The organism is Micromonospora sp. NPDC049903 (assembly GCF_044460945.1).
Classification (GTDB): domain Bacteria; phylum Actinomycetota; class Actinomycetes; order Mycobacteriales; family Micromonosporaceae; genus Micromonospora.
This window is the reverse complement of the sequence record NZ_JBITKL010000006.1, coordinates 172,163-228,550: the sequence shown is the minus strand read 5'-3', so window position 1 is coordinate 228,550 and position 56,388 is coordinate 172,163. Positions and strand designations below refer to the sequence as shown.

The window sequence follows — 56,388 nt, the reverse complement described above, 5'->3', positions numbered from 1 at the left end:
GATCGCGCCACCGTGCGGACCGTCGCCGGCAGCGACGGCCCGATCACCGCACACCCTAGTGCGGCGCGGGCGGCCCGTCCGGCGCGTCCGTGCCGTCGGGCGTGCCGGAGGCCGTCGGCACCAACCGGAAGACCCGGATCTCCCGGTCGCCGGCCCGCCGCACGTACGCCTCGTACGCGGGCCAGGCGTCGACCAGCAGTCGCCACAGCCGCTCGCGTTCGGCACCGGTCGCCGGTTCGCCGCGGACCGCGATGCGACGCCCGGACACGTCCACCTCGGCGCGCGGTTCGGCGAGCAGGTTCAGCGACCAGGCGGGCTGCTGGGCCTGGCCCCAGTTGGAGCCGACGACCACGTACCCCTCGCCGTCCGGCACATAGAGCAGCGGGTTGCTGCGCGGCTTGCCGGAGCGGCGGCCGGTGGTGGTGATGACCAGGGACGGCACCAGCCCGAGCGCGACCACTCGACCCTTGGTCAGCCGGCCGACCGCCCGGTCGAGCGGCACCAGCAGCCGGGCCGTGGCGCCGAACCAGGGGTGGTGGCCGATCCGGCGGGTCACGTTCCGCACGATGGACATCGGGACATTCTGCATCCACCGGCGTCGGTACGACAACGCCGCCGCCGCTGCGCCCGCGTCCCGTCAGTCCAGGCGGCGTTCCACCGGCAGCCGGGACCGGGTCAGCAGCGCCGCCCCGGCCATCGCGACCAGCGGCACCACGACCAGCACGCCGAGGGTGAGCCAGGGCACCACCAGCGGGTACGGCGACTCCACCGGCCACCCCTCGGTCAACCGTCGGTTGGTGAAGGTCAGGATGATCGCCGCCGAGCCGAGCCCGGCGACGATGCCCAGCAACGAGCCGAGCACGGCGATCACCCCGGCCTGGCAGAGCGACAGCAGTCTTCGCACGCCCGGACCGGCACCGACCGACGCGAGGGTGGACAGGTCGGCCCGCCCCTCGGCGGCGGCGAGTCCGGTGGCGATCCCGGCGGCCCCCACGGTCACCAGCGCCGAGACTCCGGCCAGCAGGAGCAGGAACGGCTCGGCGCCGCCGAAGCCCTTGCCGACCTCGAACTGTGCGCCGACCGGACCGAGGGACTCCAACGCGTCGACGAACCGGTCCCGTTGCCGCTGCTCCGGCGGCTCGTCGGCGGCGACGGCCCAACCGGTCTGCCGGACGGTGAGGCCGAGGCGGTCGGCCGCAGCGGGCGAGAGCAGTAGCCAGGGTGGCCGCATGTCGCTCCGCGTCGCGTACCCGGGCACGGTCGTGGTGGCCGCCTCCGCCGCGCGATCGTCCGGTTCGACCCGGAGGTGCAGCCGGCCGTCGGCGAGGTAGCGCGGGTCGGTCACGACCGCGCCACCCGCGCGCAGGACGGCCGTGGCGTCGGCGACCTCGGCCGGCGTGGCGCCGGTGAGCATCGGCAGCGCCGCGCCGTCGTCGACCGCCACCTGGAAGTAGCCGTCGAGGTGGTCCTCGGACGGCCCCTGACAGCGTTGGTCGGCCCGTGCCCGCCGCTGGCCGGCCTCGCTCATCGTGTCGTAGGGGCGCCACGGGCAGACCTGTTCCGGTGGCGGCACCGCGCTCACCAGACAGGCGTCGAAGACCGGCCGGCAGCCGGCCGCGATCAGCGGGGCGACCGTCGCGGCACCGAGGTGGTCCCGGGCCACAGCGGTGACGGCGTCCCGGCCGAGTGGACCGTCGGACCCCGGGTCGTCGGCGGTGACCAGCACCGTCCGGTCCGGCAACAGCGGACGGTACTGCCCGTCGGATCGGATGTCCTCACTGGCCAGGAAGGCCCCCAGGGCGACGCTGCCGGCGACCGCCGCCATCACCGCCGAGATGGCCGGCGCGGTCGAGGAACGGTTGCGACTGGCGTCGCGTACCGCGATCCGGGGCGCCAGCGGGAGGAACCGGCCGAGCCGGGCCAGCAGCCCGACCAGCGTCGGCGTGGCGAAGACCAGCCCGAGTTCGCCGAGCACCAGCCCGGCGAGGATGACCGACGAGCGGACCATCGCCGCACCGATCCCGGCGATGACCAACCCGGTGACGGCCAGCAGCACACCGAGCGCCAGCCAGCGCCGCCGGTGGGTGGGTGCGCCGCGTCGGCCGGCAAGCCCGGCGACCACGTCCTGCCGGGCGGCGGTCCAGGCCGGCGCGAGCGCGGCCAGCACCCCGGCGAGTACGGCGACGAGTGCGATCACGCCCAGCGCCGCCGGCCAGACGCGGTACCCGGCGAAGCGGTGCTGGAAGACGAACTCCTCGACCAACGGCCGGGCGGCGAACGCGGAGAGCACGCCGAGCGCCACCCCGACGGCGGCACCGAGGCACCCCAGCAGCACGCCGTCGGCGAGCACCACGCGGCGGAGCTGGGCCGCGTCGCCGCCCGCCACCGCGACGAGTGCCAGTTCCCGCCGCCGTCGCCGGACCCCCACCGCGAAGGCCGGGCCGACCAGCAGGACCACCTCCAGCAGGCCCAGTCCGCCGATCAGCATCCCGGTGCCGATCGCCTCCGCGCCCATGCTGTTGCCGAGCGGACGGACCGCCTCCACCGGGCTCGACGGAGCCCAGACGCGGGCACCGACCACCACTCCGTTGCGGTTGAGGTGGCGGAACAGGTCGTCGGTGACCGGCCCGGGCAGGTCGACCAGGAACACGGTGTCGTGGTCCAGCGAGCCCGACGGTTCACCGGCGGGACGCAGGAACGCCATCGGCTCCAGCGACTCCGGCAGTTCGACCACACCGACGACGGTCCAGCTCCCGATGCCGTCCCCGGCGTTGAGCACGCCCCCGACGTCGACGCCGAGGGCGCGCCGAGCGGCCCGGTTCAGCGCGACCTCGTCGGCCGTGGCCGGCACCCGACCCTCGTGGACCCGAACGAGGCCGGCGGCGAGCGGATCGGTGAGGTCGACCTCGGTGGCGGGTACGTCGTCGCGGATCCGGGTGCCGTCCCGGACCGGCAGCGGCACCCAGCGGCGTACCGGCAGGACCCGACTGTCCGCCGGAAGCAGCCGGCGGACGTCGTCCACGGTGACCGTCTCGGGGATCCGGTCCTCCGGCGCGTTCCATCCGCTGCCGTCGGCGTTCTGGGTGACCTGCCCCTGACTGACCACCCGCAGCTCCGCGTCGGCGTTGCCGAGCCGCTGGTCCATCTTCTCGGCGGGGTCGAGCTGGGCCATGTCCGCGCTGACCGCGATGAACGACAGGGCCAGTACGGGCAGGACGATCATCGCCAGCACCAGGGCGGTACGCCCACGGGCCCGCGTCGCCTCGCGCCGGGCGATCCGCAGCGCGGCCCGCCACGAACCGAGCGTCTCGGCCGACCGGCTCCGGCGGGGCCGCTCGGGTGGGAGGTCGTGCACCGGCCGCGAATGGGGGCGGAGGCTCACCGAGGACTGCCGGAGAGCAGCGCGTCGACGCCGACCAGCGGGGCGGTCGAGTCGACCTCCACACCGTCGCGCAGGAACACCACCCGGTCCGCCCAGGCGGCGTGCCGCGCCTCGTGGGTGACCAGCACGCCGGCCGCTCCGGCGTCGACCCGGCGGCGCAGCAGCCGCAGGACGGCCTCACCGGTCTGCGAGTCCAGCGCCCCGGTCGGCTCGTCGGCCAGCACCAGACGCCGCTCGCCGACCAGTGCCCGGGCGATCGCCACACGCTGCTGCTGGCCGCCGGAGAGCTGGTCGGGGAAGCGGTCGCCGAGTTCGGCGAGACCCACCTCGGTCAGCGCGTCGAGCGCCAGCCGGCGGGCCCGGCGTACGCCCGCGCCGTCGAGTTCGAGGGGGAGGGAGACGTTCTCGGCGGCGGTCAGGCTGCCGATGAGGTTGAGGTTCTGGAAGATGTAGCCGATCCGGCGACGGCGCAGCCGGGCCAGACCACGCCGGTCCAGGGCGTGCAGTGGCTGTCCCTCGACGAGCACGTGACCGTCGGTCGGGCTGTCCAGCCCGCCGGCCAGGGTCAGCAGCGTGGACTTGCCGGAGCCGGAGGGGCCCATCACGGCGACCAGTTCGCCGGGGCGGACGACCAGACTCACCCCGCGCAGCGCGTGCACCGCGGCCGGGCCGCTGCCGTGCGTCCGGTGCACGTCCCGCAGCTCCAGCACCGCCTCCGGGTCGGGTCCGGCACCGTCGGGTCGGCTGGAGTCAGGTGCCGTGGGGGTGTCGCGGGTGGCCGACGCGGGGCGGTCGTCCGCGCTCACCGCCAGGCCTCCTCACCACTGCGGCCCGCCGCCTCGGGCAGTGGCGTCGGGCCGGAGGCTGGGGGGCGATGCCGCACCAGGCTGCTCTCGCAGTGGTCGAGCCAGCGCACCTCCGCCTCGGCCTGGAAGACCATCGCGTCCAGCACCAGTCGCCACGGCAGGTCCTCGGGCCGGTCGCTGGAGTACTTCAGCCGGGTCAGTTCCTGGAGTGTCCGCATCGTCGCGGTGCGCTGGGTCTGCACCACGGAGCGAACGTCCACCCCCGGCGTGGTCAGCGCCAACGCCAGCTTGATCGCCAGTTCGTCGCGGGGCCGGTCGTTGCGGCTGATCGGGGTGGCGAACCACAGCGTCAGGTCCGCCCGTCCGGCTTCGGTGATCTCGTACGGCCGCTGCCCGGCCTCGCTCTCCGGCAACGACCGCACCAGCCCGTCCCGCTCCAGCCGGGACAGGGTGGTGTAGACCTGCCCGATGTTGAGCGGCCAGGTGGAACCGGTCGACTCCTCGAAGGCGGCCCGGAGCTGGTAGCCGTACATCTGGCCGCGTTCGAGCAGGGCGAGCAGGCCGTGACGGATGGACATGGAACCGGAGTATGCATACCTGGTATGCCATCCGCAACCGGTGCGGACCGTGATGCTGCCTACCCATCGACGGGCGTGTCCCTCAGGCGGGGCGACCCGGGAACGGCACGGTCAGCGGGGTGGTGCCGGCGCTACGCCGCCATCGCGTCGCCCGGACCGCGTACTCGACCAGAGCGGCCAGGGCGCGTTCCCTTTCGGCGCCGGTGCTGACCGGCAGCGCCGCCCGCCAGAACGCCGCCGTACGCTCCTCCACCACGATCGCGAGCCGCAGCGCGCTGGCCCGGTCGGTCACCGGGAAGGGCAGGGCGTAGCCGGCCCGGTCCGGCGGCACGGTCCCGCCACCGGTGCTGATCTGCATCACCAGTGCGTCCCGCCGGCCCCGGTGGGCCGCCTCCGCCTCGGCGGCGGCCGCCCGTTCGTCACGAGGCAGGCGCACTCCGATCGGGCCGTAGGCCCAGATGGCCGCGTACTCGGCGGTCAACGCCCCGGCGAGCGCCTCACCGGGCCCGGCCGGCGCACCGCGCCCGGTGGTCCAGCCGCTCATCGCAGCGCCTCCAGGTGGCTGGCACGGGCAGCGGCGACGGAGCCCAGCACCGCGGCCCGCTCGGCGGGCGCGGCGGCGCAGGCGGCCTTGGCCGACTCCCGGCCGGACCGCTCGGCCTGGCGCAGCGCGGCCAGCGCGGCGGTCGGCTCGCCCGACCCGACGGCGGGTGCGGACCAGGACGGCCCGGTCGGCACGGCCGAGCCGGACGGCGTCGCGGCACCGGTCAACCGGGCCAGTTCGGCCGCGTGTGCCTCGTGTGACTCGGCGAGCGGGACGAGCCGGGCGGCCAGGTCGGGGTGGGCGATGGCGGCGGCGCGAAGCCCCGCGGCGAGACTCAGCGACTCGTCCACCAGCGGGTCCAGCGGATCCGGCTCCGGTGGCCGCTCGTCCCCGCCGAAGAGACCGCAACCGCTCAGCGGCACGGCGGCCCCACCCAGCGCCAGCAGCGCACCGGCCCGCAGGACCGTGCGCCGGGACAGCTCGGCGGACCCGTCCGATTGACTCGTCATGCCCATCACCACCGGACAAGTCAACACCATCGGCGCGGGCCGTGTGGCGCGGTGGCGCCGGTGCGCCGCCCGGGCTCTCCTCCGCCGGGCGCGTTACGCTCTGCGCAACCACCGGCGCGCCCGCACCGGTGGCGTACCGGCGTGGCGGCCGACGAGTAGTGGAAGGTCCAACAGATGACGCAGCGTGGCCGTGCCACCAGAACGACGGGGCGACCCCGTGGCGGCCAGGCTCCGCGAGGTGGTCCCGCGCCGCGCAGCGCGCAGGGTGGCCGGGGCGACCTGTCCGCCCGCCGCGAGCGGCTGCGCGCGGTGATCGCGCCGGTCGTCGCCGAGGCCGGCTACGACCTGGAGGACCTGGCCGTCTCCCGGGCCGGCCGGCGGCACGTGGTACGCGTGATCGTCGATGCCGACGGCGGCATCAACCTGGACGCGGTCGCCGACGTGTCGCGGGCGGTCTCGGTGGCGCTGGACGCGGCCGAGGAAGCCGGCGGCGACATCGTCGCCGGGGAGTACCAACTGGAGGTCAGCTCGCCGGGCGTGGACCGGCCGCTGACCCTGCCCCGGCACTGGCGGCGCAACGTCGGCCGGCTGGTCCGGGTGACCGTGCGCGGTGGCGGGACCGCCGGCGACCGGCAGGTCACCGGGCGGGTGGTGGAGGCCGACGACGAGCGCGTGGTGCTGGAGACCGACACCGAGCGCGCCGAGTGGGCGTACGCCGAGCTGGGGCCGGGCCGGGTGCAGGTCGAGTTCAGCCGCCTCGACGAACTGGCCGAATCAGAAGACCTCGACGACGATGACGATGACGATGATGTGGAGGACGAGGAGAGGTGAACATAGACCTCGCGGCGCTGCGCGCACTCGAGCGCGAGCGGGAGATCCCGTTCGACACGATCCTCGCGGCGATCGAGACCGCGCTGCTGACCGCGTACCGGCACACCGAGGGTGCGCAGCCGCACGCCCGGGTGGAGATCGACCGCAAGACCGGCGTGGCCCTGGTCTACGCCCAGGAACTGGGCGACGAGGGCACCGTTGATCGGGAGTGGGACGACACTCCGCACGACTTCGGGCGGATCGCCGCCATGACCGCCAAACAGGTCATCCTCCAGCGGTTGCGGGAGGCCACCGACGAGGTGCACTTCGGCGAGTACGCCGGCCGCGACGGTGACCTGGTGACCGGTGTGGTGCAGGCGCACGAGGCCCGGGCCGAGAAGGGCATCGTCACGGTCGACCTGGGCAAGCTGGAGGGGGTGCTGCCCCAGTCCGAGCAGGTGCCCGGGGAGCGGTACACCCACGGCGAGCGGATCCGCTGCGTGGTGGTGCACGTGGCCAAGGGGATGCGCGGCCCGCAGATCACGCTGTCGCGTACCCACCCGAACCTGGTGAAGAAGCTCTTCGCCCTGGAGGTGCCGGAGATCGCCGACGGTACGGTCGAGATCAGCGCGATCGCGCGTGAGGCCGGTCACCGTACGAAGATCGCGGTCCGGTCCACCGCTCCCGGAGTCAACGCCAAGGGCGCCTGCATCGGCCCGATGGGGCAGCGGGTCCGGGCGGTGATGAGCGAGCTGCACGGCGAGAAGATCGACATCATCGACTGGTCCGACGACCCGGCGACCTTCGTCGGCAACGCGTTGTCGCCGGCCAAGGCGCTGCGGGTCGAGGTGGTGGACCTGGGTGCCCGGGCGGCCCGGGTGACCGTGCCGGACTTCCAGCTCTCCCTGGCGATCGGGCGGGAAGGGCAGAACGCCCGCCTTGCTGCCCGGTTGACCGGTTGGCGGATCGACATCCGGTCCGACGCCGAACAGGCCGGCTCCAGCGGCCGCCCGGGGGCCGATCACGTCCGGGAGCCAGGCGGAGCGGTCTCGGGTAGCTAGGGGTAGACTCTTTCCAGTGGCACGACGCGCGCTGCCGGAGCGCACCTGTGTGGGTTGCCGACGGCGGGCACCGGCCAGTGAACTACTGCGGATCGTCGCGGTCGGTGACGAGGCTGGGTTCAGCCTTCGACCCGATCCGGCCCGTAGACTGCCGGGTCGGGGAGCGAACATGCACCCAGATCCGGCCTGCTTCGCGCAGGCAGTGCGGCGTCGCGCCTTCGGGCGCGCGCTGCGCCTCGCCGGGGTTCCAGATGACGGCACCCTCGCGGAGTACCTGACGCGTTAACCACCACGTCCGGTCATCCGACCGGGTGTGGCCGCTAGCAAGGTAGGACGACCGACATGAGCACACGATGAAGTCCCAGAAATGACCAGGCTTCAAGTGCACGAGTGAGGTCGCTGCGGGTGCTGCCCGCACGACCTCGGAGTGAGGAGTGCAGTGGCAGGCAAGGCCCGCGTACACGAGCTTGCGAAAGAGCTCGGGGTCGAAAGCAAGACCGTTCTCGCCAAGCTGAAGGAAATGGGCGAGTTCGTCAAGTCCGCGTCGAGCACCGTCGAGGCGCCCGTCGCCCGGCGACTTCGTAACGCGTTCGTCGCCTCCGGCGGCTCTGGTGCCCCGGCGGCTGCGCCGTCGGCCGCACCGGCTCCGGCGGCAGCACCCGCCCCGCCGTCGACCCCCGGCGAGCCCCGGGTCACCGCCAAGCCGACGCCGCCGCGGCGTCCGGCGATGCCCGGGCCGAAGCCGAAGGCGCCGGTTCCCGGCCCTCCGCCGGCGGCGGCCCCGGTCGCCAAGCCGGCGAGTGCCCACGACATCGAGGTGGCCGCCGCCGAGGCGCGCGCCGCCGCGCTGAAGGCCGAGCAGGAGGCCGCGGTCAAGGCCGCGCAGGCCGCCCGCCAGCAGCAGCGCGAGAACGTCCGCCGGGAGCCTCCGGCCGACGGTGGCGCCCGTCCGGGTCCGCGGCCCGGTCCCGGCACCATGCCGCCCCGCCCGGGTTCCCCGGCTGCGGGTCGTCCCGGTGGCCCGAACCCCGGCCCGGGTGGCCGGCAGGGTCGCCCGCCGGCGCGTGGCGCCGGTAACAACCCCTTCGGTATCCAGGGCAGCCAGCAGCAGCGGCCGCCGGCCGCCGGTGCCGGTGGTCCCCGGCCCAGCCCGGCCTCGATGCCGCCGCGGCCGAGTCCCGCCTCGATGCCGCCGCGGCCCAGCCCGGCCTCCATGCCGAGTCAGCGTCCCGGTCGTCCGGGTGGCCCGGGTGCCGGTCGTCCCGGCGGCGGCGGTGCCGGTCGTCCGGGTGGCGGCGGTGGCGGCGGTTACCGTGGCGGCCCCGGTGGTGGCGGCGGTGGCGGTGGCTACCGTGGCGGCCCCGGTGGTGGCGGCGGTGGCGGTGGCTACCGTGGCGGCCCCGGTGGCGGCGGTGGCGCCGGTGCCGGTGGTGGCTTCCGGCCGGGTGGTCCGGCCGGTGGCGGCGGTCGTCCGGGTGGCGGCGGTCGTGGCCGTGGCGGCGGTGCCGCCGGTGCCTTCGGGCGTCCGGGTGGCAAGCCGACCCGTGGTCGCAAGTCCAAGAAGCAGCGCAGACAGGAGTTCGACAACCTGTCGGCCCCGACCATGAGCTCGGGTGCTCCCCGCGGTCAGGGGCAGACGGTCCGGCTCTCCCGTGGCGCCTCGCTGTCGGACTTCGCCGACAAGATCAACGCCAACCCGGGTTCGCTGGTCCAGGAGATGTTCAACCTGGGCGAGATGGTCACCGCGACCCAGTCGTGCTCCGACGACACCCTGCTGCTGCTGGGTGAGCACCTCGGCTTCAACGTGCAGATCGTCAGCCCGGAGGACGAGGACCGCGAGCTGCTCGCGCAGTTCAACATCGACCTCGACGCCGAGGTCGCGGAGGACCGCCTGGTCAGCCGTGCGCCGGTGGTGACCGTCATGGGTCACGTCGACCACGGTAAGACCAAGCTGCTCGACGCGATCCGCAAGGCGAACGTGGTGGCCGGCGAGGCCGGTGGCATCACCCAGCACATCGGCGCCTACCAGGTCCACGTCCCGCACGAGGGCGAGGACCGGGCGGTCACCTTCATCGACACCCCGGGTCACGAGGCGTTCACCGCCATGCGTGCCCGTGGTGCCCAGGTCACCGACATCGTGATCCTGGTGGTGGCGGCTGACGACGGCGTGATGCCGCAGACCATCGAGGCGCTCAACCACGCCAAGGCGGCGGACGTGCCGATCGTGGTCGCGGTCAACAAGGTCGACAAGCCGGAGGCCAACCCGGACAAGGTCCGCCAGCAGCTGACCGAGTACGGCCTGGTCGCCGAGGAGTACGGCGGCGAGACCATGTTCGTCAACGTGGCCGCGAAGCCCGGCATCGGCATCGAGGAACTCCTTGAGGCCGTGCTGCTCACCGCCGACGCGTCGCTGGAGCTGACCGCTCCGACCGACGGGCCGGCGCAGGGTGTGGCCATCGAGGCGCACCTGGACAAGGGCCGTGGCGCGGTGGCGACGGTGCTGGTGCAGAAGGGCACCCTGCGGGCGGGCGACTCGATCGTCGCCGGTGGGGCGCACGGCCGGGTCCGGGCGATGCTCGACGAGAACGGCAACCAGGTCACCGAGGCCGGCCCGGCGCGTCCGGTCATGGTCCTCGGCCTGACCGCGGTGCCCGGCGCCGGTGACACCTTCCTCGCCGCGGCGGACGACCGCACGGTGCGGCAGATCGCCGAGCAGCGTCAGGCGCGGCGGCGGGCGGCGGCCTTCGCCAACTCCCGTGGCCGGGCCACCCTCGAGACGCTCATGGAGCAGCTCAAGGAGGGCGAGAAGACGTCGCTCAACCTCATCCTCAAGGGCGATGTCTCCGGTTCGGTGGAGGCCCTGGAGGACGCGCTGTTCAACCTCGACATCCCCGAGGAGGTCCAGCTCAAGGTCCTCGACCGGGGCGTCGGCGCGATCACCGAGAGCAACGTCATGCTCGCGAGCGCCTCGTCCGAGCCGGTCACGATCATCGGCTTCAACGTGCGGGCCTCCAACAAGGTCCGCGAGATGGCCGACCGTGAGGGCGTGGAGATCCGGTACTACACCGTCATCTACCAGGCCATCGAGGAGATCGAGGCGGCGCTCAAGGGCCTGCTCAAGCCGGAGTACGAGGAGGTCGAGCTGGGCAGCGCGGAGATCCGCGAGGTCTTCCGCTCGTCCAAGATCGGCAACATCTCCGGTTGCATCGTCCGGTCGGGAATCATCCGGCGCAACGCGAAGGCGCGCCTGCTGCGCGACGGCACGGTCGTGGCGGACAACATCACGATCAGCTCGCTCAAGCGGTTCAAGGACGACGCGACCGAGGTCCGCGAGGGCTTCGAGTGTGGTCTGACGCTGTCCGGTTACAACAACGTGCAGCCGGGCGACATCATCGAGACCTTCGAGATGCGGGAGAAGGTTCGCGCCTGATCCGGTAATGACGCACTGATCGAGGGGTTTACGCCGAATGGCGTAAACCCCTTGATCATGTGGGGTGGGGTGCGGGTAGTGTCCGCAGCGATGTTCACCGCAACCGCAGTGTTCGACCTGCTGCTGCCGGGCGACTCCCGGTCGCTGAAGGCGAAGAGATCGTACGTACGGCCGATCGTGGCGGCGCTGCGCCGCTTCGAGGTGTCGGCCGCCGAGGTGGGTGCGCTCGACCTGCATGGTCGAGCCGAGATAGGAGTGGCGGTCGTGGCCGCGGAGGCGTCGCACGCCCGTGAGGTGCTCGACTCGTGCGAGCGCCTGGTGGCCGGTCGACCGGAGGTCGAGTTGCTGTCGGTGCGCCGCCGACTGCACGGCGCGGAGGACTGACCGGTGGCGGTCGCGGCCACCTGCCGCCCCGCGCGCCGGAGCACGTGGCGCGGGTAGGGTTTCCAGTGTTGGGGTCGGTGCGGGCTCCGGTGACGGCGTCGCCGGTTCCGGCCGGCAGCGGGACGCCGTGGAGGTGGCGGAGATGACGGATCCGGCCAAGGTACGTCGGCATGCGGAGCGGGTGCGTGAACTGGTCGCGTCGGTGGTGCGGAGCCAGATCAAGGACCCGCGGCTCGGCATGATCACTATCACCGACGCCCGGATAACCGCCGACCTGCGCGACGCCACGGTCTTCTACACCGTGCTCGGTGACGCGGCGGCACAGGCAGGCACCGCCGCCGCGCTGGACAGCGCCAAGGGCATGCTGCGCAGCACCGTCGGCAAGGCGCTCGGGCTGCGCCACTCGCCGACCCTCACCTTCGTCCTGGACGACGTGCAGGACCAGGTGAAGCACATCGACGACCTGCTCGCCGCGGCCCGGACCGCCGACGCGGAGGTGCAGCGCCTCGCCGCCAAGGCCGAGTACGCCGGTGAGGCCCAGCCCTACCGGCTCGACGACGAGGAAGACGAGGAAGACGAGGCCGCCGAGGCCGAGAACCAGCCCGGCACCGGTGACACGGACGAGACCCGGAGCGGGGAACGGCGGTGACCGCCCCCTCCGGCGGTGCGCTGACCGAGTCGGGCCCGGGCGCGGCGCTGCCGAGTCCGGCCCGCCCCGGCGCGGCCGAGGGGCCGGCGGTCCCCGCCGACCCGGACGCGGCGACCACCGGAGTCTCGACGGACGCGGCGACGTCGTCGTCCCCGGGCGGGCCCGCGCCGAGCGAGGCCGACTGGTCCGCGGCGGTGGCGGCGGTACGCCAGGTGGTGCCCGCCGGGCGGGTGCTGCTGATCTGCCACGTCAACCCGGACGGCGACGCGCTGGGCAGCATGCTCGGGTTCGGGCTCGGGCTGCGGCAGCTCGGCGTACGCCGGTTGCAGGCGACCTTCCCCGGGCCGCCGGAGGTGCCCGAGCCGTTCCGCGGCCTGCCCGGGCTGGAGCTGCTGGTCCCGGCGACCGAGGCCGACCCGGAGCCGGACCTGGTGATCTGCTTCGACGCGGCCAGCGACTCGCGCCTCGGCGACCTGGCCGACCGGCTGGCCGGCCCGGGCACCGCGCTGGTGCTCGACCACCACGCCTCCAATTCCGGCTTCGGTGACGTCAACCTGGTCGACCCGGCGGCGGCGGCGACCTCGGTGGTCGCGGAGGAGCTGCTGGCCCGGCTCGGCGTCCCGCTGGACGCTGGCATCGCCGAGTGCCTGTACGTGGCATTGAGCACCGACACCGGCTCGTTCCGGTTCGACGCGACCACTCCGGCCGTGCACGAGATGGCGGCCCGTCTGCTGTCCACCGGCATCCGGCCGGGGGAGATCTCCCGGCGAGTGTTCGACAGCCGCCCGTTCGGCGCGGTGCGCCTCTTCGGCGAGGTGCTCGGCCGCGCCCGGCTGGAGCCCGAGGCGGCGTCCGGGCACGGCCTGGTCTGGACGTACGCGACCCTGGACGACCTGGCCCGGCACGACCAGCGGCCGTACGTGCTGGAGGCGCTGATCGATCCGGTCCGGTGCACCGCCGAGGCCGACGTGAGCTGCGTGGTGAAGCAGACCGGGCCCCAGGAGTGGGCGGTGTCGCTGCGCAGCAAGGGTGCGGTGGACGTGAGCCGGGTCGCGGTCGCGCTGGGCGGTGGTGGGCATCGACTCGCCGCCGGGTTCACCGGCCGGGGCAGTGTGGACGAGGTGGTCGACCGGGTACGCGCCGAGTTGGTGGCGCCCGGGCCGGGAAGCGGTGTCGACCCCGAGGGGTGATTTTCAGGGGCGGCTCGGGGGAGTGTTGCCATACCGCCGCCGGGAGATGACGGGGAGAATCGAGTGATGGAGCAGCCCCACGACCTCACGATCGACGCCCCCCGTACGTGGGAGAGACCGGTCGTCTGCGTACCGGTGCTGGTGGCCCTCTCGCTGGTCGGCGGGCGGTTCCCGTCGTTCTCCACGGAGGCCAACCTCTATGTGTTCGGCACCGGCGGGCTGTTGATCTGGCTGGGCCTGACCAAGCGGCTGCAGGCCCGTCCGGCCCCGCAGCGCCTGGGTTCCGGCGCGGTCTGGTGGACGCTGCCGGTGGTGGTGTTCGGGGTGTTCGAGGGGGCCACGTTCTTCGCGGCGGCCGGTGACGACTTCCCCACCTTCTCGCTGCTGGCCGACCCGCTGTTGGAGGACCGGCTGGTCCGTTCCGCCGCCTGGCTGGTCTGGCTGTCGGCGTTCTGGGGGTTGGTGCGCCGATGATGCGGTATCTGGCGATCGGTGGGTTCCTGGTCGGCCTCGCGCTGTTCGCGGTGGTCGAGTGGATGGCGCGGCGGGAGGGCTCGCGCATCCCGACGCTCGGCGAGATGTGCGCCTACGTGATGCGCTACGAGGTCGGTCCGGTTCCGGTGGGCCGGATCGGCATGTTCGGCTTCTGGTGGTGGGTGGGCTGGCACTTCCTGGCCAGGTGACCGGGATTCCACCGGTCCAGATGGCGGGAACAGCACGCACCATGTGGACCTGAACGATAGCTTGGGAATAGACCGGTGCTGCTGTGGCACGGGTCACGGGAGCGGAGCCCTACCCGGCGTCGTTTCCCCTCCAGGGTCGACCGACCCGGGCCAACCACCACACCACCCGTCCATAGCTCCGGTGATCCTGGGGCCGGTTCCGGGTGTCTGTCGTACACCGCCCGTGATGCCGTCGCGCCAGTCGGCGCGCGCCCTGGAAGGGGTTCGCCATGCCCGCCAAGCCCAAGCCCGAGACCACCGACGAGGCCCGCGAGCAGGCCCGCCGTGCCCTGCAGACCTCGATGGACACCCGTCAGTGACCGTACGCGATCGGCGGTGACGCCGAGCCGCACCGCGCGTACGGCGTCACCGCCTCGGATCGCCTGACGATCCCGGCGCGGCCCGCGCCACCGGGCCGCGTACCGACCATCACCCGTCCTCCCGCCGTCCTGGCGGACGCCCACGACGGGTAAGTGGCGCAGGAGCTTGCTCTCCTTACACATCGCGTGCCAGGATCGGCGGCGATGAGCCAGACCACCGTTGCCAGCCGTGTCGCCTCGCCGCGCCGGTTCGCCGCGCTCGCCCTGCCGGCCCTCGTGGTGCTGGCCGCTGAGCCGATCTACGTCCTCGTCGACACCGCCGTCGTCGGCCACCTGGGCCGCGTGCCGCTGGCCGCGGTGGCCGTCGGCGGCACCGTGATGACCCTGACCGCCTGGCTGGGCACCGTGGTCGCCTACGGCACCACCGGCCGGGCCGCCCGCCGCTTCGGCGCCGGTGACCGGGCCGCCGCCGTGGCCGAGGGCGTGCAGTCCTCCTGGCTGGCGTTCGGGGTGGGGCTGCTGGTCGTGGTCGCCATGCAGTTCGGTGGCGGCGCGCTGGCCGGCGCCCTCGCGGGCGGCGGCGAGGTGGGCGAGGCCGCCGGGCAGTGGCTGCGGGTCGCCGCCTTCGGTGCGCCCGGTCTGCTGCTCGCCGCTGCCGGCAACGGCTGGATGCGGGGCGTGCAGGACACCCGACGGCCGCTGTTCTTCGTGGTCGGCCCGAACCTGCTCTCCGCGGTGCTCTGTCCGGTGCTGGTCTATCCGGTGGGGATGGGGATGATCGGCTCGGCGGTGGCCAACGCGGTCGCACAGACCCTCGGCGGCGTGCTCTTCGTCGGCGCGCTGATCTCCGAGCGGGCCCCGCTGCGCCCGCACCTGCGGGTCATCCGCCAGCAACTCGTGCTCAGCCGGGACCTGCTGATCCGGGGCGTGGCGTTCCAGGTCAGCTTCCTGTCGGCGACCGCCGTGGCGGCCCGGTTCGGTGCCGCCGTGGTCGGTGCCCACCAGATCGCCGTGCAGCTCTGGTTCTTCGCCGCGCTGGTGCTCGACGCGTTGGCCATCGCCGCGCAGGCGCTGGTCGGTGCGGCCCTCGGCGGCGGCGACGCGGCGGTGGCGCGGGCCCTGGCCCGCCGGGTCGCCTGGCTGGGCGCGGTCTGCGGCACCGCCTTCGCAGTGCTGGTGGCGGCCGGTGCCGGTGTGGTGCCGGCCCTGTTCACCCCGGACACCGCCGTGCACGCGCAGGCGATGGTGGCCTGGCCGTGGTTCGTCGCGATGTTGCCGCTGGCCGGGGTGGTGTTCGCCCTGGACGGCGTGCTGATCGGTGCCGGTGACATCCGCTATCTGCGCAATCTGACCATGGCCGGTGCGCTGGGCGGGTTCCTGCCGGCGATCTGGCTCGCCTACGCCTTCGAGCTCGGCCTCGGCGGGATCTGGGCGGGCCTGATGCTGTTCGTCGTCGTCCGGCTGGTCGGTCTGGTGCTGCGGCTGCGCAGCGGTGCCTGGGCGGTGACCGGCGCGGTCCGAGACGAGACGCGGCCCGCCGACGCCGTCGCGTGACGGCGATGCGGCGGCGGTTCAGATCAGACTGAAGATCCCGTAGGCCGCCAGCACCAGGACCAGCGCGAGCGTCCAGGCGACGACCATCATGACGATCTTGGCGGTGACCGGAAAGCGCTGGTAGAGCCGTTGCCGTCGCTGCCACGCCCACCATCGGTCGCGCAGCCACCGCGCTCCGGGCAGCGCGGCGAGGCGGTCGCCGACCCGGGTCCCCAGGGTGCGTCGAGGCGGGGGCGGGTCGCGCATCCAGTCGGGCAACATGCTCGGCTGTTCGGGAGTCCGCAGGCCCACCGGGCGCTCGGGACCTCGCTTGCGGACGGTGCCGTCGTTCGTGGTCATCTCGTCTCCTCGCGATCCGCCGGTGGCACCTCGCCGCCATCGGCGCACCATCCTGGCAGGGCCGCCACCGGCGGGTACATCCGATTTCCGGCCGGTCGTCCGGTGTCGGGCGGGCGCGGGCGGTCTGGCAGGCTTGCACGTCGTGAGCACTGACGGTCTGATCGTGGTGGACAAGCCCGGCGGCATGACGTCGCACGACGTGGTGGCGAGGATCCGCCGGTTCGCGCGGACCCGGCGGGTCGGCCACGGCGGCACACTCGACCCGATGGCCACCGGGGTCCTGGTGATCGGCGTGAACCGGGCCACCCGGCTGCTGACGTACGTGATCGGGGCGGACAAGAGCTACACCGCCACCGTCCGCCTCGGCCAGTCCACGGTCACCGACGACGCGGAGGGCGACGTGATCGCCACCACGCCCGCCGGCACCGTCACCGACGCGGCGATCCACGCCGCGCTGGCGGACCTGACCGGCGAGATCGACCAGGTGCCGAGCGCGGTCAGCGCCATCAAGATCGACGGACAGCGGGCGTACAAGCGGGTGCGCTCGGGTGAGAGCGTCGACCTGCCGGCCCGGCGGGTCACCGTGTCCCGCCTCGACGTGCTGGCGATCCGGCGCGACCAGCCGGACGTCGTCGACGTGGACGTCGACGTGTCCTGCTCCACCGGTACGTACATCCGGGCGATCGCGCGCGACGCGGGCCTGGCGCTCGGGGTCGGTGGGCACCTGACCGCGCTGCGGCGGACCGCGGTGGGCGGCTTCACCCTGGCCGAGGCCGCCACCCTCGACGAGCTGGAGCAGCGCGCGCCCGACGTGGTCGGGGTGCCGCTGGCGGCCGCCGCCGACCGGTTCTTCCCCCGCCGGGACGCCGGACCCGACGAGGCGAAGGTGCTCTCCCACGGTGGACCGCTGGAGCCGGTCGGGCTGGCCGGACCGTACGCGGTCTTCGATCCGGCCGGCGGGTTGATCGCTATCGTCAGCGAGCGGGGTGGCCGGGCCCGCGCGGAGATCGTGCTCGCCCCGGCCTGACGGCGGATGCCGGCCCGGTCGGTGCGGGCGGGCGGACTAGCGGAGGAACAGCATGCAGCGGTGGCGGGGCTTCGACGCGGTGCCCGGCGGGTGGGGGCGGTCCGTCGTCACCATCGGCGTCTTCGACGGCGTGCACAAGGGGCACCAGGCGACCATCGGCCACACCGTCGCCCGGGCCCGCGAACTGGGCGTGCAGTCGGTGGTGGTCACCTTCGACCCGCACCCGGCCGAGGTGGTCCGGCCCGGCTCCCACCCGGCGGTGCTCACCGAACCGGCCCGCAAGGCCGAGCTGATCGAGTCGCTCGGCGTGGACGTGCTCTGCGTGGTGCCGTTCACCGCCGAGTTCTCCCGGCTGCCCGCCGAGGCGTTCGTGCACGACATCCTGGTCGCGCACCTGCACGCCGCGCTGGTGGTGGTGGGGGACAACTTCCGGTTCGGGCATCGGGCCGCCGGGGACGTCGCTCTGCTCGACCGGCTCGGCCGGACGTTCGGCTTCGCGGTGGAGGACGCCCCGTTGGTCTCCGAGGCGGGCACGGTCTTCTCGTCCACGTACATCCGCTCCTGCGTCGACGCGGGGGACGTGGCCGCCGCTGCCGTCGCGCTCGGGCGACCGCACCGGCTGGAGGGGGTCGTGGTCCGGGGTGACCAGCGCGGCCGGGAACTGGGCTTCCCCACCGCGAACCTGCTCTGCCACCGGTACGCGGCGGTCCCGGCGGACGGCATCTACGCCGCCCGGATGATCCGTCGGGGGCAGCCGCACCCGCTGGCCGCCGCCGTCTCGATCGGCACCAACCCGACCTTCTCCGGTCGGGAGCGGCGGGTCGAGGCGTACGCGCTGGACTTCGACGGCGACCTGTACGGCGAGCGGCTCGCCCTGGACTTCGTGTCCCGCCTGCGCGGGCAGGTCCGGTACGACGCGATCGAGCCGCTGGTAGCCCAGATCACCGAGGACGTCGCGCAGACGCGCCGGGCGCTGGGCTGAGGGCTCGTCAGGGCGATCCCGACCAGGTGCTGGTAGGCTGGCGTGGACGTCGGCTGACCGACGTGGGGCCTCGCTGCCTGCTCGACGCCGCGGGCGCGAAGGCCGTTCGTCGCCGGTGCCCTAGCCCGGCCCGACGAACCGTATCGACAACCCACCAGAACAGGGAGAACATGGCGCTCGACCAGCAGGCCAAGGCCAAGATCCGCGAAGAGTACGCGACCGCCGAGGGTGACACCGGGTCGCCCGAGGTGCAGGTCGCGGTCCTCACCAAGCGGATCGCCGAGCTCACCGAGCACCTGAAGGTGCACAAGCACGACCACCACAGCCGCCGTGGGCTGCTGCTGCTGGTCGGCCGTCGCCGTCGGCTGCTCAACTACGTGCAGAAGAAGGACATCAACCGCTACCGGTCGCTCATCGAGCGACTCGGTCTGCGTCGGTGACGTGACGGGGGGAGCGGCCCAGCGGGCTGCTCCCCCCGTCCGCGTCCCACCCGAGACACGGGCCGCGCGCACCTGAGACAAGGGGAGCCGTCGGCGTACCGGTCTCCGGTAGTGGCCTCCGGAGGCCCCGGCAGTTCGCCGGTGGTACCGGGCGCTTCGATCGAAGACCGGCCGTCCGTACAGCTCCCGCGTCGTGGCCCCCGATGCGAAGGAGCACTACAGCACCATGACCGAGACCAAACTCGGCACCGAAACCCGCACCGCCGTGATCGACAACGGGTCGTTCGGCACCCGTGAGATCACCTTCTCCACCGGTCGGCTGGCCCGTCAGGCCGCCGGCTCCGTCATCGCCCAACTCGGCGAGACGGTCGTGCTCTCCGCCACCACCGCCGGTAAGCACCCGAAGGAGCAGTTCGACTTCTTCCCGCTGACCGTCGACGTCGAGGAGCGGATGTACGCCGCGGGCCGGATCCCCGGCTCGTTCTTCCGCCGGGAGGGCCGCCCCAGCGAGGACGCCATCCTCACCTGCCGCCTGATCGACCGGCCGCTGCGCCCCTCGTTCGTCAAGGGCCTGCGCAACGAGGTGCAGGTCGTCGAGACCATCCTCGCGCTCGACCCGCAGCACCCGTACGACGTGGTGGCGATCAACGCCGCCTCGATGTCGACGAAGCTCTCCGGCCTGCCGTTCTCCGGCCCGATCGGGGCCACCCGGATGGCCCACGTCGACGGCCAGTGGGTCGCCTTCCCGACCCACGAGGAGCTGAGCCGCGCCACCTTCGACATGGTGGTGGCCGGTCGCGCCCTGGCCGACGGCGACGTCGCGATCATGATGGTCGAGGCCGAGGCCACCGAGCACACCGTCAAGCTGGTCGCCGACGGTGCCCCGGCCCCCACCGAGGAGGTCGTGGCGAGCGGTCTGGAGGCCGCCAAGCCGGCCATCCGTGAGCTGTGCCGCGCGCAGAGCGAGCTGGCCGAGGTGTCCGCCAAGCCGGTCGCCGAGTTCCCGGTCTTCCTGGAGTACCAGGACGACGCGTACGACGCGGTCGCCGAGTTCGCTCGCGCCGACGTCGCCGAGGCCCTGCAGATCGCCGGCAAGGCGGACCGCGAGGAGGCCCTGGACGCGGTCAAGGCCCGCCTGCTGGAGGAGCTCGGCCCGCGCTTCGAGGGTCGGGAGAAGGAGCTGTCGGCCTCCTTCCGCTCGCTGACCAAGTCCGAGGTGCGCGGTCGCGTGCTGCGGGAGCAGGTCCGGATCGACGGCCGTGGCCCGCGCGAGATCCGTCCGCTGAGCGCCGAGGTCGGCGTGCTGCCCCGGGTGCACGGCTCGGCGCTGTTCGAGCGCGGCGAGACCCAGATCCTGGGCGTCACCACGCTGAACATGCTCCGCATGGAGCAGGCGCTGGACACCCTCTCCCCGGAGAAGTCCAAGCGCTACATGCACAACTACAACTTCCCGCCGTACTCGACCGGTGAGACCGGCCGGGTCGGCTCGCCGAAGCGCCGCGAGATCGGGCACGGCGCGCTGGCCGAGCGGGCGCTGATCCCGGTGCTGCCGTCGCGCGAGGAGTTCCCGTACGCGATCCGGCAGGTCTCCGAGGCGCTCGGCTCCAACGGCTCCACCTCGATGGGTTCGGTCTGCGCCTCGTCGCTGGGCCTGCTCTCCGCCGGTGTCCCGCTGAAGGCGCCGGTGGCCGGCATCGCCATGGGCCTCATCTCCGACGAGGTCGACGGCAAGACCCAGTACGTGACGCTGACCGACATCCTCGGTGCCGAGGACGCCTTCGGTGACATGGACTTCAAGGTCGCCGGCACCCGGGACTTCGTCACCGCCCTGCAGCTCGACACCAAGCTCGACGGCATCCCGTCGGACGTGCTGGCCGCCGCGCTCCAGCAGGCGTATGAGGCTCGGCAGACCATCCTCGACGTGATGCAGCGGGCGATCGAGGCCCCGGCCGAGATGTCCGACTACGCGCCGCGGGTCACCACGGTGAAGATCCCGGTCGACAAGATCGGCATGGTGATCGGCCCGAAGGGCCAGACCATCAACGCCATCCAGGACGAGACCGGCGCCGAGATCTCCATCGAGGACGACGGCACCATCTACGTCGGCGCCACCAACGGCCCGTCGGCGCAGGCCGCGGTCGAGCGGATCAACGGGATCGCCAACCCGACCCTGCCCAAGATGGGCGACCGCTTCCTGGGCACGGTGGTCAAGACCGCGCCGTTCGGCGCGTTCGTCTCGCTGCTGCCGGGCCGCGACGGCCTGCTGCACATCTCCAAGGTGGGCGACGGCAAGCGGGTCGAGAAGGTCGAGGACTTCCTCAACGTCGGCGACAAGGTCGAGGTCGAGATCGCCGACATCGACCAGCGCGGCAAGATCTACCTGGACAAGGTCCGGCCGGAGGGCGCCGAGGCGCCGGCCGCCGAGGCCGGTGGCGAGCGGCCGGCCAGCCGCGACCGGGGCGACCGGGGCCCGCGTGACCGGGGCGACCGCGAGCGCGGTGGCGACCGGGGCGGGCGTGGCCCGGAGGGTGGCGAGGGCGGCGACGGCGGCGGGGACTCCCGTCCGCGGCGCCGCACCCGGCACAGCTGATCGCCGTTTTGTAGTACCGCACCGCTGACCGGCCGGGCGACACCGTCGCCCGGCCGGTTCGTGATCCACCACCCCTCGTCGTACTGGGAAGCAGGTTGCCGTGAGTCGGACCCGCCGTTCGTCCTTGCCCGCGGCGCGACCGGGAGGGACACCGTCCGGCAGCCGGCACGCCGCCGCGACGACCCGGTCCGCCGGAGCGGCCACCCGGGCGGTGACCAGGACGCTGAGTGACGATCCGCTGGGCGGTACGGTGCGCCGCACGGTGCTGCCCAGCGGGCTGCGGGTACTCACCGAGGCGATCCCGGCGATGCGCAGCGTCTCGTTCGGCATCTGGGTGGCGGTCGGCTCCCGGGACGAGACCGGGCCGCAGGCCGGCGCCGCCCACTTCCTGGAGCACCTGCTCTTCAAGGGCACCCACAAGCGGGATGCCCTGGAGATCTCCTCGTCGATCGAGGCGGTCGGCGGCGAGACCAACGCCTTCACCACGAAGGAGTACACCTGCTACTACGCCCGGGTGCTGGACGAGGACCTGCCCCTGGCCATCGACGTGATGTGTGACCTGGTCGCCGACTCGGTGCTGGAACCGGCCGACGTGGAGACCGAGCGGGGCGTCATCCTCGAAGAGATCGCCATGCACGACGACGAGCCCGGCGACGAGGTGCACGACCTGCTCACCCGGGCCGTCTACGGCGACCACCCGCTGGGCCGGCTGATCTCCGGCACCGCGGAGACGGTCACTCCGATGACCCGCCGGCAGATCCAGAGCTTCTACCGCCGCCGCTACGTCGCGCCGCAGATCGTCATCGCCGCCGCCGGGAACCTCGACCACGCGACCGTGGTCCGGCTGGTCCGGTCGGCACTCAAGGGCAGCCCGCTGGACACCGACCCGGCGACGCCCGCGTCGCACCGGCCGACCACCCCGGAGGTACGCACCCAGGCCCCCACCGTGGTCGTCCACGCGAAGGAGACCGAGCAGGCGCACGTGGTGCTCGGCTGCCCCGGCATCGACCGGCTCGACGAGCGGCGCTTCGCCCTCGGCGTGCTCAACAACGTGCTCGGCGGCGGCATGTCCAGCCGCCTGTTCCAGGAGATCCGCGAGCGGCGCGGCCTCGCGTACTCGGTCTACTCCTACGCCAGCCAGTACGCCGACACCGGTCTGTTCGGCGTGTACGCCGGCTGCGCACCGGGCCGGGTGCAGGAGGTGCTGGAGCTGACCCGGGCCGAGTTGGCGCGTACCGCCGCGCAGGGCGTCACTGAGGCCGAGCTGGCCCGGGGCAAGGGGATGAGCAAGGGCTCGTTCGTGCTCGGCCTGGAGGACACCGGCTCGCGGATGAGCCGGCTGGCCAAGGGCGAGCTGCTCTACGGTGACCTGGTCCCGGTCGACGAGCTGCTGCACCGGGTCGACGCGGTCACCCTGGACGACGTCAACGCCCTCGCCGCCGACCTGCTCAGCCGACCCATGTCGTTGGCCGTGGTCGGCCCGTTCGGCGAGTCGGACTTCATCGCCTGATCCGGCCGCGCGGGTGGGGCCGTACCCCCGGGGTGCCCGCGTCCCGATTGGGATAGGTTGTGCCGCGTGACTGACGAGCAGGAGAAGGGCGCGACCGGGCCGATCCGGGTCGGTGTGCTGGGCGCCCGGGGCCGGATGGGCCTCGAGGTGTGCAAGGCCGTCGACGGCGCCGCCGACATGGAGCTGGTCGCCAGCGTCGACCAGGGCGACCCGCTGTCCGCCGTCGCGGACGCCGGGGCGCAGGTGGTCGTCGACTTCACCACCCCGGACGTGGTGATGGACAACCTGCGCTGGTGCGTCGACCAGGGGGTGCACGCGGTCGTCGGCACCACCGGCTTCACCGGGCAGCGGCTGGACCAGGTGCGGGAATGGCTGGGCGGCACGCCGGAGCTGGGCGTGGTGATCGCCCCGAACTTCGGCATCGGCGCGGTGCTGATGATGCAGTTCGCCACCCGCGCGGCCCGGCACTTCGAGTCCGTCGAGATCATCGAACAGCATCACCCGCGCAAGCTCGACGCGCCCAGCGGCACCGCCACGCACACCGCCCGGCTGGTCGCGGCGGCCCGTGCCGAGGCCGGGCTGGGCCCGATGCCGGACGCCACCGCCGACGAGGTCGCCGGTGCCCGGGGCGCCGACGTCGACGGGGTACGCGTGCACGCGGTCCGGGCCACCGGCCTGCTCGCCCACCAGGAGGTGCTCTTCGGCACCACCGGCGAGACGCTGACCATCCGGCACGACTCGTACGACCGGGTGTCGTTCATGCCCGGCGTGCTGCTGGCCGTGCGCGCGGTGCCCGGCCGACCCGGTCTGACGCTCGGCCTGGACCCGCTGCTCGACTGAGCGCGACCCGGGCGGCCGCCACGCCCGACGCGGACTCCTTCCGGGCCGGGGCTGCCGCGACGGACCGGGGCTGCCGCGACGGACCGAGGCGGTGTCCCACCCCTGCTTCGGGCACTGTCGAGCTGAACCGTCTGCGCTATCGCGGCCGGTCGGCCGCCCGGCACCGTCGGTCGGCTACGTGTGACCCGTCGCTGCCGGACGAGCCGTCGCTGGCTGCTCGCTGCCGAGTGGCCGTCGGTGATCCGTCTCTGCTCTCAGCTCGACAGGCGCCGGGGTGGCAGTACTGCTCCGTCATGGTGCTGCCGAAGCACCGGCCGGCCGTTCGACGGCCGCTCAGTCCGCCTCGGCGGGCGGGGCGGCGGACGGGTCAGCCGGTTCGCCCGCCTCGGCGGGCACCGCCACGTGCAGCCGGAGCTGCGGCACCAGCATGTCGTCCACGTCCAGCGCCCGGCCCGCGCCGTCGGGCTCCCAGCCGGCCGCGCCGAGGAACTTCCGGGACGCCTCGTCGCCCTCGAAGACCCAGGAGACCGCCCGGGTGAAACCGGACTCCCGCCACAGGTCCACACTGGCGGCCAGCAGCCGGCTGCCGTGCCCGCGCCGGCCCCAGCGTGGCTCTACCAGCAGGTCGGTCACGGCCACCACGTCGGCGCCGAGCGCGTCGGCCGGCTCGTTCGGGGCCAGCGCCTCCGCGTCGGCCGGCCCGGAGGCGGCGAAGCCCACCAGATACGATTGTTCGGCCTGTTCGACGGCGACCAGCACCCGGTGGGTGTCGCCGGGCGGCTGGCGCACCGCGGCGTCCCACCGCCGCGCGAGCCACGCCTCGTCGAGGTTCTCCAGCACGTGCCGGGGCAGCAGCCGCCGGTAGGCGACCCGCCAGGTCGCGAGCTGGATGCGGGCGATCTCGGCGACGTCCTCCGGACGCGCCGGGCGGACAAACCCCAGAGCCATGGGACGACAGCCTACGCAGGGTGAGGGAGGCGACGGTGGCGCAGGGTGCCAGGCGGACGGTCGGACAGGTCGTCGCAGTGGTCGTACTCGCCGTCGCGGTGACCGCGTTCCTGTCCGTGGCGGCGGTCCGGCACGGCTTCTTCGACCTGCACGTCTATCGCGGCGCGCTGGTCTGGTGGGTGCACGACGGCGGCGAGATCTACGACTACCTGAAACCCGGCACCCAGTACGGCTTCACCTACCCGCCGTTCGCCGCGCTGGTGATGCTGCCGATGGCGTACCTGTCCTGGCACGGGGCGATCGTGGTGAGCGTGGCCGCCGGGGTGGCCGCCGCCGCGGTGCTGATCTGGTGGCTGCTGGACCCGGTGTCCCGGAGGGCCGGCTGGACCCGCTGGTTCGCGTTCGCGGTGGCGCTCTGCCTGGCCGCCGCGTTCGAGCCGATGCGCGAGACCATCAACTTCGGCCAGGTCAACACGCTGCTGCTGTTCCTGGTCGCGGTGGACCTGCTGCGGTTGCTGCCACGCGACAGCACGTGGGCCGGCGTCGGCATCGGCCTGGCCACCGCGATCAAGCTCACGCCCGGCATCTTCCTGATCTATCTGCTGGTCACCGGTCGCTGGCGGGCGGCGCTCACCGCCACGGGCACCGCCGCCGGGGCGACCGTCCTAGCCGCCGTGCTGTTCCCGGACGCGGCCCGCGAGTTCTGGACCTCCGCGCTGTGGAACACCGGCCGGGTCGGTGAGTTGGCCTTCATCTCCAACCAGTCGCTGCGCGGGGTGGTGGCCCGGCTCGACCCGCAGAGCCCCAGCACGCTGGCCTGGCTGGCGCTGGTGGCCGCGACGGTCGCGCTGTGGATCCGACGGTCCCGGACGGCCGCGGCGAAGGGGGACTCCGCGGCCGGTCTGGCGCTGACCGGCGCGGTGATGTGTCTGGTCAGCCCGGTCACCTGGGTTCACCACCTGGTCTGGCTGCTGCCGGGGCTGTTGCTGCTGGTGGACCACGGCATGGCCGCGCCACCGCGCAGCCGTCGCCGTCGGCTGCTGCTGGCCGCCGCGACCGTCGGGTACGGCTTCCTGACCAGCCGGATCGTCTGGGCGTGGGAGCAGGACTTCAGCGGGATCGACGGCTTCCTGTTCGGCAACACGTACGTCTGGATCAGCCTGGCGCTGCTGGCCTTCCTGCCGCTGGGCCGCCGGGGCGAACCACCGCTGGGCCGGGACGAACCGCCGGCTCCGGCCGCGCGGTCAGCCATCGAGGCGGCCGGTGTACCGCAACTCGACCAGCCCGATCGGCGGACGCCCGCCGGACAGCGGCACCGGATAGGTCGACTCCTCACCATCCGGTGACAACCCGGCCCGCTGATAGAACCGGCGGGCCCGGTGGTTGTCCGCCAGCACCCACACCCGGTACTCCGACCAGCCGCGTTCCCGCAGCCCGTCGTGCGCGGCGGCGAACAGCGCCGGAGCCGTGCCGTCGCCCCAGTGGGCGGGCGCCACGTAGAGCGCCAGCACCTCGCCGTACGTCGGGTCGAGGTCGCCCCGGTCCTGGTTGTTGCGGTACGGCCCGAACGTGGTGAACCCGGCCAACGCCCCGTCGACCTCGGCGAGCAGCGTGGTGAACGGGTGCTCCGGGTCGGCCGTGCCGACAGCCCGGCGGCGCTGCGCCCAGGCCACCGGGTTGAGCCGCCCCAGCACCTCGTCCGGCATGATCCCGGCGTACCCGGCCTGCCAGCCGCTCACGTGCACCCGGGCGATCGCCTCGGCGTCCTCGGGTTCCTCCCGACGGATGGTGGGCACGGCTCCAGTTCTAGGCGGCGCGGGGCGTCAGGTCCAGTGTCCGCACCGGTGTCGTACGGGTGACGTAGCCTGCGCTGCGATGGTCGCACCGGAATCGCTCTCGCTCGCCCAGGCCCGCCGCGTGGCGCTGGCCGCACAGGGCTTCGCCGACCCGTCGCCCACCGGGGCGCCCACCCGCCGCCACCTGCGTCGGGTGCTCGACCGGGTCGGGCTGATCCAGATGGACTCGGTCAACGTGCTGCAACGCGCGCACTACCTGCCGCTCTACAGCCGGCTCGGGCCGTACCCGACCACGTTGCTGGACACCGCCGCCTACCGCCGCCCACGTGACCTCTTCGAGTACTGGGGACACGAGGCGTCCCTGGTGCCGGTCGGCCTGCACCCGGCGCTGCGCTGGCGGATGGCACGGGCACACACCGACGCCTGGGGCGGGATGCGCCGTATCGCCCAGGAGCAGCCCGCCCTGGTGGCCTGGGTACGCGACGAGGTGGCCGCACGCGGCCCGCTGACCGTGGCCGAGATCGAGCACGACGCGCCCCGGGAGACCGGCAACTGGGGGTGGAACTGGTCGGCGGTCAAGCAGGCGTTGGAATACCTCTTCTGGGCCGGTGAGGTGTGCGCGGCGGACCGCACCACCTCCTTCGCCCGCCGCTACGACCTGCCCGAACGGGTGCTCCCCGCCGAGGTGCTCAACGCGCCCACGCCGACCGACGCCGAGGCGTACCGCACGCTCGTCGGCATCGCCGCCCGCGCGCTCGGCGTGGCCGCGGAGGTCGAGCTGCGCGACTATTTCCGGCTGCCGGTGGCCGGCGCCCGGCAGGCCGTCGCCGAGCTGGTCGAGGCCGGGGAGCTGCGTCCGGTGACGGTGCCGGGCTGGCGGCAGCCGGCCTGGCTGCACGCGCAGGCCCGGCTGCCCCGCTGGGTGCGCGGCAACACCCTGGTCAGCCCCTTCGACCCGCTGATCTGGGAACGCGCCCGCACCGAGCGGCTGTTCGGCTTCACCTACCGCATCGAGATCTATGTGCCGGCACCCCAGCGGGTGTACGGCTACTACGTGCTGCCGTTCCGCCAGGGGGAGCGGTTCACCGCCCGCGTCGACCTCAAGGCCGACCGTAAGGCCGGGGTGCTGCTGGTGCCGGCGGCCTGGGTCGAGCCGGGCGTCGACCCGGGGGAGACCGCCGTCGCCCTCGCCGCCGAGCTGTACCGGCTCGCCGGCTGGCTCGGCCTGGACGCGGTCGCCCCGCCGTCCGCCGGTGACCTGGCCGCACCGCTGGCCGCCGCGTTGCGGAGCGTGGCGGGTGTACGGTGAGCAACGTGACGAGCGTTGACCGACCGGGCGCCCAGCCACCTCTGCCCGCCCCCGATCCCCACGCGCCCGCCACCCCGGCCCACCCCGATCCGGCCACCGTCGCGGGCGAACCGGGATCGGTCGCCACCTCGCCCGGGCCCGCCGGCCACCCCGGCGCACACCCGGCTGGTTATCCGGCGGCCGGTTACCCGGAGGGCTATCCCGGCGGCTATCCGGCGGGCTACTACCCGCCGATCGCCGAGCCCGACCGCCTCACCCGCTTCGTGACGCGCCTGCACGCGCGCACCCCACGCTGGGTGGTGCCGCTGGCCGCCGTCGGGTGTGTCGCCGCCGGCATGGGCTACGCGTTGCTCAGCGATCCCACCCGCTCCGCGCCGGACGCGATCCCCAGTTGCCTGCTCAAACTCACCACCGGGCTGGACTGTCCCGGCTGCGGCGGTACCCGCGCACTCTGGTACGTCCTGCACGCCGACCTGCCGGCCGCCGCGCGGCACCACTTCCTCTTCGTCTTCGCGCTGCCCTTCCTGGCGTACTTCTTCGTCGCCTGGGCCGGCAAGCAGGCGTTCGGCTGGCGACTGCCCGAGTTGCGCGTCGGCCCGAAGCTGGTCGGCGGCTTCCTCGCCGCCTGGCTGGCCTTCACAGTGATCCGAAACCTCCCCTGGGCCCCCTTCACCGCCCTCTACGTCTAACCCCACCCCTCTGAAGTAGTTGATCAAGAGCTTTGCGCCCTCCGGCCACCTCGTTCGTGACCAAAACCTCTTGATCAACGCGGCGGCGGGGGTGTGGGGAGGGCGGTGGGGGTGGGTTTGGCGCGGTGGGGGTGGTTGGGGGTGGTTGGGTGGGGCCAACTACAGTCGCAGGAATGCCGGAGATGGTGCAGCCCCAGGTCAAGCTGATCGCGTGGACCCACTTCGACCCGCCGGAGGACGTGCCGTGGTCGACTGACGCGGACGGGGGACAGGCGCTCGCGGAGTTCGCCGGACGGGCCTGCTACCAGAGCTGGAAGAAGCCGAATCCGGCGACCGCCACCAACGCCGGCTACCTCGCGCACATCCTGGAGGTCGGGCACCTCTCGGTGCTGGAGCACGGGTCGGTCAGCTTCTACTTCAGCGGGGTCTCCCGGTCGTTCACGCACGAGCTGATCCGGCACCGGCACTTCTCGTACTCGCAGTTGTCCCAGCGGTACGTGCCGGAGCGGGACGCGGCGATGGTGGAGCCGAGGGTGATCGCCGAGGACCCGGAGCTGCACAAGCGGTTCGTCGAGGCGGCCGAGGCGAGTGTGCGGGCGTACAACGAGTTGTTGGCAGGGCTGGAGCAGCACTTCGCCGACGAGCCCAACCCGACGTTGCGGCGCAAGCAGGCCCGGCAGGCGGCGCGGGCGGTGCTGCCGAACGCCACCGAGACGCGGATCGTGGTGACCGGCAACTACCGCGCCTGGCGGCACTTCATCGGCATGCGGGCCACCGAGCACGCCGACGTGGAGATCCGTGAGCTGGCGGTGGAGTGCCTGCGGCAGTTGCAGCGGGTGGCGCCGAACGTCTTCGCTGATTTCGTCGTCTCGACTCTCGCCGATGGCACCGAGGTGGCGGCGAGCCCGCACATCGCGGCATCCTGAGCGGGAGAGCCCTTCCGCTCACCGAGGGGTCCTGAGGCCTTCCCCGGCGGCCGACCGCCGGCCGTCCGCTAGGTTGTCACCATGACGCACGACCACCTTGACACACCGGTCCGGGCGGCCTCCCGCCCCTTCGGACGAGTGCTCACCGCGATGGTGACCCCGTTCACCGCCGACGGTGCGCTCGACCTCGACGGCGCCGCGCGGCTCGCGGAGCACCTCGTCACGGAGCAGGGCAACGACGCGCTGGTGGTCAACGGCACCACCGGCGAGTCGCCGACCACCACGGACGCGGAGAAGGAACGCCTGATCCGGACCGTGGTGGAGACCGTCGGTGAGCGGGCCCGGGTGGTGGCGGGGGTCGGCACCAACGACACCCGGCACACCGTCGAGCTGGCCGCCGCCGCGGAGAAGGCCGGTGCGCACGGGCTGCTGGTGGTGACCCCGTACTACAACAAGCCGCCGCAGGCCGGGTTGCTGCGTCACTTCACCGAGGTGGCCGACTCCAGTGGCCTGCCGGTGATGGTCTACGACATCCCGCACCGCGCCGGGGTGCCGATCGAGACCGAGACGTTGGTCCGGCTCGCCGAGCACGGCCGCATCGTCGCGGTCAAGGACGCCAAGAACGACATCACCGCGACGAGCTGGGTGACCAGCCGTACGGACCTGGCGTTCTACAGCGGCGACGACGCCAGCACGCTGCCCGCGCTCGCGGTCGGCTGCGTCGGCGTGGTCGGCACCTCGACGCACTTCACCGGGGCCGACACCAAGCGCATGATCGAGGCGTACGACGCGGGGGACACCGCGACCGCGCTCGCCCTGCACCGTCGGCTGCTGCCGCTGTTCACCGGGATCTTCCGCACCCAGGGCACGATCCTGGTCAAGGCGGGTCTGAACGCGTCGAAGCTGCCCGCGGGGCCGGTCCGGTCGCCGCTCGTGGAAGCCACCGAAGACGAGTTCGCCCAGCTCCGCGCCGACTGCGCGGCGGCCGGGCTACCGCTGCCCGAATGATCAAACGACACGACGGACGCCGGGTGACGGCGTCGCAGAATGAGGTGAACGCGTGACCGAGGCGCACAACGAGGAGGCCCAACTTCCCCCGCCGCTGCCGGAGGGCGGACTGCGGATAACCCCGCTCGGCGGGCTCGGCGCCATCGGCCGGAACATGACCGTCTTCGAGTACGACGGCAAGCTGCTGGTCGTCGACTGCGGCGTGCTCTTCCCCGACGTGGAGCAGCCCGGTGTCGACCTGATCCTGCCGGACTTCGGTCCCATCCTCGACCGGCTCGACGACATCCAGGCGATCGTGCTGACCCACGGGCACGAGGACCACATCGGCGCGGTGCCGTACCTGCTCGCCCACAAGCCGGACATCCCGCTGGTGGGTTCCCAGTTCACCCTCGCGCTGGTCGAGGCGAAGCTGGCGGAGCGGCGGATCCAGCCGTACACGTTGACGGTGCGCGAGGGCGGCCGGGAGCGGCTCGGTCCGTTCGAGTGCGAGTTCTTCGCCGTCAACCACTCGATCCCGGACGCGCTGGCGGTGGCCATCCGTACGCCCGCGGGCCTGGTGCTGCACACCGGCGACTTCAAGATGGACCAGCTTCCGCTGGACGGCCGGATCACCGACCTGGCCGGGTTCGCCCGGCTCGGCGCCGAGGGCGTGGACCTGCTGCTGTCGGACTCCACCAACGCGGAGATCCCCGGCTTCGTCACCCCGGAGCGGGAGATCGGCCCGGTTCTCGACTCGATCTTCGCCAAGGCGCGCGGCCGGATCATCGTCGCCTCGTTCGCCTCGCACGTGCACCGGGTGCAGCAGGTCTTCGACTCGGCGCTGGAGCACGGCCGCAAGGTCGCGCTGATCGGCCGGTCCATGGTCCGCAACATGGGCATCGCCCGCGACCTGGGGCTGCTCAACATCCCGGCCGGCCTGGTGGTCGGTCTGGACGAGGCCACGTCGATGCCGCCCGAGCAGATCGTGCTGATGTCCACCGGGTCGCAGGGCGAGCCGATGAGCGCCCTGGGCCGGATGGCCAGCGGTGACCACCGGCACATCACCATCGCCCCGGGCGACACCGTGGTGCTGGCCTCGTCGCTGGTGCCGGGCAACGAGACCTCGGTCTACCGGGTGATCAACCGACTGGCCCGGGCGGGTGCCGTGGTGGTGCACAAGGACGTGGCCAAGGTGCACGTCTCCGGCCACGCGCCCGCCGGTGAGCTGCTCTATCTGCTCAACGTGGTGCGGCCCAGCAACCTGATGCCGGTGCACGGGGAGTGGCGGCACCTGCGGGCGCACGCCCGGCTCGGCATCGAGTCCGGCGTGGCGGCCGACCGGGTGGTGCTCTGCGAGGACGGCGACGTGGTCGACCTGGTGGAGGGCCGGGCCAGTCTGGTCGGTCGGGTCAAGAGCCGGTACGTCTACGTCGACGGCCTGGCCGTCGGTGACGTCAGCGAGTCGCTGCTCACCGAGCGTCGCATCCTAGGTGACGGTGGGTTCATCGCCGCGACGGTGGTGGTGGACTCGGTGACCGGCAAGGTGGTCGCCGGGCCGACCGTGTCCGCCAAGGGTTTCTCCGAGGACCAGCAGGCGTTCAACGCGGTGATCCCGTTGGTGACCGAGGCCCTGAACAGGGCCGCCGCGGACGGCATCACCGACCCGCACCAGCTCCAGCAGATCGTCCGTCGCACCGTGGGTCGGTGGGTCAACGACGCCTACCGTCGTCGGCCGATGATCGTGCCCACTGTCGTCGAAGTCTGAACCGTTCGGTCCATCCGCCCGTACTCCGATCCGGCAGGCGTGCCCCGCGCCGGCCGGGAGGAGCATGGCGGATGGACCGCAGACGATTGACAGCCATCGGTGTCGTGGTGGCGGCGCTGGGCGCGGCGGCGGCGGTGGCCCTGCCGTCCTTCGCCGGTGACGGCAGCGCGCCGAGCGCCGCGCCGACCGGTCAGGCCGTGGAGGGCGCCGACGCGGAGGTGGTCGAGGCCATGCGTCGCGACCTGGGGCTGGACCAGGCGCAGGTCGCGGCGCGGCTGAAGACCGAACGCTGGGCGAGCGGGGTCGTCGACCAGCTCCGGTCGGACCTCGGCGGGGACTACGCCGGTAGCTGGCTGAGCGCCGACGGCGGCCAGCTCAACGTCGCGGTCGCCGACGAGGCACAGGCGCAGCGGGTACGCGCCACCGGCGCGGTGCCGAAGGTCGTGGAGCGCGGCGTCGGGCAGCTCGACGCGATCAAGACCCGGATGGACCGGACCGCCGGGCGGGCCGAGAACGTCTCCGGCTGGTACGTCGATGTCGCCACCAACAGCGTGGTGGTGCTCGCCGCTCCGGGTGCCGAAGCGGCCGGCTGGCGGTTCGTGGCCCGTGCCGGCGTACCCCGCCAGGCGGTCCGGATGGCCACCGAGGAGCAGCCGCGCCTCTTCGCCGACGTCCGTGGCGGCGAGCCCTTCTTCGTCGGCGCCGGCCGCTGTTCGGTCGGTTTCGCGGTGGTCGGCGGCTACGTGACCGCCGGACACTGCGGCCGGGTCGGTGCCCGGACCTCCGGCGCGGACGGCGAGTTGCAGGGCGTGTTCCGGGCCTCGTCCTTCCCCGGCGACGACTGGGCCTTCGTGCAGGTCAACCAGAACACCCGGGTGCTGCCCGAGGTGACCGACTTCCGGGGCGGCATCGCCCGGGTCGCCGGTTCGCAGGAGGTGCCGGCCGGATCGTCGATCTGCCGGTCCGGCTCCACCACCGGGGTGCGCTGCGGCACCGTCCAGGCGCGCAACGCCACCGTCCGCTACCCGGAGGGTCTGGTCAGCGGACTGGTCCGGACGAACGTCTGCGCCGAGCCCGGTGACTCGGGCGGTTCGTGGATCTCCGGCAACCAGGCGCAGGGCGTCACCTCCGGCGGCTCGGGCGACTGCGTGCGCGGTGGCACGACGTTCTACCAGCCGGTCAACGAGATCCTGCAACGCAACAACCTGACGCTGCTCACCACGCAGAACTTCGCCACGTTGGGCAGTCGACGCTGATCTCCTCCTTCGGCCCGGTCGGACGCGTCACGTCCGGCCGGGCCGTCGCATCTCCGCTCAGGGCAGGGCGGCGACCGCCTCCGCGTACGCGACCCCGGTGCGGACCGCCGCGTCGACCAGCACCGTGACCTGTGCCGGGGCGACCCCGTACGCCAGGTCGGTGGTCACCTCGCCGGCCAGCACCAGTTCACCCTCGCCCGGATCGTGCACGTACGCGCTGGGCAGCAGCCGGTCGCGGTTCCACCCGTTGCAGAACGCGTACGCCTCGGCGCGCCGGGCGGCCGGCAACCGCCGACCGGCGACCACCCGGGCGTGCAGGATCTCCCCACGTTCCCCGGCCCGCCGGAACTGGATCACCGCGTCGCCCCAGCGCCCGAGCACGGTGCCGGTCGGGTCCAGGGCGTACCCGTCACCCCTCCGGTCCAGCGCCTCGGTGATCATCCGTACGGTCAGCGCGCCGATCTCGTCCACCGCCGGACCGGCTCCGCCGCCCGTCAGGACCGTTCCGGCCTCGGCCCCGGTCCCGTCGTCGGTGGACCCGGCCGGCGTGGCGTCGCCGGGCCACGGCTCGTCGTCCGGCTCGATCCCGTCCTCGGCGGGCAGCGGCACCGGCTCGGCCAGTGGGCGTTCGGACAGCCAGGCGGCGATCCGGCCGGACTGGTGCCCGGTGCCGTTGCGGGCGTCGAAGCTGCCGGCCAGGGCGGTGGCGACGGCGAGCAGCTCGGCGCCGAGCGCGCTCACCGTGACCTGCGCCGCCGGCCGTCCCCGGTAGGCCGGTCGGCGTACCGGGTGGTCGCCGTCGGCGGCGGCGCGGACGCAGACCAGCGCACCGGCGGCGGTGAACTCCATCACCGACCGGTCGTCGTGCGGCTGGTCCAGCCGGGGCAGCTGCTCGACCAGGATCGCCAGCCCGCGTCCGAGGTGCCCGCCGAGGGCACAGAAGCGCAGGTGGGTGGCGAGGTGACCGAACCCGTCGGGCTCGACCCGGTGCCGCCGGTACGCGCGCACGTGAGCGCGGGCGGCTCGGTGCGTCTCACCGGCCCGCAACCAGGGCAGCAGTGCCCCGGTCAGGGCCGCTTCCGGCTGGGCGGTGCAGCCGCCCGGACCGTCCAGGACGGACGCGACGGCGGCGAGCGCCTCGGTCCAGTCGCCCCAGCCGGCGAGCAGGTCGGCCTGGCGTACCGGCAGGCAGTCGGGGCAGCCGGCGGCCGGGTCGGCGGACGCGGCCTGCCACCGGCGCAGCCAGTGCCGGGCGGCGGGCTCGTCACCGAGGTGGTCGGCGATCCGGCAGCGCACCTGCGCCACCACCGCGTCCGCGTCGTCCCCGCCCGCCGCCAGCACCCCGGGGTCCGTGCGGATGTCGAGCAGGTGGGCGGCCTGGTCCAGGCCGATGCGGGGGGTGCCGAGCAGGGCTTCGGCGGCGTACCGGCGGTAGCGGCGCAGCGTCTCGTCGTCGGGGCCGCCGGGGAGCGGCCGGGCGCGGGCGGCGGCGTCGAGGCAGCGTCGGACGGGCTCGAACAGCCGCCACCGCTCGCCGCCGCGCAGGTGCGTCTCGACCAGTTCGGACCAGGCGGCCCGGGCGGTGGCGGTGTCACCGGCGGCCTCGGCGAGGGCGGCGACGCGTTCCAGTTCGGCGATCCGCGCCTCGCCGTCCGGCCTGTCCCTGGCGTCGTGCAGCGCGTCGGCGGGCCGTTCGCCGGGGATCGGCACGGTGGTGGTGCGGCTGCGCTGGCGGCCCCGCCCGGGACCGGTCGGCCAGCCGGTCACGACCGCTCCGACCCGACGAGTCGGCCGACCTCGGCGGCCAGCCGGCGACCGGTGGAGATGCCCCGGTCGAGCAGCCGGTCGAGCTGGTGCGGGGTGACGCCGCGTTCCAGGTCGGTGATCACCTCGCCGCAGACCCGGGCCCGGCCAGCGTCGTCGACGTGCACGAACGCCTTGGGCCAGAACAGGTCGTGGTTCCAGGTGTTGCAGAACTCGTGCAGCCGGGGCACCTGGTCGACGCCGAACGCGGGCGTGGCGACGGTACGTACCTGGAGGATCTCGCCGTCGTCCCCGGCGCGCAGGAACCAGATGTGGCCCTCGGCCCACCGGCCGACCAGCGCGGCCCCGTCGGCGGTGACGGGATGCCCTCGGCGCGCCAGCACGGCCGAGACGAGGTCGTGCGTCAACGGCCGCAGCGCCGACGGATGGCCGGCCAACGGCCCGTCCTCGAACTCCGGCGACGCCATCGGGCACCCTTCCCTGGGGCGAATATCACGGCATGCGGCGGTGGCCGCGCTGCGACACGCGGACGCGACCAGTAAGACCGGCGTATCCCGGGGCCCGCCGTTACGGTGATGCTATGGCGGGCCGTACCTCTCAGGCGAGCCGCCGACGCGGCGCGTCGCCGCGCGGTGGCACGAACAACAGTCGTGCCCGCCAACCGGCGAAGAAGACCCGGGCGCCGGTCCGGCGTCGCACCACGGCCCGGGGACCGGGCCCGGCGGCGTACGTCGGCCGGGCGGTCCGTGCGGTGTGGATGGGCCTGGCGCACAGCGTCGGATGGGCGGTACGCGCCACCGGCCGGCAGGCCGCCTCCGCCGCCGACATCGATCCGGAGCACCGCCGCGACGGCGCCGGGCTGCTGGTGATCGGTTTCGCCCTGCTCACCGCCGGTGCACTGTGGTTCTCCGGGGCCGGTCCGCTGGGCGCCCAGCTCGCCGACACGATCCGGCTGTTCCTCGGCGCCATCTCCATCGTGGTGCCGGTCCTGCTCGGCATCGGCGCGTGGCGGCTGATGCGGCAACCCGGCGACCCCGAGCACCGGGGACGCGGCCTGATCGGCTGGGGCTCCATGCTGGTCGCCACCGCCGCGATGCTGCACATCGGTCAGCAGCCGGCCGATCCGACCGAACGGGACTTCGCCGGTGGTCTGATCGGCGCGGGCGTGGGCAGTCTGCTGGAGCGCGCGGTCACCGCCTGGGTGGCCGTGCCGCTGCTGCTCCTGCTGCTGGTGTTCGGGTTGCTGGTGGTGACCGCGACGCCGATCAACAAGGTGCCCGAACGGCTCGGCCTGCTGGCTGGGACCGTGATCGGCCGCACCGACGAGGAGACCGAGGCCGAGACGCCCGCCACGCCGCCGAAACGACGGCCGGCGAAGCGGACGCCACCGCCGATCGACCCGGACGACTTCGAGGACCTGGACGGGGTGGACCTTCAGGAGACCGTGGTGCTGCCACGCAAGGCGCCGTCCCGGGTGCCGGCCAGCCGCAAGCCGGCCGAGCCGCCGGAGCACTCGCCCGCGCCGACCCGGGCCGAGCAGCTCGCGTTGACCGGGATGGCCGGGGACTACACGCTGCCCCCGGCGAACATGCTGAGCAACGGTGCCGCACCGAAGAGCCGTAGCAAGGCCAACGACGAGGTGATCGCGGCGCTGACCGGCGTCTTCGACCAGTTCGACGTGGACGCGGCGGTGACCGGCTTCACCCGGGGCCCGACGGTGACCCGGTACGAGGTCGAGCTGGGCCACGGCGTCAAGGTCGAGCGGATCACCCAGCTCTCCCGCAACATCGCGTACGCGGTGAAGTCGCCGGACGTCCGCATCCTCAGCCCGATCCCGGGCAAGAGCGCGGTCGGCGTGGAGATCCCGAACACCGACCCGGAGAACGTGGCGCTCGGCGACGTGCTGCGGTCGCGGGCGGCCACCAGCGACCACCACCCGATGGTGGTGGCCCTCGGCAAGGACATCGAGGGTGGATTCGTGGTGGCCAACCTGGCCAAGATGCCGCACATCCTGATCGCCGGTGCCACCGGCGCGGGCAAGTCGAGCTGCCTCAACACCCTGCTCATGTCCATCCTGACCCGGGCCACGCCGGACGAGGTGCGGCTGCTGCTGATCGACCCGAAGCGGGTCGAGCTGACCGGCTACGAGGGCATCCCGCACCTGGTCACCCCGATCGTGACCAACGCGAAGAAGGCCGCCGACTCGCTGGAGTGGGTGGTCCGCGAGATGGACATGCGCTACGACGACCTGGCGGCCAACGGGGTCCGGCACATCGACGACTTCAACCGCAAGGTCCGCAGCGGCGAGATCAAGGCGCCGCCGGGCAGCGAGCGGGAGATGCGCCCGTACCCGTACCTGCTGGTGATCGTGGACGAGCTGGCCGACCTGATGATGGTCGCGCCGCGCGACGTGGAGGACTCGATCGTCCGGATCACGCAGCTCGCCCGGGCCGCCGGCATCCACCTGGTGCTCGCCACCCAACGCCCCTCGGTCGACGTGGTGACCGGCCTGATCAAGGCCAACGTGCCGTCCCGCCTGGCGTTCGCCACCTCGTCGCTGGCCGACTCCCGGGTCATCCTGGACCAGCCGGGTGCGGAGAAGCTGCTCGGGCGTGGCGACGGCCTTTTCCTGCCGATGGGCGCCTCGAAGCCGGTGCGGATCCAGGGCGCCTGGGTCACCGAGCGCGAGATCGTCGACGTGGTGAAGTTCTGCAAGGACCAGCGTGAGCCGGAGTTCCGCTCGGACGTGCTGACCGCCGCCCAGGAGAGCAAGAAGAAGATCGACGAGGACATCGGCGACGACCTGGACCTGCTGGTGCAGGCGGTCGAGCTGGTGGTCACCTCGCAGTTCGGCTCGACCTCGATGCTCCAGCGCAAGCTGCGGGTCGGGTTCGCCAAGGCGGGTCGCCTGATGGACCTGATGGAGACGCGGGGTGTGGTCGGACCCTCCGAGGGTTCCAAGGCCCGCGACGTGCTGATCAAGCCGGACGAGCTGGAAGAGGTCCTGGAGGGACTGCGGGGCGCCGAGGGCTGACCGCCCGCCGGAACGCACGAAGATCGAGGGCCCGCCGGATGTCCGGCGGGCCCTCGATCGCGGTTGCGCTGGTCACATCAGGGCTGCCGCGAGGATCATGTTGAGCAGGATCGCGGCCACGCCCGCCCCGGCGGCGTACCAGCCGAGCGGCTTGTCGCCCTGCACCGCGCCGGCGACCCCGAGTCCGACGGCGACCAGGCCGAACAGCAGCGGGAACAGGAACAGCGCGAGACCGGCGAAGACGAAGCCAGCGATCGTGCAGATGCGGGCGGCGTTGGTGCGCGGGCGGGTGCCGGCGTGCATGTTGGCCATGATCTCCTCCGGTGGTCAACTCGTCGTTGATCGGCCAGTACCCATGCCGGGGTGCCGTCCAAACAGCACGCCGGCCACGGATCAGTGATAGACCTTGAGCCCGACCACACCGGCGACGACGAGCAGCAGGCAGAGCAGCCGGGGCACGCTGGCCGACTCGCCCAACGCGAGCATGCCGACCAGGGCGGTACCGGTCGCGCCGATGCCGACCCAGATCGCGTAGCCGGTGCCGACCGGGATCTCGCGCAGCGCGTACGCCAGTCCGGCCATGCTGAGCACCAGCGTGACCGCGAAGATCGCGGAGGGGACGGGGCGGGTGAAACCGGCGCTGCGGTCCAGGGCGATCGCCCACGCCGTTTCGAGAAGTCCGGAGATCACCAGTGCGATCCAGGCCATCGGGTCACCTCTTCAGGGCCGCCCGGGCCACCGGGGCGCCGGGACGAGTCGGGTCCATCACGCGGGGCGTCTTGGCTCACCGGGTACGCCCACGACTCGTCCGGGACGGCCACGCGGGCCGTCGGGACCGACCGTAGCACCGGACGCGGTGGACGGCGCGGGTGAGAACGCTCACCGGGGGTGGACCTCAAGGTGACTTCAACTTGCATGATGGCGGGCATGACGGTCCTCATCTGCGACCCGGAGGTCGCCGCCGCGCTGGACGCCGCGACCACCGTGGACGCGATGCGCCACGCCCTGCTCGCCGCGTACGAGGGACGACTGGTGGCCCCGCCCCGGGCCGCCGCGCCGCTGGGCGGGGGCCGGATGGTGCTGACCGCCGGGCACCTGCGCGACGAGTGGTACGGCTACCGGTCGTACGACACCTTCGGGCACCCGGGCGCCGAGCAGGTGGTGGTGCTGCACGACGGGCGTACCGGGGTGGTGCGGGCGGTGGCGGTGGGGGAGGAGTTGGGCTCGCGGCGGACCGGTGCGATAGGTGGGGTCGCGGTGGACGCGCTGGCCCGCCCGGACGCCGCCACGCTGGGCGTGATCGGTGCCGGCCGGATGGCCTGGACCCAGGTGTGGGCCGCCGCCGCGGTACGACCGCTGCGCGAGGTGACCGTGCACAGCCGCTCGGCGGCCCGCCGGGAGGCGTTCGCCGCCCGGGTCCGCGCCGAACTCGGCGTTCCGGCCCGCGCGGTGGACACCGTGCGCGGGGCCACCCGGGACCGGGACGTGGTGGTGCTGGCCACCACGTCCGCCACGCCGGTGCTGACCGCCGCCGACGTCTCCCCGGGTACGCACGTCAACGCGGTCGGCTTCAAGCAGTGCGACCGGGCCGAGTTCGGCACCGACCTGCTGGACGCCGCCGCCGTGCTGGCCAGCGACTCCCCGGAGCAGGCCGGCGCGTACGTCCCGCCGATGCTCGCCGCCCAGCCGCCGTACGCCGGCCGCCTGCGCGACCTGGGCGCGGTGCTGGCCGGCACGGCACCCGGCCGCACCGACGCGGACCAGATCTCGGTCTTCTGCTCGGTCGGCCTGGCCGGCACCGAGGTGTTCCTGCTCGACCGCCTGGTCTCGGTGCTCGCCCCGGCTGCCTGACATCCGGCCCTGCGATGCCCGGTCGGTCGGCGCGCACCCTGCCCGGTCGGCCCGAGCCCGCCCGGCCCGTCCGTGTCCGGTGGGGCGGGAGCCGGCCGGGCTGTCGGTCGGGGGCCGGTGGCCCGGTACCCTCGGATGGTGTCTGCCACCTCTCCTGTCGACGACTCCCAGGCGGTGCGTCCGGCGTCGCACCGCGACCCGGAGCAGCCCGCCGACGGCCGCCGGGTCGCCCTGCTGACCCTGGGCTGTGCCCGTAACGAGGTCGACTCGGAGGAGTTGGCTGCCCGCCTGCACGCCGACGGCTGGCAGGTGACCACCGACGGCGAGGGCGCCGACGTGGTGGTGGTCAACACCTGCGGCTTCGTGGAGAAGGCCAAGCAGGACTCGATCCAGACGCTGCTGGCCGCCGCCGACACCGGGGCCAAGGTGGTCGCGGCCGGCTGCATGGCCGAGCGGTACGGCCGGGAGCTGGCCGACAGCCTCCCCGAGGCGCAGGCGGTGCTCAGCTTCGACGACTACCCGGACATCGCGGCCCGGTTGGACGCGGTCGTCGCCGGGCGGGAGTTCGCCGCGCACACCCCCCGCGACCGGCGGGAACTGCTGCCGCTGACCCCGGTCGCCCGGCGGGACAGCGCGGTGTCGCTGCCCGGCCACGGCACGGTGGCCGAGGTGGACGAGCACACGCCCGCGCACCTGCGTCCGGTGCTGCGTCGCCGCCTGGACAGCGGCCCGGTGGCCTCGCTCAAGCTGGCCAGCGGCTGCGACCGGCGCTGCACGTTCTGCGCGATCCCGGCGTTCCGGGGCGCGTTCGTCTCGCGTACGCCGGACGAGCTGCTCGCCGAGGCGGAGTGGCTGGCCAAGAGCGGTGTCCGCGAGCTGGTACTGGTCAGCGAGAACTCCACGTCGTACGGCAAGGACCTGGGCGACCCCCGCGCGCTGGAGAAGCTGCTGCCGCAGCTCGCGGTGATCGACGGCATCGTCCGGGTCCGCGTCAGCTATCTCCAGCCGGCCGAGACCCGGCCCGGTCTGGTCGAGGCGATCGCCACCACGCCCGGCGTGGCGCCCTACTTCGACCTGTCGTTCCAGCACTCCAGCGAGCCGGTGCTGCGCCGGATGCGGCGTTTCGGCTCCACCGACCGCTTCCTGGAACTGCTGGCCTCGGCACGGGCCCTGGCCCCGGAGGCCGGAGCCCGGAGCAACTTCATCGTCGGCTTCCCCGGTGAGACCCGCGCCGACTACGACGAGCTGGTCCGCTTCCTCACCGAGGCCCGGCTCGACGCGATCGGGGTGTTCGACTACAGCGACGAGGACGGCACCGAGGCCGCCGGACTGCCCGGCAAGGTCTCCGCCGCCACCATCAAGCGGCGGTACGACAAGCTCAGCGCCCTCGCCGACGAGCTGTGCTCGCAGCGGGCCGAGGACCGTCGCGGCGCCACGGTCGAGGTGCTGGTCGACTCGGTCGACGGCGGCGTGGTCGAGGGGCGGGCCGCACACCAGGCTCCCGAGGTGGACGGCTCGACCACCCTTGTCGCCCCGGACGGCGGCGGGGTCGACCTGGCCGCGCTGCGCCCCGGTGACCTGGTCCGGGCCACCGTCACCGACACCGAGGGCGTCGACCTGGTCGCCGTACCCGATGAGATGATCTCGGCGGCGCCCGGCGCGACACGGTGACCGCCGACCAGGACGAAGCGGGAGACCGACCAGGTGTGCTGCCGGAGAACGCGCCGATGACCGAGGCGACGGAGTCCACCCCGCTGCCCGTGGTGGCCCGGGTGGTCCCGGTGGTCAACGCCGCCAACGCGCTGACCGCGCTGCGGCTGCTGCTCGTACCGGTCTTCGCCGCCTGCGTGGTGGTCTCCGGCATGACGCACGCCGGGTGGCGCAGCGTCGCCTGCGTGATCTTCGTGGTGGCCTCGGCGACCGACCTGGTCGACGGCTGGATCGCCCGCCGGTTCTCGTTGGTCACCGCGTTCGGCAAGGTGGCCGATCCGATCGCGGACAAGGCGCTCACCGGCGCCGCCCTGCTGCTGCTCTCCTGGTACGCCCAACTGCCCTGGTGGGTGACGGTGGTCATCCTCGCCCGCGAGCTGGGCATCACCGCGCTGCGCTTCTGGGTGATCCGGCGCGGGGTGATCGCGGCGAGCCGGGGCGGCAAGGTCAAGACGGCGCTCCAGATCCTCGCCATCACCTGGTATCTCTGGCCGATGCCCGACGGCCTGGCCGCCATCGGTCCGTGGATCATGGCGGCGGCGGTCGTGGTGACGGTGGTCACCGGGTTCGACTACATCGCACAGGCCCTGCGGCTGCGGCGGACCCGCTGACCGTTCGCCCCGGCGGTGCGGCGAGTAGACCGTTCGCTTGTCGGGAAGGATGCAGGGCGTGGGTGTCAGAGAAGGCGAAGGACAGATGGGCAGCGCGGCGGCCGGTGTGGTGCACCGCCTCACCGAGCGGCGGGAGACCCTCGCTACCGTCGAGTCGCTGACCGGTGGACTGCTGGCAGCCACGATCGTGGAGGTGGCCGGGGCGAGCGCGGTCTACCGGGGCGGGCTGGTGGTGTACGCGACCGAGCTGAAGGAACAGCTCGCCGACGTACCGGCGGATCTGCTGGCGGCGCGCGGTCCGGTGGACGGCGACGTCGCCGCCGCCCTGGCCGAGGGCGGGCGGAAGCGCTGCGGTGCCGACTGGGGCCTGGCCACCACCGGGGTCGCCGGGCCGGAGCCGCAGGACGGCAAGCCGGTCGGGTTGGTCTACGTCGCGGTCGCCGGGCCCTACGGAAGCGAGGTACGCGAACTCCACCTGGACGGCAGTCGGGACCACATTCGGGGCGAAACGGTCACCGAGGCGCTTCGGATGGTCGCCGCCCACGTGCAGAAGGACGTCGCCGCCGCAAGCTAGGAGGGCGGGGCGGGATGTCGCGGCGGCCCGCAACGGGTACGGTTGCGGGAAAGCTCCGACAGTCGGAGCCGGTGCGCACCACCGGGCCGGCGGCCGGGCGAACTGTGTCCCTCAGGGGAGGTGCGATGGTCCTGCTACGCCGGGTGATCGGTGACGCACTACGGGCGCGCCGGCAGGGGCAGCACCGCACGCTGCGCGAGGTCTCTTCCGCCGCCAACGTCAGCCTGGGCTACCTGTCCGAGATCGAACGCGGCCAGAAGGAACCCTCCAGCGAACTGCTCGCCGCGATCTGCGACGCGCTCGGCGCTCGCCTGTCCGAGCTGTTGCGCGAGGTCAGCGACACCGTCGCCCTCGCCGAGCAGCTACCGGGTGTGCTGGTGCCGGTGCAGGACGAGCCGGCCGAGGCGACTCCGGTCGGCGCGACGGCGGTGCACAAGTCCACCGGTCGACCCGTACGCCAGGTCAGCTCGGACGGCTCCGTCGCGGTCGCGGTGCGCCAGGAGTCCCCGCTCAAGGCGACCCTGCGCAGCACCCGGGTCCGCTCCGCCGAGCGCACCGAGCGGGACGTGGTCTGCGCCGCCTGAGCGTGGTCCACACCGCGTGAGCCGCCGGCCGATGGTCGAGGTGGCGACCGCCGCGTAGGGTTGATCGCGGCGTCCCCCTCGCGCCGGTACGGATGCCGTGCTGGCGCTCGGCGGGGACGATGGACCCACCATCGCCGGTGGCCGAGCTGGGCCGGCCGGACATGGCGGTTGGCGCAGCGACGTGACTGAGGGGATACGGCGGAGATGGCGAACCCGTTCGTCAAGGGTTGGAAGTACCTGATGGCGCTCTTCGGCGCCCGAATCGACGAGCACGCCGATCCCAAGGTGCAGCTCCAGCAGGCGATCGACGAGGCGCACCGGCAACACCAGGCGCTCGTGCAGCAGGCGGCCGCGGTGATCGGCAACCAACGGCAGCTGGAGATGAAGCTCTCCCGGCAGATGTCCGACGTCGAGCGGTTGCAGAGCAACGCCCGGCAGGCGTTGGTCCTCGCCGACCAGGCGCGCGCCAAGGGCGACGAGACCGAGGCCGGTCGCTACGAGCAGTCCGCACAGACTCTCGCCAGCCAGCTCGTCTCCTCCGAGCAGGCCGCCGAGGACCTCAAGACCCTGCACGACCAGGCGCTCGCCGCCGCCGGTCAGGCCCGCCGGGCGGTCGAGAACAACTCGATGATCCTCCAGCAGAAGCTCGCCGAGCGGGCCAAGCTGCTCAGCCAGCTCGAGCAGGCCAAGATGCAGGAGACCGTGGCCTCCTCGCTGGAGTCCATGTCGGCGCTCACCGCCCCCGGCAGCACGCCCAGCCTGGACGAGGTCCGTGACCGCATCGAACGCCGCTACTCCACCGCCATGGGCCGCGCCGAGCTGGCCGGCAACTCGGCCGAGGGCCGGATGCTGGAGATCCAGAAGGCTACGCTGGACGTGGCCGGGGCGTCCCGCCTCGACCAGATCCGGGCCAGCATGGCCGGCGAGCAGCTCGGCGGCACGGCCGACCAGAACGCCGTCGGTGGTGGCCAGCAGCAGGCGGCACAGACCAACGACCCGGGCGTGGCCCGCCTCGACGAGCTGCGGGCCAGCATGAACCGGGATCGCAACACCGGCGACGCCAGCGCCGCCGGCTGAACCAGGCGTCAAGGAGGCGACGGTGGCAGCAGACGAGCGCACCCGCTACTTCCGCCGGCTGGGCAAGCTCCGCCGCTCCGCCCGCCGGTGGAGCGTGCTGGCCGGCGGGCTCGGCGGCGCCACCGTCATCCTGACCCCGTACGCCGGCATCGGCCTCGCCGACGCCTTCTGGGCCGCCGCCGCAGGCGCCTCCACCGCCCTGGCCGCCTGGCGCTGGGTGGACCTGCGGGCGCTGTCCGCCCAGCCCGCCCCACCCGCCCTCGACCCCGCCCAGGCCGCCGCCCGCAGCCGCGCCCGTCTGGTCGCCGCCGTGGAACGGCTACCGGTCGGGGCCGGGGTGGTGGCCGAGGTGCGCCGGGCACGGTCCCGTGGCGCTCTGCGCGGCACCAGCGCGGCCCAGCCGTGGGAACGGCTGGACCGGGCGGCCTCGACCCTGGCGTCCATGGGCGGCCGGCTGACCGGCTTCGCCGAACCCGCCGTCGCCGAGGCCGCCGTGGCCGAGCAGTCGCTGCGCGAACTGGCGAACCGGGTGGCGAGCGTGGAACGCGCGGTCCGCCTGGCGCCCTCGGACGCGCGTCCCGCGCTCACCGAGGCGCACGAGGCGCTGACCGGGCAGTTGGACGCCGGTGTGGGGGCGTACGAGCGGCTGGTCGTGGCGGCGGCCGGTTACCTGGCCGAGGAGTACCGGCCGACCAGTGAGCACCCTTCCGCGGCGCGGCTGACCGAGGCCACGGACATGCTGCACGGGTTCGCGTCGGCGCTCTCGGAACTGCGGGCCGTAGGCCGCCCCGCCACCACCTCCTGACCGCTGGACCCCCGTCGTCGGCGGTCCCGTGCCGGTCGGACCCGTCTGTCCGGGCTGGTCACACCTCTCGTCGTCGCCCGGGTGCCACGCTGATGCCGCTGCGCCCGTGCACGCTCAGGTACGTCGGCCTGTCGATCATGAAGTCGGGGTTCGTCGCGTGCGGCAAATCGGGCGATCGGCCACCAGGCCGTCGCGCCTGAGGACGTGGGTGGGTAGATCTGTTGTCGCCACAGCGACAACAGATCTACCCACCGCCCTTGCACGCCCGAAGCCTGCCGAGCGCGTCCTCCCCACCTGGCCGCCACGTCCCCTGACGCCGTCGATCATGGAGTTGAGGTCGTCATTACGTGGCGAAGTGCACCTTCTGTCGCTGCCACAACTCCATGATCGGCGGCGTGGGCGGGAGGCGGGGGCGGCGGGGCAGGCGGGGGCGGGGTGGTCACACGGGGGTGGTGACCGGGATGGTGCCGGTGTACGCGGACGCGGCCACCACGTTGAACGAGCGGATCCGGTAGTGGTAGGTGACGCCTCGGGCCAGGCCGGTGTTGGTGAAGCCGCGTCCGGTGACGGTGAAGGTCGCCAGTTCGCGGGTGAACGCGGCGTCCAGGGCACGTTCCACGGTGAAGCCGGCTCCCGCGCCGGTGGGGGTGCTCGCCGCCCAACCGAGTACGACGGTCGCGGTGTCCGGGTCGGGGGTGCTGGTGGCGACGCTGACCGCGGTGGGTACGCCGGGCACCGGCGGGGTGATCACGGTGGCCACGGTGGACCAGGGCGAGGCGACGCCCAGGTAGGTGGTGCGTACCCGGTAGTAGTAGGTGGTGTCGGGGGCGAGCGCGGTGTCCAGGTGGTGGTCGCCGACGCCGATGGCGGTGGTGCCGGGGCCGCTGGTGAAGGTGGGGTTGGTGGCCCGCTGCACGTCGATGCCGGTGGCGAAGGAGCGGTTGGCCCAGCGCAGCGCGGCCCGTAGCGGGGCGGCCGGTGGGATGGTGGCGGTCAGGCCGGTGGGGGCGGTGAGCTGCACCGCGGCCGGGACGCTGTTCGACCAGGCGGAGCAGCTCACGGTGTTCTCCGCGCGCAGGCGGTAGTGATATGTCACGCCGGGCGTGATGGTGGCGTCGGTGTAGCGGGTGGCGGTGCCGGCCACGGTGATCTCGGTGAGACCGCCGGCGAAGGTGGAGTCGGTGGCCCGGTGCAGCAGGTGGCTGGTGGCGGCGGGCAGGCTGCCGTTGCCGGTCCAGGTCAGGTTGATCGCCGGCAGGGCGGTGGCCGAGCCGGGGGCCGGGGTGGCGTTCAGGCCGGTGGGGGAGCGGGGCGCGACGCGGACCACCAGCGGACGGCTCATGCCCTGGTCGCGCAGGCCCGCCGCGGCACTGCCCCAGCGGTACTCCCAACCCAGGTTGACCAGGCGGTTGACCACCGAGGCAGGACGCCCGTCGAGCGGGCTGATCTCGGTGGAGCCGGTGGGTACGCCGGCCGGCCGGGTCGGGTCGAGCAGCCGGATGCTGTCGCCGAGCTTGAACGGCAGCGGCGGGGCCTCGGGGCGGAGCGCGACCAGCACGTCCTCGCCCGGGTCGACCCGGACGACCTGCTTCCAGCCGAGTTCGCCGGGGTGCGGTGGCCGGATCCGACCGTCGCGGCCGACCCGGCTGACCACCTGCACGTCGAGGCCGTCGAAGCGGACCGGGTGGGTGTGTCGGCCGCTGCCGCGTACCCGCCAGAGCTGCGTGCCGTCACCGGGTGCGCCGATCGGGACGGCCGGGTCGCTGACGTGCAGGGTCTCGGTGGCCGGGTCGGCGGGGCCGAGCGGCAGGGTGGGCTCGTCGAGCGGGCCGGCGTGTGGGTGGCCGACGCCGAGGCGGCCGGTGGCGCGCCCGTGCTCGGGTTCGAAGACCTGCCGGACGGCCTTGACCGCCAGCGGCAGCGTCACCGGGCCGGTGCCGCCGGTCGGGGTGAACGTGACGGCGGCGGCGTGCACCGGGATCCGGGTCGGCGCGGAGACCGTGCCGAAGCCGGCGTCGTAGGCGGGTTGCGGCACGACCGGGGGACGTTGGCTGGCCGCGTACGCGCCGGGCAGCCGCTCGCGCAGCCGGTCCAGGTCGTACGGGGGCGCGGGGGAGCCGGTCACCCGGAACTGCACCAGGGTGCGGGTGTTCGGGCCGTACCCGGGACGGGTCGGTGGCGCGCCGCCCTCGGCGGTGCGGTCGGGGCCGCCGGTGTGGTGGTCGTGTCGGAGGTCGAACGCGGGCAGCGGTGCCGGGGCGTCGTTGTAGAGGATCAACGTGCTGCCCGGCGCGACGGCGGCGAAGTCCACCAGCACGTCGGCGCGTTCGCCGGGAGCCAGCAGCAGGGCGTGCCCGTCGACGTTGAGCACGGTCGCCTCGCGCCGGTCGTATCGGAATCCGATCGGGCGGTTCGGGATCACCACCGGCTCGGGCAGCAGGCCGCACTCGTTGCCGATCCGGATCAGTTCCGGTCCGGCGGCGGACGGGTCCGGTACGCCACCGGGGCGGCCGTCCGTCGGCCAGCCCGTCGGCCGGCCGGATGCCCGGACCGCGTCGACCATCGGCACCTCGCCCGCGTCGGCGTCGGCCAGCCGGCCCTCCGGTGTCCACATCGGCTCGTCCGAGGCGGCCCGGTAGAGCTGGAGGTTCAGCCACCGGTCGGTGCAGGCGTTCAGGATCCGCCACCGGTAGACCTTCGGCTCCACCTCCAGGTACGGGTACGCGGCACCGTTGACCAGCACCGTGTCCCCGTACGCGGCGGGCACCGCGCTCGGGTGCGGCACGCCCGGCGCCTCCGGCGGCTCGTCCGGGTCGGTGACCGGGTCGTGGTGCGGGTTGGCCACGGTGGCGGCGGTGACCTCCGGTCCGGCCGACACGGTGGTACGCGACCACGGGCCGTAGTCCCAGCGGCCGGTCGGGTTGACGCCCTCGGGGCGGTGCGGGTCCTGCCGGGGCTGATAGACGTGCGGGTGCCAGAGGCTGCCGCGTGTCCCCCAGCGGCTGCGGTCCCAGGTGGGGTCCTGGGTGGCGAGCTGCGCGTCGTCGGGCACGAAGGTCTTGTCCTCGAAGACCAGCGGGAGTTGTTCGCAGGGCAGCACCCCGTCGTCGGCGAGCCGCTCCTGCGTCTCGTCGGTGAGCAGATAGAGCGCTACCTGTCCGGAGTAGACGGTCAGTCGGGACAGCCCGGCGGTGTTGTCGTGGAACCAGAGCAGCCGCCCGCTCTGCTCGTTCGGGATGTAGAGCGTGGTGGCGCCCTGCCCCGGGTGCGGCATGTCGGGGACGTGCGTCAGCCCGATCCCGGTCGGGTACGGGGTGATCTCCCCGGCCGGAGTGATCCACTGCCACGGGTTGCCGGCGCTGGCCCAACCGGTCGCCGCGCCGCTCAGGTGCAGCACCGCCCGGTTCTGCGGGTACGGTGCCGGTCCGCCGAGCGGCCCGGTCCCGGCCCCCGGCACGGTCGGGTCGACCGGCAGGAAGAGGTCGCCGGCCGGCCCGGCGGGAAGCTGGTTGATGAACTTGATCCGTACGGGTCGGCCGCGTCGGGCCAGCACCACCGGCCCGAGGTGCCAGGGCTGGCGGGGCGGGGCCACCGTGTTGTGCCCATCGACGTCGGTGCCGAGGTTCAGTTGCCGGTAGCCCCGCATCCGGGTCGCCGGCAGGTCGCTGTGCAGGCGTTGGGTGTACTCGGCGAGACCGACCTCGTAGTAGTCGCAGCCGGGGTAGCTGATGGTGTCCGGCACCGCGACCGGCAGGTGCGCGCCGAGCGGCGTACGCCCCAGCGGGCCGAGGCCGGGCAGCGGGTCGACGAACTTGCGGATGCCGGTGCCGCCCACCACCGCGCCGTCGGAGTCGACCACCGGCAGCGGACTGTACGCGTGGTTCGGCACCGCTCCGAAGAGCCGGGGCGCCGCCGCCGGGTCCAGGCTGGCCGGTGCCGACGGTCGCTCGCCCGGCGCGCTCCGGGTCGGCGCGTGCGGTGCCGTCCGGCCGGGCGGTGACGCCTCCGCCGGGGGTGCGCTCCGCGCCGTGGCGGATCGCGCACTCCGTGGCGGGGCGGGCGGTGCCGGGGAAGCCGATGCGCCCTGCGGTGCCGGGACGGAGCCGGGGTCCGCGTGGTCCGGGTCGGTCCGGGCTTCGGGGACGGCCCCCGGGCTCGACTCGCCGTTGCGGGTGGCGCGATCCCGCCAGGTCGACCGGAATCTGCGGAACACGGCCATGGCTCTCCCCGGGGTCGGGGCGCGGCGGCCACCACCGCGATGTGGCAGGCTCGGCGCGCGACTTTGACGATCCGTGAGCGCTCAATCGCAGCATGCGACGACCGGGGGTCGGTTAGGAAGTACCCAATCGTCCCTATCTGCCGACCGCCCGGCGTGTCGGCTGCGCCACTCCGACCCGGCCCGTCACCTGCGCAGACGTACGTGGAACTTGCGTCCGGAGCGGCGGAACTTCCACGCCGTCGGAAGTCAGGCGGTGGGCTGGCAGACCGGGCACCAGTAGGTGACCCGTTCGCCCAACTCCTCCTTGCGGATCGCCGTACCGCAGCGGCGGCACGGCTGCGCCCGGCGGCCGTACACGTAACTGGTCTGGCCCCGCCGCAGCGAGCCGGTGCTGCTCTGCGTCCACCGCCCCCGGTTCGCGGCCAGCAACTCCTGCGCCAGCTGGACCAGGCCGTCGAGGTCGGGCACCTCGCGGACCGGGGTACGCGGATGCACGCCGCGCAGGAACAGCACCTCGCACTTGTAGAGGTTGCCGATCCCGGCCAGGTTGCGCTGGTCGAGCAGCGCGACACCGATCGCGGTGTCCGGGTGCGCGCCGATCCGGCGTACCGCCTCGGCCGGATCCCAGTCGGTGCCGAGCAGGTCGGGGCCGAGGTGCCCGACCAGTCGGTCCTCGTCGGCGGTGGGCACCAGTGTCACGTCGTGCAGGTGGTAGCCGACGGCCGTCGCGGCGGCGGCCCGCAGCACCACCCGGATCAGGTGCGCCGGCCGGGCGGTCCAGCGTTCCCCGGGGGCGTACGTCCGCCAGGTGCCGTCCATCCGCAGGTGCGAGTGCAGCGTCCAGTGTTCCTGGGTGGGGGCGGTCAGGCGGAGCAGCAGGTGCTTGCCCCGGCTGGCGCACTCGCGTATCGCCCAGTCGGTCAGGTCGGTGGTGGCCAGTCGGGGCACCCGGAAGTCGCTGCCGGTCAGCCGGGCGCCGGCCAGGGCGCGGTCCAGGACGCGGGCGGTGTTCCAGACGGTGTCACCTTCGGGCACCCCACCATCCTCCCTCACCCGAACCGAATTCGCATGTATCGCTATTTGTATGGCACTTCGGTTCGATCTCCTTATATGAGCATTATCGGGGAGATCTGAGGAGGAAAACGAATGAATCGCATTCGTCTATCACGGCCGGCGACCGCGCCGGCTGCCGTCCCGGCCGCTGTCCTGGCCGCTGTCCTGGCCGTCACCCTGGCTCCCCCCGCTCCCGCCTCGGCCGCCCGTGCCGACACGTGGCACGCCAGCCTGTCCACCGTCGACGCCGACGACGTCAACGTCCGGCACACCCGGTCCGGACTGCGGTTGGCCGACGCGCGGCCACCCGGCGTACCGGCCCGCCGCAGCGCCGTCGCCGAGGGGATGCTGGTGACCGCGCCGCGTACCCTGACCCGCCCGGCCACCCGGTTCCGGGCCGAGGTCACCGCCACCGCCCGGTCCGGTGCCACCGCGAGCGCCCAGGTACGCGGCTGGCACGACACCGGCTGGACCGAATGGCGCGACGCCGTCCCGGCGGCGGTCTTCGACCGGCCCGTCGCCCGGGTGCAGACCCGGGTGGTGATCACCGGCGGTCCGGCCGGCGCCACCGCCGAGGTCCGCGCCGTCCGGATCACCGCCGACACCGGCGGGGTGGCCGTCACCGCCGCCACGCCCGGCCGGATCTACCGCGTCTTCACCACCCGGATCGGACTGGTCGGCGAGGTGACGGCCAACGGGCACACGGTCGCGCCCCGCGACCACTTCGTGGCGCTGCCGTCGCGGCGGAGTCTCTCCCCGCGCAACAGCGGCGACTACACCGTCCGGGTCTGCACCACCAGCGGCAGCCGGTGCACGTACGCGCCGGTCTGGGACGTCGGACCGTGGAACACCCGGGACGACTACTGGAACCCCAGCGCCGTCCGGGAGAACTGGAAGGACCTGCCGCAGGGGCGTCCGCAGGCACAGGCCGCCTACCAGAACGGCTACAACGGCGGGCGGGACCAGTTCGGCCGTACGGTGCTGAACCCCGCCGGGATCGACCTCGCCGACGGCACCTTCTGGGACGGGTTGCAACTGACCACCAACGCCTGGGTCGACGTGGCCTACCTGTGGACCGGCACCGGCAGCCGCGCCGTGATCGGCGACGGGCCGCTGAACGTGCGGGCCGGAGCCGGCACCAACTACGCCAGCCGGGGACTGGCCGCCCGCTACGCCCACGTGCCGGTCGAGTGCTACGTGACCGGGCAGACGGTGGCCGGGCCGTACCGCACCACCAACCGATGGAACCGTCTCGCCAGCGGGCAGTTCGTCAGCCACGCGTACGTCTCGGCGGTCTGGGGCCCCACGGTGCCGCGCTGCTGAACTCCGCGCGCGGAGCCGGGCCGGTGTCCTCCCACGCCGGCCCGGCCTGGGTTTAGGGCAGCTCGTCCGGCCGAGGAGCCCGGACCGCGTCCTGGTAGCGAGGGTGGCAGGCGCCGTAGACGGCGAAGTTCAGCCGGGCGTGCGACAGGCTCAGGTCCCCGTTCGGGCCGCCACGGACCACGTCCGCGTCGGCGTCGGCCTGACCGTCGTCGGTCCAGAAACAGACCGGACAGGTGCCGCCGCCGGTCCGGTACGCGCAGCAGGGGCAGGCGGCGGGAACCCAGCGATCGTTCACCGGAACAGCTTTCCACAGTAGACGTTACGGGCGTGTGGCGCGGGGCACCTCGTCGGCGGGGCCCGCCCACACGCGCAGCAGCGTACCCGGTACCACCCCGAGCAGGTCCACCGCGCGTCCACCGTTGACCGACAGCGCCACCAGTCCGGCCGAGTCGGCGTGCGCCACCAGCCCACCGACGGGCGCGTCACCGAACGTCCGCCCGTGCACCGCCACTTGCGCCGACTCGGTGTCCTGCGGGCGTACGTGCAACCGGCCCGGCAGCGGAGCGAGCAGGTCGGCCGACGCGGCCACCTGCACGTTGCCGAAATGGTCCACGCTCAGCACCTCGGCGACGAAACCGTCCGACGTCGACTCGACCACCGGCTCCGGCAGGCGTACCAGCGTTCCCGGATCGACCGCCGGACCGGCCTGCGCCATCGGCGCTCCCGTGGCCAGCCGGGCCGCCACCGGCGCGAACACGTCCCGGCCATGGAACGTGGCGGAGACCCGCGCGGCCAGCCACGCCGGATCGGTCAGCTCCACGGCGGCGCGCACCCCGCCCAGCGCGTCGGCGGCGTCGCACAACAGGCCGTTGTCCGGCCCCACCAGCAGGCCCCCGGGCGTGGCCAGCGCGACGCCCCGCCGGGCCGTCCCCACCCCGGGGTCGACCACCGCCAGGTGCACCCCGCCGCCAGGCAGGTACGGCACCGTCTGGGCGAGCACCGTCGCGCCCCGCCGGACATCGCCCGGCGGCACCAGATGCGTCACGTCGATCACCCGCACCGTCGGGGCGAGCCGTGCGACCACCCCGTGGCAGGCCGCCACGAATCCGTCGGTCAGGCCGTAGTCGGTGGTGAACGAGACGACGCGGTCCACGCTGCTGGTCACGGCACCGCATCGTACGGTCCGGTGCGGGTGCCGGATAGGTGACAGGCCGCCTGACCGACCGGCCACTGCACAGCGCGCCGCCCGCCCGGCAGACTGCTCGGAGTGAGCCACCGGATCTTGCCAGCCCTCGTCCTCGTCGCGGTCACCGCCGCCCTCACCGCCTGCGGTGGTGGGGAGAAGGAACAGCCGTCCGCCGCCGACCCGACGAGCGCGCCGCCCACGGCCGGCGCGCCGGCCACCGCGCCGGCCCCGTCGGACGCCCCGTCGAGCGCGCCGTCCACCGCCGAGCCGACCGTCACCGGCAGCACCGAACGCCGTCCGCCCAGCCCGCCCCCGGTGGAACTGCCGCCTCGTAAGGCCGGCGAGCCCAGCGCGCGGGAGGTCGTCGCCGCGTTCCGGAGCGCCGGGCTCAAGGCGGGCAAGTCCAAGGACCGCTCCGTCGACTGTGGGCCGGACGGGCTCGGCCTGGGCTGCTCGGAGATCGTGGTCACCGACGGGGTGGCCGTCTACGTCTTTCCCGACGAGGTCAGCGCCACCGACATGGCCGAGGTGTGGGCCGGTGCCTCGTTCCGCTCCGGCACCGTCGTGCTCAACTACCTGGAGGCCAAGACGCCCCGCGCCGACCGCCCCGCCTACGAGAAGGCGCTGACCGCGCTCGACTGAGTCAGGCGCGGAGCCGCAGGCCGCGTGGGGTGGTGCGGAATCCGGCGGCGGTGAGGGCGTCCCGCAGCGGCGACGAGCGGACGGCCTCACCGTCGGCGCGTTCCACCGACATCGGGCCGAGCGCACCGGAGTGGACCGCGTCGGCCAGCGCCTTGCCGGCGGCGGCCAACGCGTCGGCGTCGTCGGTGAAGCTGAGGATCGTCCGGCCGCCACGCTCGACGTAGAGCACCAGGTCACCGGCGACCACCACGACCAGGGCACCGGCCTTGCGCCCGGCGCGGTGCCCGGTGGGCGCCGGTGTCGACGCGTCACCGGAGTCGACCACCCGTTCCGGCCAGGGCAGCGCCGCGCCGTACGGGTTGGCCGGGTCGGTCGCGGCCAGCACCACCGCCGGGGCACCCCGGCTCGCCCGCCCGCCGTCGAGCGGCTCCGCCAGGGCCCGGATCCGGTCCACCGCGCCGGGCACCGCGAACTGCGCGGCGCCCAGCCCGTCGACGAAGTATCCCCGTCGGGCCGCGCCGCGTTCCTCCATCGCCGCCAGCACCGGATACACCGCCGCGAACCCGCCCGGCACCTGCTCGGCGACGACCGCGCCCCGGGTCACCACACCGTGCCGCTCCAGCAGCACGTCGGCCAGGGCGGCGGCCCGACGGGTCGGGTCGGGGTCCCGCTCCGGCAGCCGGGACCAGCGCCCCGCCACCGTCGGCGGGCCGCCCCGGGCCGGCAGGGCCACCCGCCCCGGCCGCCGGTAGCGGCCCCGCGCGGCGGTCGGTCGGGACCGGTGCGCGCCACCGCCGCCGAGCAGCGCCCGCAGCGGTGCCAGCGTGTCGTTGGTGAGATGACCGGACCAGACCAGTTCCCAGATCACCGCTGTCAGCGCGGTGTCGTCGGTGGACCCGACCCGGTCGGCCAGCGGACGGAAGAACATCGCCTGTCCGTCACCGAGCGCGTCCAACACCGCATCGTGCAGGGGCGTACGCGCCAGCGTGTCGTCCGTCGGCGGCAGCAGCAGCGCGGCGGCGTCCGCGTACGCCAGGCCGACCCAGCCGTCGCCGCCGGAGATCGCACCCGCGCCGGCCCACAGCACCTCGCCACTGGCGCACAGCTCGTCGAGTTGGGCGGGGGAGTAGTCGGCCACCCGGGCCGGCAGCACCAGCCGTTCCAGGGCCGAGGCGGGCACCGAGACGCCCTGCAACTGCTCCACGGCGGCGGCCACCGCCTCGACGCCCCGCGCCGACGAGCCGACCTGCTGCCAGCGGGGCAGGAAGGTGGCCAGCGCCCGGGGCGGCACCGGCTCGATCTCGCGGCGGAGCGCGGCGAGCGAACGGCGGCGCAACATGCGCAGCACCTCGGCGTCGCACCACTGGGTGCCGACCGACTCCGGGGTGAACTCGCCGGAGACCACCCGGCCGGTGGCCCCCAGCCGACGCAACGCCTGCTCCACCACGAAGACGCCCAGCCCGAACCGGGCCGCGCAGGTGCTCGCCGCGAACGGCGCGTGCGTACGGGCGTAGCGGGCGACCAGGTCACCGAGCGGATCGGCGACCGGTTCGAGGTACGCCTCGGCGACGCCCACCGGCAGGGCCACGCCCAACGCGTCCCGGAGTCGGCCGGCGTCCTCCACGCCGACCCAGCGGTCCTGTCCGGCGATCCGGACCCGCAGCACCCGCCGGGCGGCGGCCAGCTCGGTCAGCCAGTCCACCGGCACACCGCGTTCGGTCAGCTCGTCGTCGCTCAGGTCGCCGACCTGGCGCAGCAACTCGACCACGTCCTCGGCGTCGCGGGGACGGCGCTGCGGGGTGAGCCAGCGCAACTGCCGTTCGGTCTCGGCGAGCACCTCGGCGTCGAGCAGCTCGCGCAGGTCGACCCGACCGAGCAGCTCCCCGAGCAGGGCCGAATCCAGCGCCAGCGCCGCCGCCCGGCGCTCCGCCAGCGGCGAGTCGCCCTCGTAGAGGAAGGCGCCCACGTACCCGAAGAGCAGCGAGCGGGCGAACGGCGACGGACGCGGGGTCTCCACCTCGACGAGCCGCACCCGGCGACCGGCCAGGTCCCGCATCACCTGGGTCAGCGCGGGCAGGTCGAAGACGTCCTGGAGGCATTCCCGGGCGGCCTCCAGGGTGACCGGGAAGTCGGCGTACTCGCGGGCGACATCGAGCAGCTGGGCGGCGCGTTGCCGCTGCTGCCAGAGCGGCTGTCGGCGACGCGGGTCGCGGCGGGGCAGCAGCAGCGACCGCGCGGCGCACTCCCGGAACCGGGCCGCGAACAGCGCCGAGGTGCCGACCGACTCCTCCACGAGCTGGACGATCTCCTCGGGGTCGAAGGCCACCACGTCGGCGCCCGGCGGAGTGTCGGCGGTGTCCGGCAGGCGCACCACGATGCCGTCGTCGGCGGGCAGCACCTGGGCGTCCACGCCGTACCGCTCGGACAGCCGTCGCCCGACGGCCAGTGCCCACGGCGCGTTGACCCGCGCGCCGAGCACGCTGTGCACCGCCAGTCGCCAGTCGCCCAACTCGTCGCGGAACCGTTCGACCACCACCGTCCGGTCGTCGGGCAGGGCCCGGGTGGCGGCCTGCTGCTCACGCAGGTAGGCCATCAGGTTGCCGGCGGCCCAG

The 56,388-nt window shown here is 73.6% G+C and carries 51 protein-coding genes and 1 riboswitch (1 of these 52 running past the window's edge); of the genes, 33 read left to right on the top strand and 18 right to left on the bottom strand.

What is annotated here, in order from left to right; translation table 11 throughout:
- Positions 1-55 precede the first annotated feature (55 nt).
- From ACIBO1_RS13660 to ACIBO1_RS13635, 6 genes are all read right to left on the bottom strand, one after another.
- Entirely contained in the window at positions 56-574 is a 519-nt protein-coding gene (locus tag ACIBO1_RS13660; protein WP_396745319.1) for a nitroreductase family deazaflavin-dependent oxidoreductase, read from the bottom strand.
- Positions 575-637: 63 nt separating this feature from the next.
- Positions 638-3,355, bottom strand: coding sequence for an FtsX-like permease family protein (locus ACIBO1_RS13655; RefSeq protein ID WP_396745316.1), 2,718 nt, complete (start codon positions 3,353-3,355; stop codon positions 638-640).
- A 23-nt stretch (positions 3,356-3,378) separates the two neighbouring features.
- On the bottom strand, positions 3,379-4,092 hold the full coding sequence (locus ACIBO1_RS13650) for an ABC transporter ATP-binding protein (RefSeq protein ID WP_396745461.1): 714 nt from the start codon (positions 4,090-4,092) through the stop codon (positions 3,379-3,381).
- Between the two features lie 92 nt (positions 4,093-4,184).
- Positions 4,185-4,766 carry a PadR family transcriptional regulator gene (locus ACIBO1_RS13645; RefSeq protein WP_396745313.1) on the bottom strand — a complete coding sequence of 194 codons (582 nt, stop codon included), beginning with the start codon at positions 4,764-4,766 and terminating at the stop codon, positions 4,185-4,187.
- A gap of 82 nt (positions 4,767-4,848) precedes the next feature.
- A complete protein-coding gene (locus tag ACIBO1_RS13640) occupies positions 4,849-5,310 on the bottom strand; it encodes a ferritin-like domain-containing protein (RefSeq protein ID WP_396745310.1) in 462 nt (153 codons plus the stop codon).
- A complete protein-coding gene (locus ACIBO1_RS13635; RefSeq protein ID WP_396745307.1) occupies positions 5,307-5,819 on the bottom strand; it encodes a hypothetical protein in 513 nt (170 codons plus the stop codon). The genes ACIBO1_RS13640 and ACIBO1_RS13635 overlap by 4 nt, the downstream gene beginning before the upstream one ends.
- 174 nt (positions 5,820-5,993) lie before the next feature.
- Here ACIBO1_RS13635 and rimP point away from each other — a divergent pair, with 174 nt between their 5' ends.
- From rimP to ACIBO1_RS13585, 10 genes are all read left to right on the top strand, one after another.
- Complete coding sequence (rimP, locus tag ACIBO1_RS13630) at positions 5,994-6,650, top strand: ribosome maturation factor RimP (RefSeq protein ID WP_396745304.1); 657 nt, start codon at positions 5,994-5,996, stop codon at positions 6,648-6,650.
- On the top strand, positions 6,647-7,690 hold the full coding sequence (gene nusA, locus ACIBO1_RS13625) for a transcription termination factor NusA (RefSeq protein WP_396745301.1): 1,044 nt from the start codon (positions 6,647-6,649) through the stop codon (positions 7,688-7,690). The genes rimP and nusA overlap by 4 nt, the downstream gene beginning before the upstream one ends.
- A 16-nt stretch (positions 7,691-7,706) precedes the next feature.
- The gene (locus ACIBO1_RS13620; RefSeq protein ID WP_350693763.1) at positions 7,707-7,976 is read left to right on the top strand and encodes a YlxR family protein; all 270 of its coding nucleotides are present in this window, start codon (positions 7,707-7,709) and stop codon (positions 7,974-7,976) included.
- A gap of 153 nt (positions 7,977-8,129) precedes the next feature.
- A complete protein-coding gene (gene infB, locus ACIBO1_RS13615) occupies positions 8,130-11,120 on the top strand; it encodes a translation initiation factor IF-2 (protein ID WP_396745298.1) in 2,991 nt (996 codons plus the stop codon).
- Positions 11,121-11,210: 90 nt separating this feature from the next.
- Positions 11,211-11,504 carry a DUF503 domain-containing protein gene (locus ACIBO1_RS13610; RefSeq protein WP_396745295.1) on the top strand — a complete coding sequence of 98 codons (294 nt, stop codon included), beginning with the start codon at positions 11,211-11,213 and terminating at the stop codon, positions 11,502-11,504.
- A 142-nt stretch (positions 11,505-11,646) separates the two neighbouring features.
- On the top strand, positions 11,647-12,153 hold the full coding sequence (gene rbfA, locus ACIBO1_RS13605; RefSeq protein ID WP_396745292.1) for a 30S ribosome-binding factor RbfA: 507 nt from the start codon (positions 11,647-11,649) through the stop codon (positions 12,151-12,153).
- Between the two features lie 194 nt (positions 12,154-12,347).
- Positions 12,348-13,343, top strand: coding sequence for a bifunctional oligoribonuclease/PAP phosphatase NrnA (locus tag ACIBO1_RS13600; RefSeq protein WP_396745458.1), 996 nt, complete (start codon positions 12,348-12,350; stop codon positions 13,341-13,343).
- A gap of 66 nt (positions 13,344-13,409) precedes the next feature.
- Positions 13,410-13,817, top strand: a complete 408-nt coding sequence (locus ACIBO1_RS13595) for a hypothetical protein (protein ID WP_396745289.1) — start codon at positions 13,410-13,412, stop codon at positions 13,815-13,817.
- Positions 13,817-14,026, top strand: a complete 210-nt coding sequence (locus tag ACIBO1_RS13590) for a DUF6186 family protein (protein WP_396745455.1) — start codon at positions 13,817-13,819, stop codon at positions 14,024-14,026. The genes ACIBO1_RS13595 and ACIBO1_RS13590 overlap by 1 nt, the downstream gene beginning before the upstream one ends.
- A gap of 563 nt (positions 14,027-14,589) precedes the next feature.
- A complete protein-coding gene (locus ACIBO1_RS13585) occupies positions 14,590-15,939 on the top strand; it encodes an MATE family efflux transporter (protein WP_396745286.1) in 1,350 nt (449 codons plus the stop codon).
- An 18-nt stretch (positions 15,940-15,957) separates the two neighbouring features.
- Here ACIBO1_RS13585 and ACIBO1_RS13580 read toward each other — a convergent pair whose 3' ends face one another.
- On the bottom strand, positions 15,958-16,278 hold the full coding sequence (locus ACIBO1_RS13580; protein ID WP_396745279.1) for a hypothetical protein: 321 nt from the start codon (positions 16,276-16,278) through the stop codon (positions 15,958-15,960).
- A 142-nt stretch (positions 16,279-16,420) separates the two neighbouring features.
- Here ACIBO1_RS13580 and truB point away from each other — a divergent pair, with 142 nt between their 5' ends.
- The 6 genes from truB (at position 16,421) to dapB (ending at position 23,667) form a co-directional block, all read left to right on the top strand.
- A complete protein-coding gene (truB, locus tag ACIBO1_RS13575; RefSeq protein ID WP_396745276.1) occupies positions 16,421-17,305 on the top strand; it encodes a tRNA pseudouridine(55) synthase TruB in 885 nt (294 codons plus the stop codon).
- A 52-nt stretch (positions 17,306-17,357) separates the two neighbouring features.
- Positions 17,358-18,287 (top strand): bifunctional riboflavin kinase/FAD synthetase, encoded by a 930-nt coding sequence (locus tag ACIBO1_RS13570; protein WP_396745273.1) that lies wholly within the window; start codon positions 17,358-17,360, stop codon positions 18,285-18,287.
- Between the two features lie 170 nt (positions 18,288-18,457).
- Positions 18,458-18,727: a 30S ribosomal protein S15 gene (rpsO, locus tag ACIBO1_RS13565; RefSeq protein ID WP_117226670.1), complete on the top strand. Its 270-nt coding sequence runs from the start codon at positions 18,458-18,460 to the stop codon at positions 18,725-18,727.
- A gap of 226 nt (positions 18,728-18,953) precedes the next feature.
- Entirely contained in the window at positions 18,954-21,317 is a 2,364-nt protein-coding gene (locus ACIBO1_RS13560) for a polyribonucleotide nucleotidyltransferase (protein WP_396745270.1), read from the top strand.
- Positions 21,318-21,417: 100 nt separating this feature from the next.
- On the top strand, positions 21,418-22,827 hold the full coding sequence (locus tag ACIBO1_RS13555) for a M16 family metallopeptidase (protein ID WP_396745267.1): 1,410 nt from the start codon (positions 21,418-21,420) through the stop codon (positions 22,825-22,827).
- 66 nt (positions 22,828-22,893) lie between these two features.
- The gene (dapB, locus tag ACIBO1_RS13550) at positions 22,894-23,667 is read left to right on the top strand and encodes a 4-hydroxy-tetrahydrodipicolinate reductase (RefSeq protein WP_396745264.1); all 774 of its coding nucleotides are present in this window, start codon (positions 22,894-22,896) and stop codon (positions 23,665-23,667) included.
- 333 nt (positions 23,668-24,000) lie between these two features.
- Here the strand turns inward: dapB and ACIBO1_RS13545 are convergent, their stop codons facing one another.
- The gene (locus ACIBO1_RS13545; RefSeq protein WP_396745261.1) at positions 24,001-24,615 is read right to left on the bottom strand and encodes a GNAT family N-acetyltransferase; all 615 of its coding nucleotides are present in this window, start codon (positions 24,613-24,615) and stop codon (positions 24,001-24,003) included.
- 35 nt (positions 24,616-24,650) lie between these two features.
- Between ACIBO1_RS13545 and ACIBO1_RS13540 the strand changes: the two genes are divergently transcribed.
- Positions 24,651-25,961, top strand: a complete 1,311-nt coding sequence (locus ACIBO1_RS13540; protein ID WP_396745452.1) for a glycosyltransferase family 87 protein — start codon at positions 24,651-24,653, stop codon at positions 25,959-25,961.
- Here the strand turns inward: ACIBO1_RS13540 and ACIBO1_RS13535 are convergent.
- Positions 25,860-26,411 (bottom strand): GNAT family N-acetyltransferase, encoded by a 552-nt coding sequence (locus ACIBO1_RS13535; protein ID WP_396745258.1) that lies wholly within the window; start codon positions 26,409-26,411, stop codon positions 25,860-25,862. The genes ACIBO1_RS13540 and ACIBO1_RS13535 overlap by 102 nt on opposite strands.
- Before the next feature lie 79 nt (positions 26,412-26,490).
- On the opposite strand from ACIBO1_RS13535, the gene ACIBO1_RS13530 reads away from it, so the two are divergent.
- The 6 genes from ACIBO1_RS13530 (at position 26,491) to ACIBO1_RS13505 (ending at position 33,343) form a co-directional block, all read left to right on the top strand.
- Positions 26,491-27,720, top strand: coding sequence for a winged helix-turn-helix domain-containing protein (locus ACIBO1_RS13530; RefSeq protein ID WP_396745255.1), 1,230 nt, complete (start codon positions 26,491-26,493; stop codon positions 27,718-27,720).
- Positions 27,717-28,409, top strand: a complete 693-nt coding sequence (locus tag ACIBO1_RS13525) for a DUF2752 domain-containing protein (protein WP_396745252.1) — start codon at positions 27,717-27,719, stop codon at positions 28,407-28,409. Before ACIBO1_RS13530 ends, ACIBO1_RS13525 begins: the two co-directional genes overlap by 4 nt.
- A 182-nt stretch (positions 28,410-28,591) precedes the next feature.
- On the top strand, positions 28,592-29,335 hold the full coding sequence (thyX, locus tag ACIBO1_RS13520) for an FAD-dependent thymidylate synthase (RefSeq protein WP_396691897.1): 744 nt from the start codon (positions 28,592-28,594) through the stop codon (positions 29,333-29,335).
- 81 nt (positions 29,336-29,416) lie between these two features.
- Positions 29,417-30,343 (top strand): 4-hydroxy-tetrahydrodipicolinate synthase, encoded by a 927-nt coding sequence (gene dapA, locus ACIBO1_RS13515; protein WP_396745249.1) that lies wholly within the window; start codon positions 29,417-29,419, stop codon positions 30,341-30,343.
- A gap of 52 nt (positions 30,344-30,395) precedes the next feature.
- Positions 30,396-32,087, top strand: coding sequence for a ribonuclease J (locus ACIBO1_RS13510; RefSeq protein ID WP_350693796.1), 1,692 nt, complete (start codon positions 30,396-30,398; stop codon positions 32,085-32,087).
- Positions 32,088-32,158: 71 nt separating this feature from the next.
- Complete coding sequence (locus ACIBO1_RS13505; protein WP_396745245.1) at positions 32,159-33,343, top strand: S1 family peptidase; 1,185 nt, start codon at positions 32,159-32,161, stop codon at positions 33,341-33,343.
- A 57-nt stretch (positions 33,344-33,400) separates the two neighbouring features.
- Here the strand turns inward: ACIBO1_RS13505 and ACIBO1_RS13500 are convergent, their stop codons facing one another.
- On the bottom strand, positions 33,401-35,110 hold the full coding sequence (locus ACIBO1_RS13500) for a YbjN domain-containing protein (protein ID WP_396745242.1): 1,710 nt from the start codon (positions 35,108-35,110) through the stop codon (positions 33,401-33,403).
- A complete protein-coding gene (locus tag ACIBO1_RS13495; RefSeq protein WP_396745239.1) occupies positions 35,107-35,574 on the bottom strand; it encodes a YbjN domain-containing protein in 468 nt (155 codons plus the stop codon). The genes ACIBO1_RS13500 and ACIBO1_RS13495 overlap by 4 nt, the downstream gene beginning before the upstream one ends.
- A 113-nt stretch (positions 35,575-35,687) precedes the next feature.
- Here ACIBO1_RS13495 and ACIBO1_RS13490 point away from each other — a divergent pair, with 113 nt between their 5' ends.
- The gene (locus tag ACIBO1_RS13490; protein WP_396745236.1) at positions 35,688-38,141 is read left to right on the top strand and encodes a DNA translocase FtsK 4TM domain-containing protein; all 2,454 of its coding nucleotides are present in this window, start codon (positions 35,688-35,690) and stop codon (positions 38,139-38,141) included.
- A 72-nt stretch (positions 38,142-38,213) separates the two neighbouring features.
- Here the strand turns inward: ACIBO1_RS13490 and ACIBO1_RS13485 are convergent, their stop codons facing one another.
- Both ACIBO1_RS13485 and ACIBO1_RS13480 read right to left on the bottom strand, forming a co-directional pair.
- Entirely contained in the window at positions 38,214-38,453 is a 240-nt protein-coding gene (locus ACIBO1_RS13485) for a hypothetical protein (RefSeq protein WP_396745233.1), read from the bottom strand.
- Positions 38,454-38,534: 81 nt separating this feature from the next.
- Complete coding sequence (locus ACIBO1_RS13480; RefSeq protein WP_350693802.1) at positions 38,535-38,849, bottom strand: SMR family transporter; 315 nt, start codon at positions 38,847-38,849, stop codon at positions 38,535-38,537.
- A gap of 60 nt (positions 38,850-38,909) precedes the next feature.
- Positions 38,910-38,975: riboswitch (guanidine-III (ykkC-III) riboswitch) on the bottom strand.
- Positions 38,976-39,068: 93 nt separating this feature from the next.
- On the opposite strand from ACIBO1_RS13480, the gene ACIBO1_RS13475 reads away from it, so the two are divergent.
- From ACIBO1_RS13475 to ACIBO1_RS13445, 7 genes are all read left to right on the top strand, one after another.
- Entirely contained in the window at positions 39,069-39,992 is a 924-nt protein-coding gene (locus tag ACIBO1_RS13475; RefSeq protein ID WP_396745230.1) for an ornithine cyclodeaminase family protein, read from the top strand.
- A gap of 135 nt (positions 39,993-40,127) precedes the next feature.
- Positions 40,128-41,663 carry a 30S ribosomal protein S12 methylthiotransferase RimO gene (rimO, locus tag ACIBO1_RS13470; protein ID WP_396745227.1) on the top strand — a complete coding sequence of 512 codons (1,536 nt, stop codon included), beginning with the start codon at positions 40,128-40,130 and terminating at the stop codon, positions 41,661-41,663.
- A 56-nt stretch (positions 41,664-41,719) separates the two neighbouring features.
- The gene (gene pgsA / locus ACIBO1_RS13465) at positions 41,720-42,313 is read left to right on the top strand and encodes a CDP-diacylglycerol--glycerol-3-phosphate 3-phosphatidyltransferase (RefSeq protein ID WP_396745224.1); all 594 of its coding nucleotides are present in this window, start codon (positions 41,720-41,722) and stop codon (positions 42,311-42,313) included.
- Between the two features lie 49 nt (positions 42,314-42,362).
- On the top strand, positions 42,363-42,887 hold the full coding sequence (locus ACIBO1_RS13460; protein WP_396745449.1) for a CinA family protein: 525 nt from the start codon (positions 42,363-42,365) through the stop codon (positions 42,885-42,887).
- A 125-nt stretch (positions 42,888-43,012) separates the two neighbouring features.
- Positions 43,013-43,471: a helix-turn-helix domain-containing protein gene (locus tag ACIBO1_RS13455; protein WP_131057730.1), complete on the top strand. Its 459-nt coding sequence runs from the start codon at positions 43,013-43,015 to the stop codon at positions 43,469-43,471.
- Positions 43,472-43,675: 204 nt separating this feature from the next.
- On the top strand, positions 43,676-44,548 hold the full coding sequence (locus ACIBO1_RS13450; RefSeq protein WP_396745221.1) for a PspA/IM30 family protein: 873 nt from the start codon (positions 43,676-43,678) through the stop codon (positions 44,546-44,548).
- 22 nt (positions 44,549-44,570) lie between these two features.
- Positions 44,571-45,353, top strand: a complete 783-nt coding sequence (locus tag ACIBO1_RS13445) for a hypothetical protein (protein ID WP_396745218.1) — start codon at positions 44,571-44,573, stop codon at positions 45,351-45,353.
- A gap of 439 nt (positions 45,354-45,792) precedes the next feature.
- Here ACIBO1_RS13445 and ACIBO1_RS13440 read toward each other — a convergent pair whose 3' ends face one another.
- A complete protein-coding gene (locus tag ACIBO1_RS13440; RefSeq protein WP_396745215.1) occupies positions 45,793-49,572 on the bottom strand; it encodes a hypothetical protein in 3,780 nt (1,259 codons plus the stop codon).
- A gap of 246 nt (positions 49,573-49,818) precedes the next feature.
- The gene (locus ACIBO1_RS13435) at positions 49,819-50,607 is read right to left on the bottom strand and encodes a DNA-formamidopyrimidine glycosylase family protein (RefSeq protein ID WP_396745212.1); all 789 of its coding nucleotides are present in this window, start codon (positions 50,605-50,607) and stop codon (positions 49,819-49,821) included.
- Positions 50,608-50,718: 111 nt separating this feature from the next.
- Between ACIBO1_RS13435 and ACIBO1_RS13430 the strand changes: the two genes are divergently transcribed.
- Positions 50,719-51,948 carry a hypothetical protein gene (locus tag ACIBO1_RS13430; protein ID WP_396745209.1) on the top strand — a complete coding sequence of 410 codons (1,230 nt, stop codon included), beginning with the start codon at positions 50,719-50,721 and terminating at the stop codon, positions 51,946-51,948.
- A 52-nt stretch (positions 51,949-52,000) separates the two neighbouring features.
- On the opposite strand, the gene ACIBO1_RS13425 is transcribed toward ACIBO1_RS13430, so the two are convergent.
- Both ACIBO1_RS13425 and ACIBO1_RS13420 read right to left on the bottom strand, forming a co-directional pair.
- A complete protein-coding gene (locus ACIBO1_RS13425; protein WP_350693818.1) occupies positions 52,001-52,243 on the bottom strand; it encodes a CPCC family cysteine-rich protein in 243 nt (80 codons plus the stop codon).
- Between the two features lie 24 nt (positions 52,244-52,267).
- Complete coding sequence (locus tag ACIBO1_RS13420; protein ID WP_396745446.1) at positions 52,268-53,101, bottom strand: S-adenosyl-l-methionine hydroxide adenosyltransferase family protein; 834 nt, start codon at positions 53,099-53,101, stop codon at positions 52,268-52,270.
- Between the two features lie 114 nt (positions 53,102-53,215).
- Here ACIBO1_RS13420 and ACIBO1_RS13415 point away from each other — a divergent pair, with 114 nt between their 5' ends.
- Positions 53,216-53,776 (top strand): hypothetical protein, encoded by a 561-nt coding sequence (locus ACIBO1_RS13415; RefSeq protein WP_396745206.1) that lies wholly within the window; start codon positions 53,216-53,218, stop codon positions 53,774-53,776.
- A gap of 1 nt (position 53,777) precedes the next feature.
- On the opposite strand, the gene ACIBO1_RS13410 is transcribed toward ACIBO1_RS13415, so the two are convergent.
- On the bottom strand, positions 53,778-56,388 hold the 3' portion of the coding sequence (locus tag ACIBO1_RS13410; RefSeq protein ID WP_396745203.1) for an ATP-dependent helicase. The gene runs 1,973 nt beyond the window's last position; 2,611 of the gene's 4,584 nt are visible here — the last part of the coding sequence; the start codon falls outside the window, past its right edge; the stop codon is at positions 53,778-53,780.

Excerpts from the sequence above, each read along its gene's own strand:
- ACIBO1_RS13660 (WP_396745319.1), bottom strand. The coding sequence starts at position 574 with ATGTCCATCGTGCGGAACGTGACCCGCCGGATCGGCCACCACCCCTGG.
- ACIBO1_RS13645 (WP_396745313.1), bottom strand. The coding sequence starts at position 4,766 with ATGTCCATCCGTCACGGCCTGCTCGCCCTGCTCGAACGCGGCCAGATG.
- ACIBO1_RS13640 (WP_396745310.1), bottom strand. The coding sequence starts at position 5,310 with ATGAGCGGCTGGACCACCGGGCGCGGTGCGCCGGCCGGGCCCGGTGAG.
- ACIBO1_RS13635 (WP_396745307.1), bottom strand. The coding sequence starts at position 5,819 with ATGACGAGTCAATCGGACGGGTCCGCCGAGCTGTCCCGGCGCACGGTC.
- rimP (WP_396745304.1), top strand. The coding sequence starts at position 5,994 with ATGACGCAGCGTGGCCGTGCCACCAGAACGACGGGGCGACCCCGTGGC.
- ACIBO1_RS13610 (WP_396745295.1), top strand. The coding sequence starts at position 11,211 with ATGTTCACCGCAACCGCAGTGTTCGACCTGCTGCTGCCGGGCGACTCC.
- rbfA (WP_396745292.1), top strand. The coding sequence starts at position 11,647 with ATGACGGATCCGGCCAAGGTACGTCGGCATGCGGAGCGGGTGCGTGAA.
- ACIBO1_RS13595 (WP_396745289.1), top strand. The coding sequence starts at position 13,410 with ATGGAGCAGCCCCACGACCTCACGATCGACGCCCCCCGTACGTGGGAG.
- ACIBO1_RS13590 (WP_396745455.1), top strand. The coding sequence starts at position 13,817 with ATGCGGTATCTGGCGATCGGTGGGTTCCTGGTCGGCCTCGCGCTGTTC.
- ACIBO1_RS13585 (WP_396745286.1), top strand. The coding sequence starts at position 14,590 with ATGAGCCAGACCACCGTTGCCAGCCGTGTCGCCTCGCCGCGCCGGTTC.
- ACIBO1_RS13580 (WP_396745279.1), bottom strand. The coding sequence starts at position 16,278 with ATGACCACGAACGACGGCACCGTCCGCAAGCGAGGTCCCGAGCGCCCG.
- ACIBO1_RS13570 (WP_396745273.1), top strand. The coding sequence starts at position 17,358 with ATGCAGCGGTGGCGGGGCTTCGACGCGGTGCCCGGCGGGTGGGGGCGG.
- rpsO (WP_117226670.1), top strand. The coding sequence starts at position 18,458 with ATGGCGCTCGACCAGCAGGCCAAGGCCAAGATCCGCGAAGAGTACGCG.
- ACIBO1_RS13560 (WP_396745270.1), top strand. The coding sequence starts at position 18,954 with ATGACCGAGACCAAACTCGGCACCGAAACCCGCACCGCCGTGATCGAC.
- ACIBO1_RS13545 (WP_396745261.1), bottom strand. The coding sequence starts at position 24,615 with ATGGCTCTGGGGTTTGTCCGCCCGGCGCGTCCGGAGGACGTCGCCGAG.
- ACIBO1_RS13530 (WP_396745255.1), top strand. The coding sequence starts at position 26,491 with ATGGTCGCACCGGAATCGCTCTCGCTCGCCCAGGCCCGCCGCGTGGCG.
- thyX (WP_396691897.1), top strand. The coding sequence starts at position 28,592 with ATGGTGCAGCCCCAGGTCAAGCTGATCGCGTGGACCCACTTCGACCCG.
- dapA (WP_396745249.1), top strand. The coding sequence starts at position 29,417 with ATGACGCACGACCACCTTGACACACCGGTCCGGGCGGCCTCCCGCCCC.
- ACIBO1_RS13505 (WP_396745245.1), top strand. The coding sequence starts at position 32,159 with ATGGACCGCAGACGATTGACAGCCATCGGTGTCGTGGTGGCGGCGCTG.
- ACIBO1_RS13495 (WP_396745239.1), bottom strand. The coding sequence starts at position 35,574 with ATGGCGTCGCCGGAGTTCGAGGACGGGCCGTTGGCCGGCCATCCGTCG.
- ACIBO1_RS13490 (WP_396745236.1), top strand. The coding sequence starts at position 35,688 with ATGGCGGGCCGTACCTCTCAGGCGAGCCGCCGACGCGGCGCGTCGCCG.
- ACIBO1_RS13485 (WP_396745233.1), bottom strand. The coding sequence starts at position 38,453 with ATGGCCAACATGCACGCCGGCACCCGCCCGCGCACCAACGCCGCCCGC.
- ACIBO1_RS13480 (WP_350693802.1), bottom strand. The coding sequence starts at position 38,849 with ATGGCCTGGATCGCACTGGTGATCTCCGGACTTCTCGAAACGGCGTGG.
- ACIBO1_RS13475 (WP_396745230.1), top strand. The coding sequence starts at position 39,069 with ATGACGGTCCTCATCTGCGACCCGGAGGTCGCCGCCGCGCTGGACGCC.
- rimO (WP_396745227.1), top strand. The coding sequence starts at position 40,128 with ATGGTGTCTGCCACCTCTCCTGTCGACGACTCCCAGGCGGTGCGTCCG.
- pgsA (WP_396745224.1), top strand. The coding sequence starts at position 41,720 with ATGACCGAGGCGACGGAGTCCACCCCGCTGCCCGTGGTGGCCCGGGTG.
- ACIBO1_RS13460 (WP_396745449.1), top strand. The coding sequence starts at position 42,363 with ATGCAGGGCGTGGGTGTCAGAGAAGGCGAAGGACAGATGGGCAGCGCG.
- ACIBO1_RS13455 (WP_131057730.1), top strand. The coding sequence starts at position 43,013 with ATGGTCCTGCTACGCCGGGTGATCGGTGACGCACTACGGGCGCGCCGG.
- ACIBO1_RS13450 (WP_396745221.1), top strand. The coding sequence starts at position 43,676 with ATGGCGAACCCGTTCGTCAAGGGTTGGAAGTACCTGATGGCGCTCTTC.
- ACIBO1_RS13440 (WP_396745215.1), bottom strand. The coding sequence starts at position 49,572 with ATGGCCGTGTTCCGCAGATTCCGGTCGACCTGGCGGGATCGCGCCACC.
- ACIBO1_RS13430 (WP_396745209.1), top strand. The coding sequence starts at position 50,719 with ATGAATCGCATTCGTCTATCACGGCCGGCGACCGCGCCGGCTGCCGTC.